Source organism: Chitinophaga terrae (ex Kim and Jung 2007) (genome assembly GCF_900107795.1).
In the GTDB taxonomy this organism is placed as follows: domain Bacteria; phylum Bacteroidota; class Bacteroidia; order Chitinophagales; family Chitinophagaceae; genus Chitinophaga; species Chitinophaga terrae.
The window spans coordinates 173,015-230,685 of the sequence record NZ_FNRL01000002.1 but is presented as its reverse complement, the minus strand read 5'-3'; the positions used below and the strand labels follow the sequence as shown (position 1 = coordinate 230,685).

The following is a 57,671-nucleotide window of genomic DNA, read 5'->3' as shown; positions in this document are numbered from 1 at the left end:
GGGCCAGTTTATGAGGAATGAGACCAGCGTTATGCCGCTGGCATTCGGAGGCGCGATCGGCGGCTTTATTTTAGCGTTAGTTATTGTTTTCAAAAAAGAATGGTCCGCCTACCTGGCGCCGGCATATGCATTGGCTGAAGGCCTGTTCCTGGGCGCTATTTCAGCGATCTTTGAAGCCAAATGGAATGGTATCGTTTTACAGGCTGTAGGTCTTACATTCGGTACTTTTATCGCCATGCTGGTATTATACCGTACCGGTATTATCAGGGCAACAGAACGTTTTAAAGCTATCGTGATGACCGCTACCATGGGTATTGCTGTTTTCTACCTGATCGCTTTTGTTCTGAGCTTCTTTAACATCCACATGCCAATGATCCACAGCAGCGGCATGATCGGTATTGGATTTTCACTGGTAGTAGTAGCTATTGCAGCGCTGAACCTGATCCTGGACTTCGACCTGATAGAACAGGGTGCAGCACAGGGCGCTCCGAAATACTTCGAGTGGTATGCTTCTTTTGGCTTGTTGGTGACCCTGGTATGGTTGTACCTGGAAATCCTCCGCCTTTTGAGCAAATTGAACAGAAGATAACCTGAGGTATAAATCATTTTCAAGCCGGCTGTCAATGAATGATAGCCGGCTTTTTTATTGGCAGTCCTGCACTTTTGCAGGCGTCCCCGCGTTATTAAAAGAACGGCTATACGCAGCAAACCTAAAAAATATGTTAAATGGAACAAGCTGCCGGTTTATGGCATCGTAATTGCAAACTCTATAATCAAATTAGTTCTTTTAGCATCCAAGTTGAAATCGTTGGTAAGTTGACGTGATACTCACTCTATCAACAATTGTTAAACCTAAATTCAAAAGTCATGAATAATATAAAAGCGGGACTGTTAGCATTAACAACGATAGCATTTGGAACGTTTGCCTTCAGGACCTTCGAGGATACTGGTAACATCACGGGTAAAGTCACTCCTGCTTCTGCGGGAACTGAAGTTTGGGCCATACAAGGTACCGACACCCTGAAACAACCAATTTCCCAGGGGGCTTTCCAATTTGAGAATGTGAAAACAGGAGCTTACACAGTAATTATAGGTGCAAAGTCACCATATAAACCTGCAACTGTTACTGATGTAAGAGTGGATAAGAACCAGATCACCGATCTGGGCGAGATCAAGTTGGAACACTAAAATTTGCAATAGTTTGTTTTCATAGGGGTTAATCAAAAAGCCGGTTCCGTACGTCTGTACGGCCGGCTTATTTTTTTGCCGGCATAGGGGTAGCAGGATGTTGATACGTCATCTTACTAAACTCCAAAAGAACGACATGAAAACGTTTACACTCAAAGCCACTGTACGGCTGGCATGCTTTATTTTCCTCTCCATTGCATTATTGAGCAGTTGCAAAAAAGATTTTATCAGGGGATCAGGACATGTAGTTACGGAAACCCGCAGCGTAGGTAATTTTACAGATGTGGAAATTTTTGGACCATTCGAAGTACAATTAATACCCGCCAACACGCCAGGGATCGAAATCCGCGCGGAGGACAACGTGATCAGTGCGATAGAAACCGGGGTAAGGGATAACAGTTTATTCATCCGCATACGCTCTTCTGTTCATCTCCGTTCTCACCTCCCTATCCGGGTATTTGTCAGCAACCCTACTTTCCAGAGAGCCAAGTTTAACGGTTCAGGAACGCTTACCTGTAAAGACACTATAAAAACACCGCTTTTCAAATATGAGGTGAATGGCAGTGCAGTGGCCGACCTGGCAGTGAAAGCCGATAATCTTTCCGTTACGGTGAATGGTTCCGGTTATACTACGCTGGGAGGCGCCTGCAAGAACCTGAACGGAACGATCAACGGCAGCGGGAATGTAGACGCCTGGGATCTGCCTACTTCCGTAGCAGATCTGACGATCAACGGGTCGGGCGAATTCCGGGTATTGGCCAGCGAGCACCTGACCGCCAGGATACGGGGCAGCGGTACTATCCGTTTCAAAGGCACTGCAGACCTGGAGTCTGATATCCAGGGATCGGGACGTGTTATAAGGTAGCATAATAACTGCACCAATAGAAAGAGGCTGGTCACAGATGACCAGCCTCTTTTAGTATTATCAGGGATCGCTTTTATCAGGCGCCTCCCAGTTTGCATTTTTGCAATACTTCCCATGACTTGCCGTTATGACGGAGGAAGTAGAGGTTATTTACCTTGAAGGTAGCCTCGTATTCCTTGTTTTCATATTCAGGCCAAGCCTTGTTGAATTGCTCGTCTGTGAGGTCTTTAAAAGCCACTGTAACGTGTGGAGTGAAGCCTGTGCGTGCCAGCATGGTACTGAAACCAAACTCTTTACGGAGGAAGTTGATCAGTTGACGGTGCATAGCAGCCATAGTTTCGCTCTTTTCAACGTTGATGAAGAGCACTCTGTTCTGTTTGTTCGGGAAGGTGCCGAATCCTTTCAGCGATACTTCAAACGGAGCCTGTGTTTTAGCAAATTCTGTAAGCTCGTCGCAGAATGCTTTTTCCAGGGCCGGATCAGCAGTGAAAGGTACTTGCAGTGTAATATGCGGTAATACTTTCAATGCGTACATTGGACCGTATTGTTCAGCAAATTCCTGCTTGATCTTTATGATTTCTTTACCTACTTCTGCAGTTGGCAGCAAGGCGATAAAGTAAATTTTGTTATCTGGTTTAGGTTCGAAGCGTTGAGGTCTGCCGCCTGGTCTTCCACCGGGTCTGCCGCCTGGTCGTCCGCCGCCACCGCCGCGGTTGTAGCCTCCGCCACCGCCGCCACGGTTGAAACCACCGCCGCCACCGCCGCGATTGTAACCACCACCGCCACCGCGGTTATAGCCTCCACCGCCGCCGCGATCGTATCCTCCTCCGCCGCCACGGTCATAACCACCGCCGCCACCGCCACGGTCGTAACCACCACCGCCGCCGCGATCATATCCGCCACGGTCGCCGCGGTCATATCCGCCGCCACCGCCACGATCATAACCGCCACCGCCGCGATCGTAACCACCACGGTCTCCACGGTCGTAGCCGCCACCACTGCGATCGTATCCGCCACCACCGCGTTCTCCACGGTCATAGCCTCCACCGCCGCTGCGATCGTAACCGCCACGATCTCCGCGATCATAGCCTCCGCCGCCGCTACGGTCATAACCGCCACCACGGTCATAGCCACCGCCACCACGGCCGTAACCACCACCGCCGCGCTCATAACCGCCGCCGCTGTTGTAGCTGTCTCGATTGTAATTGCTACCACCTTCGCGGTTGTAGCCGCCATCGCGATAGCCACCACCGCTATCACGATTGTAGTCACGTGGACGATATCCGCCTTCACGATTGTAACCAGTGCGACCTTCCTGGCCTTCACTGTTGTAGTCGGGTTTGCCGCCTTCCCGCTCGTTATTTAAGTTGGGTTTGTCATCGCCTCTCTCCTTATTGGGATCATTCTCTTTGTTGGTATCAGAAGAGTAAGGCCTGCGGGGGCGTTCGTTTCTCTCAAAATTCATCTTACTTAATTAAGCGTTTGAAGCAATATTTGCTATGATTTCATAAAAATGAAATACGTCCTGATAGGAGTTACATATGGGTACCGGTGAAACCCTAATAACCCCGGGCTCTCGCCAGTCAACGATTATACCGGCATCGGTCATTCGTTGATGTATTTCTTTACCTCCGTCCGGAAAGAACAAAGATAACTGAGCGCCTCTTTCATTACAATTTTCTGGTGTAATAATCTGGAAATTTATGCCTTTTAACTGTTGCAACAGGAACGCCAGATAATTTGTCATTCCACTGCTTTTGCTACGTAAAGCGCCGATACCGGCAGCTTCAAATAATTCCAGGGATGCTTTCAGATTTACCATATTAAGCACCTGAGCGGTGCTTTGTTGCCATCCTTCAGCTTCTTTTTCAGGCACAAACCCCTTTTCCATTTTAAATCGTGCACTCTCTTCATTACCCCACCAGCCACCTAAACGGATAAAATCACGGTTGCTGGCATGTTTTTCATGTACAAAGGCTCCTCCAACTGCGCCAGGGCCACCGTTCAGATACTTATAAGAGCACCAAACTGCAAAATCTACGCCCCAGTCATGCAATGATGTTGGAATATTTCCTACGACATGTGCAAGGTCAAAACCTGCATATGCGCCTGCTCGATGTGCCGCATCGGTTATAGCGGCTATATCAAATAACTGTCTGGTATAGTAGTTTATACCTCCAAGTAAAACCAGCGCTAAACTATCACTTTCTTGGCTAATAATTGCCAAAATATCTTCTAATCTTATCAAATACTCTCCAGGCCGGGGAGAAACTTCGATGATCGCATTTGCCGGATCAAAACCATGGTACTGAACCTGCGTCTCAACCGCATATGGATCACCCGGAAATGCTCCTGCCTCCATTAACACTTTAAACCGCTGTTTGTTTGGACGGTAAAAACTAAACATCATCTGATGCAAATTCACCGTTAACTCATGCTGATGAGCACCTATTATACCTGTTAATGGTTTATTACAATATTGCTGATAATACAACCAGGGGTCTTTCGCCTCCCAATAACCTGCTACGGCATATTGCTGCCAGTCAGATAATTCCTGTTCTATAGCTGATTTTACATTCTTGGGCTGTAATCCGAGAGAGTTGCCGCATAAATAATTAGCATCCTTTCCGTTACGCTGTGGAAAATAAAACTGTTCCTCCTGGTCCTTTCCTTTAGCATAAGCTATTGATGCTACGTACTCCATGGTCTTCCAATCTTGCGCCTGCCTCGATTAATGGCGGTTATCCTGCTATATCAGTTCTGTATTATCTATTTCTTCTCTTAGTTGCTATAATAACTACAGGCAAAATGGCCTAAATTTTACCAGACTTTTCTTCGGAAAATTTCACCTCTTATTTATCATATGGCATATAAGACTATGGCTTTATATGGCTAGTAACGTGTCAAGTCAATTGTCTGAAGGGTCAAAAGTAATAAAGGGTATCCAATTCGCCTCAATTCCAAATGTTAAAATTTGTTAATAAAGATAAAAAATGATTTTGAAAGCAAGATACAAAAAAAATCCGTCCTGAAGATTCAGGACGGAGACTGTTAACCTACAACTGTTACACTGTATTGAAAAAAAATTTAGTTAACCGAGATACCCTTTACCGATTTATGGATCACCTCTGTTTCGTCATCCTTTTCCGGCTCCGGGAAGAAATTGTAAGGACGAGGCGACACATACTTCGGATCATGCAGCTTCCTCACCTCTTCTTTACTTAATAACAACTTCATTATCAACGCAGCAAATGGTACATATTTCAACCATCTTGGCGCTTTGTACCTATCCAGTACGTCGATAGAGCGTTTATTCATTGCATACATCACCGGTACCAGGATCAGCGTCAGGAAGGTAGCAAACACCAGCCCGAACACCATTGTCCACGCCAACGGACCCCAGAAAGCTACGTTGTCGCCCCCGAAGAAGATATGGGGATTAAAATGACTGAACAATGATGCAAAGTCGATGTTAAAGCCCACTGCCAGCGGGATCAATCCCAGGATGGCCGCGATAGCTGTCAGCAACACCGGCGTCATACGGGTTTTACCCGCTTCCACTACCGCATCATATACCGGCATCTTCTGCTGTATCAACAAGTCAGTGAATTCTACCAACACGATCCCATTTCTTACCACTATACCCGCCAAAGCCATAATACCTACGCCTGTCATTACAATTGAAATATCCATCTTGAAGATCGCAAAGCCCAGGAACACGCCGATGATACTGAATATGATCTCCATGAAGATCACCAGCGGACGGCCAATAGAGTTGAATTGGGTTACCATGATCATCAGGATAAGCCCGAATGCTCCCAACATCGCCATCACCAGGAAGTTGGCAGTTTCCTGCTGATCTTCCTGTTCTCCCGTCATTTTAATTGTTACAGAAGATGGATGAGAGAAATTATTAACCGCATCCTGGATATGCTGCACTACCTCGTTCGCGTTAAAACCTGTCAACACGTTGGAATACAGGGTAATCACACGCTTCTGGTCTATCCTTTTAATACCTGCATAGGTATTGGAATAACTGATATCTGCCACGGAAGAAAGCGGCACCTGCCTGATAATTCCTCCCATATTCATATCACGGTATACCAGGTTCAGGTTCATCAGGTTCTCAATATTATTACGCTGATCTTCCCTCAAACGCACCATGATCTTGTACTCGTCTTTCGCATCGCGGATCTTGGACGCCTCAATACCGAACAAGGCTGCACGCAGGGTTTGACCTATCTGCTTGGTAGAAATGCCTTGCGCATTCGCCCTCTCTCTATCAATATTTACCACTATTTCAGGCTTATTAGCCTCAAAGTCGCTCTTCAGCTCCTCCACTCCACCAATATGCAGAGAGTCCAGGTAACGTTTCAGGTTAAACGAAGTACTGGTCAGCTCATCGAAATTGTCGCCGCTGATCTCGATATTGATCGGCTTACCGGTTGGAGGACCTCCCTGCTCCTGCTCTACAGTGATATTGGTGCCTGGAATACCTTTCACAGCCTGCCTGATCTTGTCAAGGTACTGAACGGTTGACTGACCATTTCTCGCTCCAAACTCTACAAACGCTACTGTCACTTTACCTTTCTGAGGCTGCGTACTCATATCCATCTGTGACGGATCTCCGGCGTTTTTGGCCACGTTGGAGATAATGGACTCAACTATCGGGTTGTTGGCTCCTACCACGTTGGTAATCCTCTTCTCTACTATTGCAGTGATAGAGTCGGTATATTTCTGGTCTGTACCATTTGGCAGCTCGATATAAGTGTAGATAAAGTTTGGATCTGCCTGCGGGAAGAACACCACTTTCGGGCTACGGATAACCGTCAGCATAATGCTGAACACCAACAAACCGAATGTTGCTATCACGATCCACACCGGCCTCCATCCTATCAGGCACCATTTCAGTATTTGTTTGTAACGCTCCTGCACTTTCGGCCAGAACTTCGTCTGGAAACGACGGGCCACACCGCCCAACCAGAAACGTTCCAGCAGGATCATGAGGTAAACGAACACCACGAAGTTGCCGACACCCATGCTCCCATTGGCATAACCGATCAGGGCAATCAAAGCAAAAACTGCGGTAAGTATTTTAAATTTCTTGTCAAACTTCGGCTTGGCATGTTCTTCTCCTTCATGTTGATCCATGAAGTCGACAGCAAATACCGGGTTAATGATATAAGCCACTACCAGAGAGGCTCCCAGCGTTGTGATCAGGGTAACCGGCAGGTAGAACATGAATTTACCGATTACGCCAGGCCAGAACAGCAGCGGGAAGAATGGGGCCAATACCGTCAGGGTGCCTGAGAATACCGGCAGGAATACCTCTCCGGCCGCCACCTTGGCTGCTTTCACAATACCCAGCTCTTTTCGTTCATTAAATATCCTGTGCACGTTTTCAATTACCACGATAGCATCGTCTACCACGATACCCAATGCCAGCAGGAAGGAGAACAGCACCATCATGTTCAGTGTAAATCCATACATCGGCATCAGCAGGAAAGCGATGAACATGGAAATAGGAACCGATAATGCAACGAATATCGCGTTCACCGCCCCCATGAAGAACATGAGGATCACCGTTACCAATATAAACCCGATGATGATAGTGTTGATCAGGTCGTGCAGGGTTACGCGGGTAGATTTAGACTGATCTGCGGTAATGGTTACATTCAGGTCTTTAGGGAAGTAGTTCTCCTGCATATCTTTCTTGATCTCCTGGATCTTGTCAGATGCATCTATCAGGTTTTTACCGCTCTGTTTGATCACGTTCAGCGTGATCACATTTTTACCGCCTAAACGCGCATAGCTTTCCTGTTCCAGGAAACCATCCACCACATTGGCAACATCTCTCAGGTACACGGTAGCTCCTGATTGTCCGCGTACAATGATATTACCTATCCTCGAAGGATCTTTATACTCACCTTTAACAGAGAGTGTTCTCTTCTGTCCGTCCATCGATACCTGGCCTCCGGAGATAGTTATATTCTCGTTCTGTATAGCCATGAGGATATCCTCGAAACTGATCTTTGCCGCATCCATCTTGTATTTATCGACATTGATCTGGATCTCCCTTTCCAATTCTCCTACCAGGTCAACCCTGGTAATCTCATTAAGCGCTTCGATCCTGTCTTTCATGTCATCTGCATACTTTTTAAGGGTTTGCAGATCGAAGTCGCCGGAGAGGTTTACGTTCATGATAGGGATCTGGGATACGTCTACCTTCACGATCTGCGGCTCCTGGGTCAGGTCGTTGGGCAGGTCTTTCTTTGCGTCGTCCACTTTTTCACGCACCTGTTGCCTGGCTGCTTCAATATCTTCGTTTGCGTTAAACTCGATAATGATGGAAGAGAAATCCTGCATGGAAGTACTCTTGATCTTCTTCACGCCGGAGATGCCGTTCAATTGTTTTTCGATCGGCTTGGTAACGGTCGTTTCCATATCTTCCGGTGAAGTACCGGCATTGATGGTGGAAATATAGAACTGAGGGAATACTACTTCCGGGAACTGTTCTTTCGGCAGTGAGATATAAGACATGATACCTGCCAGCGCTACGATGATCGTAGCAACGTAGATACTGATCTTATTATCTATGGCCCAACTCGTGGGTTTAAATTCTTTTTTTAGATTGTCTTGCATACACTGGAATTTTGCTGTGCAAACAGCTGCTTTTACAATTTAATCTGATCGTTGTCGTTCAACCCCTGGAAGCCAGTGGTGATGATACGATCTCCAGGTTTTAACCCACTCTTGATCTCTGCCTGATCGTTATAAGTGCGTCCCATTTCAATCGTTTTACGTTGCGCTACCAGTTTGCCTTTGTTGTCCTGGGCCACCAATACATAAGGCTTTCCGGAAGTATACTGGATCACGTTCACAGGGATCACTACAGCGTTAGGCGCGGTGTAATCAACGATGCGGATCTGCGCGATCATGTTAGGGCGCAGTGCATTGTCCGGGCGTAAAGGCACTTCCACTTTGATTGTTCTGCTCACGGGGTCGATAGTGCGGGATGCAAAACCAATGGTGCTGCGGATCTCGCGTTTGATATCGGGGAAAGATATCACTACCTGGTCCCCGCTTTTTATAAGGCCAGCATACGTTTCAGCTATATTGGCAGTTACTTTCAGATCGTTTGCATTCACTACTCTGAATGTTGGGTTACCCGGGGAAGCCATATCGCCAACTTTCGCGATCACCGCATCTACTGTACCGCTGATAGGTGAAACGATACGTGACTGGGCCAATTGATCCTGCAGCGTAGCCATTTTCTTTTCCAGGCTTTCTTTCTGGTTCTTTGCATTCAGGTACTGGATTTCTGAGCCGATCTTCTGATTCCAGAGATTCTTCTGCTTTTCATATAAAGTATTAGCCAGATCCAGCTGGGTGCGTAATTCAGCGATATTTGAACGAAGCACCTGGTCATCTACCTGCGCCAGCGCCTGGCCCTTGCTCACCTGTTGTCCTTCCCTTACATGAATAGCTGTAATAACACCCGGAACTTTTGAAGAAACATTCACGTTTTCGCGGGCGTCCACGCTTCCCTGTACATCGATGAAGTGCTGGAAGATGGTATCTTTCACCGCAGCTACAGTAACATCTTTCAGTTTAACTTCTTCCGTTACACCTAATTCTTTCTCTAATTCTGCGATCCTTTTGTCAGTCTTGGAGTTATAATCAATTTTTTCCTGTTTCAGCTTTTTCAGTTCAGCCATCTTTTTTTCCTTGCTATCTCCTCCGCAGGCTGCTAATACAGTGGTAGATACTAAAATCAGGAAAGCATATCTGTTGATCATATGATGAATAGTGAATGGTGATTTAAAAGGATTAAAGTTTGCCATAAGCTTTCAGCAATTCGATCTTGGCGACGATTGCATTGAACAAGGCTGTGAAATAATTATTCTGTGCAGTCAGCAGATCATTTTCCGCCTGTGTCATTTCCAGGCTGGAGCCTACGCCTTCCCTGTATTTGATCTGGGTGGTGTTGTAGACTTCCTGGGCCAGTTGCATGTTCTTTTCCTGGGCTTCCAGGGTCAGTACGTTGTTGCGGAAATTGGATGCCGACTGTTCTCTTTCCAGGTCGATACCTTGTTTCAGGTTATCTATTGCCACTTCACTTTTCTTTACGGCAAGGAAAGCCTGGTCTACCTGGCGTTTCCGCTGGAAGCCTGTAAAGATGGGAACAGAGAGGTTTAACCCTGTATTTACATATCCATACCACATCTGGTTCTGGAAGTAATCGAACTTATCGCTGCCCCTGAGCGCGCCTGTGGATGCGAACAGTTGCAGGGATGGCAATCCTTTCAGTTTATATCTTTTAAGATCGAATTCATTTGCTTTCTTCTGTGTTTGCAGCAACTGGTATTCGATACGTTGTGAGTAATCGAATTTATCCATATCCAGTACGCCGGCTACAATGCGCGAGGTAGAAAGTGTATCCGTTAACGTTATTTCCTGTTTAAGCGGCATACCCATCTGGTATTTCAGTGCGGCGGTGCCAACTTCAACGAGGTTGCGGAGTTTGGTCTGTTCTGTCTGCAGGTTGGTGTATTGCACTACCAGCCTGTCTACATCCAGTTTTTCGGCCAACCCGTTATTATAGATCTCCCTGGTTTCTTTCAGTATCTTTTCGAGCGAGCTGATATTTTCTGAAAGGATGTTGAGCGCTTTGTTGGCAGAAAGCACGTTGTAGTATGCTTTGTAAACGTTTTCTTTTACATCGATCACTGTTTTGGCAACGTTCTGCGCTACCAGGTCTTCCAGTGTTTTACGGGCCTGTAAGGCAACCAAAACGCTGGGATCGAAAAGGGTTTGGGTGAGTTTTACTTCTCCCAGCAGGTTATGAGGTAATTGGAAAGAAACGACAGTAAAGGAATCTTTGGGCAGGCCAAAGTTCCTCATGTTGAACATTTGTTTCTGGGTGATGGGATTATACTGATAGGAACCTGCACCAGCAACTGAGGGCAGCGCTAAACCGGCAACTTCTTTGTTTTTGGCAAGTTGAATGAGTTCATCCAGTTTAGCGGTTCTGACAGCGCTTTGATTAGCGATGGCATAGTCGACCGCCTCCTGGGCGCTCAGGCTAATGGGCCCGGGAGTTGGCTGCTGTTGGGCGCTGGCGGTAGCTGCCACTATTAGCAGGGCTCCCACCAACGTTGAACTGGTGAGCCTTTTGATTGATAAATTCATGTCCTTAGTTGTTTTGCGATAGTTTTTTATATGCTTCTATTAGCTGGTATCCTTTCTCGGATGCTACTCCATATAGGTAATTTTCCAACAAAACTTTCTGCACTCTGCTCATATCATGAGCACCGGAAAATACTTCGGGTTGAAAACAGATCATACAGGCATGTATGCGGTATTGCGTCAATATCTTAATGTCCAGGTCCGGTCTGTATAATCCTTCGCTGATACCGCGTTCCAGGTTCTCGCGGATCATTGTTGCCAACATGTTATTCTGGTAATCTACAAATACCTGCCAGGCTTTTGCATGAAATTTCTGGAGATCGAGCAAGATGACCGGGTTCATATTCAGTAACTTTCTATCGAGCATCTCCATTACGAGGAATAGTTCTTCAATGGCATCTTTGGCCCGTTCCCTGTCGGCAAGGCATTCTTCTTCGACGATACTGATAAAGCGGCTGATGGTTTGAGTGACCATATCGTCTTTATCTGTAAAGTGCGCATAAAGGGTCTTTTTGGAAATACCCATCTTCACGGCTATGTCGTCCATCGTTATGGAGCGGGTGCCGAACTGACGAAACAGCCCAAAAGCCTTATCCATTATGCGTTCTTGTACTTCCATATGCTATGCCGCGGTAACGCTGTTGTTACGCAGAACAAAACTATGGAAACTTTCCAAACTTCCAAAGTTTCCAGTAATATTTTTTTACATGTGGTAACATTTAATTATTTTAATGCTAAACCATTAAAAAGAACAGGAGCACTTCCCTATTATTATCTAATTTGCAGGTCTAATCACGAACCATGTCGCCAAAACTTAGATTTAAAGTATTCGCATCACGACTGCTGCGCTACTTCTTCCAGGGACTACTTATACTGGCGCCCATCGGTATAACAGCGCTTACATTGTACTGGGCTTTTGTGACCATCGACAACATTATTCCCAAAGAGATCATTCCTGCGGATGCGGGGTTCAGTTTCCTGAAATATAAGGGAGTTGGGTTCCTGCTGGTATTGGTATTGGTAGTATTGGTAGGTTACCTGAGTTCGTCCTTCATCATAGGAAGAATATTTGACCTGTTTGATCACCTGCTGGAACGGACCCCGTTTATCAAGTATATCTATACATCCATTAAAGATGTATTTGATGCGTTTGTGGGAGAGAAGAAGAAGTTTGATCATCCCGTGCTGGTGCAGATCTACGGGGTGGATGTATGGGAAATGGGATTCATTACCCAGGCGGATGTGAGCAACTTTGGCCTGGAGGGGTATATGGCAGTATACGTACCTCATGCCTATGCCATTACAGGTAAAGTTTTCATGGTACCCAAAGAAAAAGTAAAACAATTGACCAATATCTCGGCCGGCGATGCGATGAAATTCGCTGTCAGCGGAGGAGTTACAAATATTTAATGCCGGCCCCTGTACTAGGGGCCTTCTTTGTTTTTTAAAACCATTTGTTTATGTTAACCGTCAACCAGCTTCGCTGTACCATCAGCGTTTTATTTCTCTTTTTCCCTTTCTCTGCTTATCCCTGGGGCTTTTTTGCACATGAACGGATCAACAGGCTGGCCGTATTTGGGCTGCCCCCGGAAATGATGCTTCTTTATAAAGCCAACCTGGATTATATAACCAAACACGCCACAGATCCAGATAAGCGCCGCTACATGGTGCCGGCGGAAGGGCCCAGGCATTTTATTGATATAGACCTGCTGGACTCGCCGCCCTACCGGCAGGTGCCACGTTCCTGGAACGAAGCCGTAACCAGGTACAGCGCCGATTCGCTGAACCGGTATGGCATTTTGCCCTGGCACCTGGAAAAAATGCTGGCCCTTCTCACAAAAGCGTTCCGGGAAAAAGACAAACAGCATATCCTGCGGCTCTCCGCAGAGCTGGGGCATTACCTGGCAGACGCGCATGTACCGCTGCATGCCTGCTCCAATCATAACGGGCAGTTCAGCAACCAGCACGGCATCCATGGGCTGTGGGAGTCACGCATCCCGGAATTGCTGGCGGATGAAACCTTCGACTACTGGACGGGAAAAGCCTATTACATCGCCTCGCCGCGGGAATATATATGGCAAATAATTACACTAAGTGGGAAGGAAGCAGATTCGGTGCTCAGGATCGAGAAGGAATTAAGCAATAAATTCCCCGCAGGCAGGCGTTTTGCTTACGAATCAAGGAATGGAGCACTGGTCAGGACATACGCCGACGACTATACGAAAACATATGCAAAATTGTTGAATAATATGGTTGAACGCAAAATGAGAAGCGCCATCTCGGCGGTTGCCGCAGCCTGGTACACCTGCTGGGTAAATGCCGGCCAGCCCCCGCTAAGCGACCTGGCAGACAACAGCCCCGCCCCCGCCGATTCGCTGGACCATTTAGCCCCATTGCAACTGCGCTGGATGGAAGAACATTGCAAGTAGCTATTTTCCTGCACGGTAAAATATTTATTGCAATACTTAATAATTTGAAAAGATATTTTATCTTTGCCCATACCATCTTTTAACCTGTCCTACACAATGCGCCTCACTGGTTTTATGCCCGTGCCGTTTTTTTTTCCGTTTCCTTAGAAAAACCAAAAAAAGTGGAAAGATCAAAAAATGAATTTAATCTGAATCGCAACATGAAGGTGCACAATTTTAACGCAGGTCCTTCTGTCTTACCTAACGAGGTATTGTACAAGGCCAGTAAAGCATTGATAGACTTTGAAGGGTCGGGAATGTCGATACTGGAAATTGGCCACAGAACCGCCCCGTTTATGGCGGTGATGGAAGAAGCGCGCAGCCTTGTGAAGGAACTGATGCAGCTGGAAGATGACTTTGAAGTACTCTACCTGCAGGGGGGCGCCACCACACAGTTTATGCAAGTTCCCATGAACCTGCTCGACAATGGTGGAACAGCCGCGTATGTAGATACTGGCGTATGGTCCAGCAAAGCTATTAAAGAAGCGAAATTGTTTGGCTATACAGATGTGATAGCAAGCTCCAAAGAAAGCAACTATAACCACATCCCCAAACAATTTACTATTCCTCCGCAAGCGAGCTATCTTCATATTACTACTAACAATACTATTTATGGTACCCAGTGGCAAACCACCCCGGAAACCAATATCCCGTTAGTAGCCGATATGAGCAGCGATATCCTGAGCCGCAGCATGGACTTCAACAAATACTCGCTGATCTATGCAGGCGTGCAGAAGAATATGGGCGCTGCCGGAGCCACAATGGTAGCAGTACGTAAAAGCATCCTTGGAAAGGTAACACGTAAAATACCTTCCATCCTGGATTATAGAAATCATATCGACAATGGCTCGATGCTGAATACACCTCCTGTTTTTGCGGTATATATTTCTATGCTTACGCTGCGCTGGTTAAAAGAACAAGGTGGAATTCCTGCCATTGAAAAGATCAATGATAAAAAAGCGGCATTACTATACGACGAGATCGACCACAATCCGCTGTTCCGCGGTACAGTGGTAAAAGAAGACCGTAGTAAAATGAACGCCTGCTTTATTATGGATAAGCCGGAAATGGAGGAAGAATTCCTTAAATTCTGCAAAAAAGAAGATATAGTTGGCATTAAAGGTCACCGCTTGTCCGGAGGCTTCAGGGTTTCTATGTACAATGCGTTGCCTTATGAAAGTGTAGAAGTAATGGTGGAAGCCATGAAATACTTCTCCCTGAAAAAGGCCTGATAATATTTTAAGTTAGATTTTATTACGAACTATGGAAGAGCGAGTGTTCTTTCGTAGTTCGTAATTTTTTTTTCTATATTTTTACTATTCACCCATCTGAGTTCATTATGGCCACTATTAAACCCTTCAAAGGATTAAGACCCGATCCCTCGCTAGCTGCAAAAGTAGCCTCCCGCCCTTATGATGTGTTGAGTTCTGATGAAGCCAGGGACGCCGCTGCCAACAATCCCTACTCCTTCTATCATATCTCTAAATCGGAGATAGATCTGCCTGCCGGTACGGATGTGCATAGCCAGCAAGTGTATGATACTGCTGCCAGCAACCTGCAACGTTTTATCAAAGAGGGAATATTGCTGCAGGATGAACAACCGGTTTATTATATATATAAACTTTTAATGGATGGACGCGCACAAACAGGCCTGGTAGCCGTTTCGGCGGTTGCAGACTACAATAACGGCCTTATTAAAAAACATGAATTCACTCGTCCAGACAAGGAATTAGACAGGATCAATCATATAAAAACAACCAGCGCTCAAACGGGCAACGTATTCCTGGCGTATAACGATGTACCGGAGCTTAGCTCGATCATTGATCACTGGCAGGAGCAGCACGCCCCGGTTTACGACTTTACAGCAGACGATAATATCCAACATACCATCTGGATCGTAGACGCCCCTTCAACCGTTGCCGATATCAGCTCCCTGTTTGCCCGGAAGGTACCGCATACTTATATCGCCGACGGCCACCATCGCGCAGCTTCGGCAAGCCTGGTGCAAAAAGAACTGCAGGCAAGCCGCAAGATCACGGGGGCCGAAGACCCGGCCAATTACTTCCTGACAACTATCTTCCCTGCCAGCCAACTGGCCATACTGGACTATAACAGGGTCGTAAAAGACCTGAACGGCTTAAGCAAAGAAGCTTTTTTATCGCAGCTGGACTATGATTTTACAGTGGAAGAGATCGGGCATCTGCCCCAGGCGCCTTCTATGCTCCATGAATTCAGCATGTACCTGGATGGCCGCTGGTACCGGCTCGTAGCAAAAGAAGGTACCTATACTACTGATCCGATAGGCATCCTGGATGTAACGATCCTTTCCAATAACATCCTCGATAAGATCCTGGGCATCAAAGACCAGCGGACGGATAAACGAATAGACTTCGTAGGCGGGATAAGAGGGCTGCAGGAACTGGTAAAGCGGGTTGACAGCGGAGAAATGAAAATCGCTTTCGCCTTGTACCCCGTTACTATCCAGCAGTTATTTGATATTGCAGATAGTGGTAATGTGATGCCGCCTAAAAGTACCTGGTTTGAGCCGAAGTTAAGAGATGGCCTCATCACCCACCTGATCTAAATCAGCAAACAAGCAAAGCGGCAAAGAATTTGATTAAAGAGCGTCCGTGAATGTTAAAACGGCGTATTACGCCGGTTCATAAAACGCTTTACCGCTTTGCGTCTTTGCGCCTTTGCGGGAAAAAATCTTACTTTTACAGCAAACAGACAGAAGGGAATGAATATACGGTCTTCTTTATTGAAAGCATTTCTAGTAGCGGGAGTTTTATTTACTCAAACTGCTTTTGCACAGGATTCGAGGGAGCTATACAACACGGCCAGCAATTTTATGAGAAGTGGGGACTACTCCAACGCGATCTTAGTGTTCAACCAGGCTTTACAACTAGAACCGGATAACTTCGAATATAAAAAACAATTAGGCTTTACTTATTACCTGAAAGGAGACCTGATCAAAGCAAAAAGTATCATTGAGCCTTTATTGAGCAATAAAGAAGCAGATGTGCAGGTATACCAGATCGCCGGCAACATCTACATCGGCAGGGAAGAATTTAAGACAGCCCAGAAGATGTATGAAAAATCGTTAAAGAAATTCCCAAACAGCGGCGAGCTGTATAACGACAACGGCAACCTGCTGATGAACATCAAACTCTATGAAGGCGCCTTACGCAGCTGGCTTAAAGGAATAGAACAAGACCCTACTTTTCCCGGGAACTATTATAACGCCACGAAAACGTATAACTACAGCAACAACCCTTTGTGGTGCATCATATATGGCGAAATCTTCATGAACATGGAGAGCTACACCACCCGTACTGCTGAAATAAGGACCATAGTACTGGAATCTTACAAAAAACTGTTCAACGATCCATCACTTTTTGAAAGCGCCGTAACAGATGCCAAGAAAAACAAAAGAGGGAACAGCGAGTTTGTAGAAGCCTATAAGAACACCATGAGTAAGCAGATCAGCGTTATTACCGGCGGTATTGACCCCGACGCCCTCATCATGGCAAGAACCCGTTTCTTACTGGATTGGTACAATAATTATGCAGACCAATTCCCATATGCACTGTTCGACTACCAGCGCGAACTGCTCAGGGCTGGCCTGTTCGAGGCCTATAACCAATGGCTGTTTGGCCCAGCGGCTAACCAGTCGAACTACAAAGGCTGGACCGCCCTGCACAAATCCGAATACGATGCTTTCCAGCAATATCAACGTCGCAACCCTTTGAAACCCAGACCAGACGAGTATTATAACGACGGCAAATTTACCTTGATCAACTCAGGGTATTAACAGCCGGAGAACTGCAATAAATCACTTAGTTGCTGTAGCAACTGATTGACTAAATCCGTAAATTGTAGTTCTCAAAATCTGAATATGCTCGCTACCAAACACCAAAACATCATCGATCAAGCTGTCAGGGCAACACACGAACGTACATTCTATGCCCAGTATCCTGAACACCCCAAGGCATATGGCGACGATGCGCATGCAAAAGGAATACAGAGCTACCAGCAACTGCTGGGCAAGCCATTCAAACAACTGCTGCAAACCAATGAAACCGGGTGGAGCGGAGAAGAGGTATCTCCATATACCCGTGAAGTATTGGGCATCACTTACCCGACCTTTGCTGCAGACGATCTTATCAGGAAAGCTGCTATAGCCGGCAAAGGCTGGAAACAATTGCCTGTAGCCGAAAGAGCCGGGGCATTGACAGAAACCCTTGAAAGAATAAAAGACTACTTTTTTGATATAGCCAATGCCACCATGCATACCACGGGCCAGAGCTTTATGATGAGCTTCCAGGCATCGGGGCCGCATGCCAATGATCGCGCCCTGGAAGCCATTGCTACGGGTTACCATGAACTTTTACGCTATCCTCCGCAGGTTTCATGGGAAAAGCCAATGGGCAAGGCCAGCGTCAAACTGGTTAAAACGTTCAGGGCTATTCCAAAAGGTATAGGCGTAGTAGTTGGGTGCTCTACTTTCCCGGTCTGGAACACCTTGCCGGGAGTATATGCCGACCTGATAACCGGCAACCCGGTGATCGTAAAGCCGCATCCAAGGGCAGTTCTGCCGATTGCTATCGTTGTAGGCGTAATCCAGCAAACTTTGAAAGAACTGGGTTTTGATCCCAATATCTGCCAGCTGGCGGCTGATAGCTCCAACAATCTTATTACCAAACAATTGTGCGAGAACCCAGCTGTTAAACTGATAGATTACACTGGTGGCAGCAGTTTCGGCGCTTACATAGAATCTTTACCGGGAAAATCAGTTTTTACTGAAAAGGCTGGCGTTAACTCCGTAATTTTAGATAGTGTGAAAGAGTTTGAGCCGGTTATCCAGAACCTGGCATTTTCCGTGAGCTTATATTCCGGCCAGATGTGTACTGCTCCCCAGAACTTCTTTGTTCCGGAGCAGGGAATTGAAACAGCTAATGGCCATCTCAGCTTCAACGAGGTAGTACAGCAGTTTAAAGAAGCAGTGGCCGGCCTTACCCAACACCCCAAAATGGGGGCAGGCACCCTCGGTGCGATACAAAATGATGAAACGCTGGAAAGAGCCAGGGAAGCAAGGCAGCTGGGTGGAAAGGTGATCCTGGAAGGCACGCCTGTGGAAAACGAGGAATTTGCCAATGCACGGGTATTTGGGCCCACCATCATTGAAGTAAGCAGTGTTGATAACAAAATATTTGAGAAAGAGCTTTTTGGGCCTGTTGTTCTGATCATCAAAACAAAAGATACAGATCATAGCCTGCAGCTGGCCAAACAAATGGCATTAAATTTCGGAGCCATTACCTGTGGGGCCTATACTACAGACCAGGAAGTTAAAGAGAAGATCTTAGAGGAAATGAACAGCGTATTTACCCCTGTATCCTTTAACCTGACAGGTCCGATATGGGTGAACCAGCACGCTGCGTTTTCCGATTTCCATGTAACCGGCGGTAATCCGGCCGGCAACGCCAGTTTCACGAACCAGGAGTTTATAATAAAACGCTTTGTTTGGGTAGGGAACCGGGAGCTGGCAGAATAATAAAGCTATTCCAGGGCAGGTGCATACAGCGCCTGCTCTTTAAAGACCGACGAATATGAAACAGTTGCTCATTACGCTCACCTTATTTGCTTTTGTAGCCTGCGAACAGGCTCCCAAAGCCGATAAAGCCAGTATCACTACCGCGCAAACCGTGCAAGCCGGTACCGGTCAGGCATATATTCCAGATACTGCCAACAGCCTGGTAGAATGGATAGGAACCAAGCCAACCGGGAAGCATCACGGCTCTATCAAACTGGCTGGTGGGGCCATTTATGTAAAAGACAGCACTGTAACAGGCGGCAACATCACCATTAACATGCTTACCCTGCAGAACCTGGATCTGGCAGCGGATACCGCTATGAAGAACAAACTGGAAACAGAACTGAAAGGCCCGCAATTTTTTGATGTTCAGCATTTCCCTACCGCTACCTTCGAGATCACTGAAATAACACCCTACGAACCCGCCAGGGACGGGGAAGTAACTTTAGCCCATGCCACTCATATCGTAAAAGGTAATTTCACCCTGAGGGGCGTAGTTAAAAACATCACTTTCCCGGCGCACATTGCTATTGATAACCATGGAGTTACTACTACCGCTAACTTCAATATCGACAGAACCAAATGGGGCATTACCTACAGGGCCGACAAGTCGCTGCAGGACAAACTCATTAACTCGCAAGTCAACATTTCATTCCGTCTGAAAGCAGTGCGATGATCCTTCATTTTTGACATTTTTTTTTACTATAAAGCCAATAAAAAACTTTAAATTAGGACAACCACCGTTGGAGTGAAAATCTGAGTTTGATGGACATAAATAAAGAAAGAGATGATGATCAGCATTGGCGATCAGCCAAGTCAGAAGCCGGATTCAAATCTCATCTTATTATATACCTGGTTGTTAATATGGGAATGTGGCTTCTATGGTTTCTTACAGACAGCGTGCACACGAATGGTATTCCCTGGCCCCTATGGCCGTCTTTAGGCTGGGGTGTTGCATTAGCTTACCAGAACTTTAATGCCCCGCACCGCAACAATCTGAAAAAAGCATTATAGCTCATATTATCCTGTAATATCCAGGCCAAAACAAAAATCTACAGCAGCATGAATGACCAACCACAAAGACTGTTTGACGTGATCGCTTACCAGCTTGCCCACTTTCCGAAAGATGATATGCTGGCAGGTAAAGAGAATGGCGTGTACAGGAAGTATAGTACAAAAGAAGTGGGTGATTTGACGCTCCGTCTTAGTTCTGGTTTGCTCAAATTGGGGATCCGTGCGGGCGTAAAGGAAAATGAGAACAAAGACAAGATTGCTATCATTTCAGCCAACCGCCCTGAGTGGATGATAACCGATCTGGCTGTACAGCAGCTGGGAGCAGTGCTGACCCCTATTTACCCTACTATCAGTGAGCATGAACTGGCATATGTACTGAATGACGCGGAAGCCAGGATCTTATTTGTAAGCAATAAAGAGTTGCTGGATAAGGTAACGGCGTTAAGAGATAAATTCCCTACCATCCGGGAAATCTTCACATTCGACCAGGTAGAAGGCGCCCGGAACTGGAAAGAGGTACTGGAGATGGGAGATACAACGGATTTCGGGAAAATAGAGGAGATTAAGAAAAATATTTCGCCGGAAGAACTGGTAACCATCATCTATACTTCCGGAACAACGGGCACGCCAAAAGGCGTAATGCTGACCCACCATAACATCGTTAGCAACGTAATTGCCTGCGGGCCTTATCTCCCTGTGAATAAAGACGCGAAAGCCCTTAGCTTCCTGCCCTTGAACCATATTTTTGAACGAATGGTCACCTACCTGTACCTGGCTAACGGCGTGCCTATCTATTATGCAGAATCGATGGACACGATAGCCGATAACCTGAAAGAGGTGAAGCCTACTATTTTCACTACCGTACCACGGCTGCTGGAAAAAGTATATGAAAAGATCATGGCCACAGGACTGGAGCTGAAAGGGATCAAAAGAGCTCTTTTCTTCTGGGCAGTAGATATAGGCAAAAGGTACGAGATCAACACCAACCAGGGTTTCTGGTATAACCTGCAGCTGAAGCTGGCCAATAAGCTTATTTTCAGCAAATGGAGAGCCGCACTGGGAGGCAATATTCAGGCCATTGTCAACGGAGCCGCCGCCTGCCAGGTTCGTCTTTTAAAGATCTTCACAGCGGGAGGGATACCGATCATGGAAGGATACGGGCTTACGGAAACATCGCCTGTGATCAGCGTAAACCGTTATGATATTAAAGACAGGATGTTCGGAACCGTGGGACCAGTGATCAGCGGCGTAGAAGTAAAGATCGCCGAAGACGGGGAGATACTGTGCAAGGGACCTAATATCACTATCGGGTATTACAAACGCCCCGACCTGACTGCCGATGCCATTACGGATGGCTGGTTTCATACAGGCGATATCGGGGTGATCATCGATAATAAATTCCTGAAAATAACGGACCGTAAAAAAGAGCTCTTCAAAACCTCCGGCGGTAAATTCGTGGCGCCTCAGCCGATTGAAAATAAATTCAAGGAATCTCCATACATCGAGCAGATCATGGTGGTGGGCGAAGACCGCAAATTTACAGGAGCTTTGATAGTACCATCTTTCGCCAACCTGAAAAAATGGGCCGCGAAAAATGGCATAAACGCCGCCTCAAACGAGGAACTGGTTAAGAACGAGCGGGTGATAGACCTCTACAAACAGGCGCTGGACAAGTATAACCAGTTTTTTAGTCACATTGAACAGATCAAGAAATTTGTGCTTTTACCGCATGAATGGACGGTGGATGCGGGCGAACTGACCCCCACCCTGAAAGTGAAGCGGAAAGCGATCATGCAGAAGTACAATGAGGAGATTGAAAGCCTTTATTCGGGATCAGGAGTAAAAAGTGTTTAAATTTTAATTTAAATGCCTTACTTTTGCATCCCAATCCTGGATTGGGGTAAAAGATGGAATGGCCTCATAGTTCAATGGATAGAATAGAAGTTTCCTAAACTTTAGATACAGGTTCGATCCCTGTTGAGGCTACAGAATAAAAAATCGGCTAAACCTGGTTGAACAGGATTAGCCGATTTTCGTTTATAGGGTGATGTTGGGGCGGCTATTGGCCGTCCACTGCAGCCAACCTGGCTTCCAATGCTTCGATGCGCTTATTTTGTTGAATAATATATAAAGTTAATTCCTCAATTTTCTGCATTTGCAGCTTCTGCATATCTCCCAACTCCAATCCCTCGCTGGCAATAACATCGGCTGATGGAACGCCTGGTAAATGCCTGTGCCTCTCTACATACTGTTCAAGTTCCTGTAACGACGGCAGTTGGTAGGCATCCATAAATACATAATCAGGCCAATCTGAAGCGTTAAGGGTAACCCTTACTTTTTTTGTTCTGATTTCGCCATTGACAGAGAGCAAAGCAGAAGGATTCGCGGTACCGATGCCTACATACCCCGTAGTTCCGTCAATAGTCATACGTTTTGTTCCGTTGGTCAGGAACGACATTGGTGCAGCATTCATGTTTGCGATTGTCAAACCGCCCTGCCCGGGAAAATGGGTAAGCATGGAATAGTCCAGCCCTATTCCGTCGCCGCCGTTGGCATCAAGCACCAGGGTGCTTCTTCCGCCGCCGGTTTCGTCAAATATGAACCCTCCTCCCCTTGCTGTAGTACCAGCATTATTCCTTATAAAAAATGGCTGGGTAAGATTCATAAGGAAAGAACTGCCCTGGAAAACCATTGGCATATCGGCATTGGTTGCATAGTCGCGACTGACAAGGTAACTGCTATTATTCCAAAAGGTCAGCCCAAGACCTTTGCCTACGGTTGGAGTTTTTGCAGAACCGGTGATCAGTTGCATATTAGATGTCGTATTCCCTGAATCAGTGACGGTTTGCAATGTTTGGGAAAAAAGGCTCAAAGAGGCAAATAACAATGGTAAAGTTAACAGACTTCTTTTCATAGTGTATAGAATTGAAAGAATAAGATAGCATTAAGAAGATGCCTGCCAAGATCGATAACAGGCCTCTTATTTCCTCATCTTATCTACCGCCCAGGCATTATACTGGATAAATATCAGCAATACCTCCAACAAACCAAGATGGATAAACTGAGACGGCAGCGCATCCCAATTCTCTATCATGGTTGTACCAAAGATGAGCGCCAGCGTTACTATACAGCCGGCTATTAACGAAAGGCGGGTGAATAGGCCGAGGATGAGCAGCAGCCCTATTATGAATTCGGCGATTGGCAATGCATAGCTAAACGGCGCAACCAGAGAGGCAGGCAGCATTGAATGCTCAAAACTTTTCAGCATCCAGGCACTAAAGCCGCTCAGTTTGGGAAGCCTGACCAGGCCATGGCCAAAAAAACTCAGTCCTACTCCCAGTCTTAACAATAAATAAGCAATGTTATAGTTCATTGGTATCGTGATTCAGGTGCGTGAAAGATAAAGTAAATAAACAAAAAAAGGTCCGCTTACCAAAGTAGAGCGGACCTTTTCAGAGGCGATATTTTTAGAATTCATCGTCTTCCTCTTCTCCATCATCTTCCAACCAGTCGAGGTAGGAATAGTACCAGTCGCCCAGTTCTTCGAGGAGTTCTATTTTTTTATCAGGGGAGTTTTTGAAGAATTCGTCCACGCTATCGAGTTCATAAACGATATCGATATGCGCGTTTTCTTCGTCATCCTCTACTCTTTTCGCAAAAAAACGAGGTTTTTCAGTATGAAAAATATACTCGTTTTCCGGGTCAGTAACCGGGTCGTCTGCGATCATGAACTTAGGTAACTGTGCCATAATGGATTAATTTATTTTGTAATAACGTAATGTGCTATCAACCGGATACAAAAATATTGATAATTAACATATAAAAAACAGATGGGGTCAGGGTTAAATTTATTGATAAATTTTCACAATCTTTATGCTCGCAAAATTTCGAACCATATGCAAGAATACTGGATCAGATGGGAGAACTGGATGAAACAGTATGCCCCCGGGCTACTAAGCATACTTCAACCCGGTGCATCATTTGAAGCGGTAGCATCACTGGAAAAGCTGATTGGCGCAACTTTACCTAAATCTTTCAAAGCCTTTTATGCCATTCATAATGGCCAGGTTAAAGCCAGAACCGGATTGGTTGATGCAGATCAATTACTGAGTATCGCTGATATTACAACGCAGTGGCACCATTGGAAAGACCTGGCAGACAGTGATACATTTACCTACAACGATGAGCCTATTTTATCGGCCCCCGACACTGGCATCAAAAATGACTGGTGGAACCCACTTTGGATCCCAATTACCGGCGACGGCTTTGGCAACCACTTATGTATAGACCTGGACCCCGCACCAGAAGGAAAATCAGGACAGATCATTACCCTTTGGCATGATGACCCCCACCGTGCTATTGTAGCCCCTTCATTTGAAGAATGGATAAAGGATTACCTGAATGCTCTCGAAAAAGGAGATTATATTTTTGTAAAGAAATGGGGTATCGTTCATAAGGATACCTTCCTGAATTACAACGATTAAGGCTTTTTCTTCCTTGCCTTTACGGACTTTCCTGAGTAATACATTGGGTCGAATCCTGACTTTTCTACCTTTACAACAGCTAAACTTCCTACAGTAAAGCTCCTGGGCGGAATTTCACTATCGTGTACAACTACTTCCGGAAGCTGACATTGAACCTGGGATGAATCTTTTGCAGGGAATTGCGCCATCGCCACCTGTTCAAGTTTCCTCACCTGGGCAGTTGATTCAGTAAAGGTAATAGCCATAATAGCCGATGCTACAGCTACCGGCAACAACCTGCTATGCCTGTTGGCAGGCTCTGTCAGTAACCTGTTCAGCCGGGTGTTGTTGAAACGCCCGCAAAGCTCTCCCCTGCTGTTTTTCAAAACAGCAAGCACTTCAATATCAGACATGGCGGGAGAAATCAAGGTGTAGGAACAGATAGATACAGACCTTTATTCGAAGATTTCATGGCATAGGATTATCGCAAATGAATATACGAAAAAAAGCAATGAACTCAGCCGGGATTTTTCCCGGGTTCCCCTGCCCACAATTTACCGTTTTAACCCATTTGTAACAGGCTGACCTATAACTAACAGCTGGGATGGCATTATTGTTGGATACTTACAGGCAATTGTAAATATTTATTTAACATCAAAATGAATACAATTATGAGAACTCCAAAACAGATTGCCGGATTACTGATCGCCTCCGCAATTGGATTAGCATTTACACTTGGCAGCCAGAACACTTTTGCTCAAGGCATCGACAGTACAGCTAAAAAAGTAGGTAATAAAACCGCTTCTATCGCTGTTAAAGGTGCCTCCGCTGTTACAGATAAAATTTATAAAGGAAAAGAAGGACCGAATGGTGAAGTGGTTTATATAGATAAAAAAGACCGCAAATTTATCGTGGATGAAAAAGGTAAAAAGGTATACCTGAAACCAAGCCAGATCCACGATAAGAAAAAAGACTAAAACAAAACAACCAGGTGTTGGCCGGCTATCATAGCCGGCCTATTTTTTATTCTTTCTAAAAACGTATATACGTTATAGTTATAAACAATTCAGCGGATAATCCTTACATTCATAGAGCCTAAATACACCGATCATGGAACTACAACCAGGCGCCTGTTATAAGATACAGGCCCAACACATTCCCGCCCTCCGGCAGTTTGGCAATTTCGAGTTCGTTGTAATCATAGTACATGCAAACGATACTTCCGACAGCATCGTTCTTGAATTCAACCGCATTATCGGCGCTTCTTCCATCGAGCAGGAAATAGCTGTCAAAACCCTCGTTGAATCCCATGCCGATGGCATAGAAATACAGGATAGCACAGGCGCCACGCTGAACATGCGTCCGTTCGAAAGAGAAAGTGAGTTTAAGCAATGGATAGATGCAGGAATCGCTGTACCCTGCTTCTGCTATTCATAACGCAACGCCTCAATCGGGTCTAAGCGGGAAGCCGATAAAGCAGGATAATACCCAAAAAATACCCCCGTAAAGGCACAAACCAAAAACGATAATACAATGGAGGACTCTGATACCAGGGTTGGCCATCCAAGTAATACAGTTATCAGCTTCGCTGATGTAACTCCTAATATCACCCCGATTATCCCACCGGTAACACTGATAATAATTGCTTCTACAAGAAATTGCATCAGTATATCATACCCCCTGGCGCCTATCGACATGCGTAAGCCGATCTCCTTTGTCCGCTCCTTTACAGAAACATACATGATATTCATTATCCCTATTCCCCCTATGACCAGGGAAATACCTGCAATAGCCGTTAAAAGGATGGTTAACAGGCTGGTAGTAGAACTTAATGTTTTGATCAGTTCTTCCATTGTTCTTACCTGGAAATTGTTTTCATCTGTAGGCCTTAACCGGTGCGTTGTTCTGAGGATGCCTGTGATCTCGTTAGTTGCCGCTTCCGATGCGCCTTCACTGACCGCTGAAGCATAGATGCTCTGGAAGTAAATGGTAGCTGTTATACGTTTCTGTACGGTAGTGTAAGGAGTAAGAATAATATCATCCTGGTCCTGCCCGAAAGAGCTTTGCCCTTTTGGCACCAATGTGCCGATCACCTGCAGCGGAATGGAATTCAGCCTGATCACCTTACCAACAGGGCTTTCGCCGCTGGGGAAAAGATTCTTGATCACTGTTTGTCCCAGGACGCAAACCTTTGCTGCGGTAGCCACATCTGCATCGGAAAAACTTACCCCATCCTGTATGGTCAGTTTACGGATATCGAAATAGGAAGGTGCAACCCCCTGCAACGAGGTAGGCCAGTTCAGGGCTCCGTAAATAGCCTGTCCTCTTGTTGAAGCAACAGGGGAAACGGCGCTTACATACTCCGCCTGTTGCTGGATTGCTTTTACATCTTCTATAGTCAACGACTGGTAACTATCCCCGCCTATTCTTACGCCTCCTGCCACGTTACTGCTGGGAAGAACGGTTATCATATTCGATCCCATGCTGCTTAACTGGCTTTGAATGCTTTCTTTAGACCCCTGCCCGATCGCCACCATGGCAATAACCGCAGCCACGCCGATGATGATACCAAGCATGGTAAGGAAGGCCCGCAGCTTATTCCGCTGCAATGCCCTTAATGCCAACATGATGAACCTCAGTATGCTCATAATTCCCGGTTAATAATCGTCTGCCGGCGGCAAGGCAGCGAGGGCCTCTTTCGCCGAGCGCACATTTTCATTTTTTGTGTCTTTAACTACCCGGCCATCTCTCAACATTACTGTTCGGGTGCTGAAAGAGGCGATATCTGGTTCGTGTGTTACAAATACGATCGTTTTTCCTTCCTGCTGGTTAAGCTCCTGCATCAACGCCATGATCTCGTACGAAGTCCGTGAATCCAGGTTCCCGGTAGCCTCATCTGCCAGTATCATCACCGGCTGGTTAACCAATGCACGGGCAATAGCCACTCTCTGTTGCTGCCCTCCCGACAACTGGTTGGGCATATGCTCTTCCCTGCCCTGCAGCTTTACTTCTGATAAAGCAGCCATAGCCCGCTGTTTCCTTTCGGAAGTGGAAAGACCGGGATTATAGAACAGTGGCAACTCCACGTTTTCCAGGGCCGAGGTTCGCGGCAGCAGGTTATACGACTGGAATACGAAACCTATCTTCCTGTTCCTCAATCTCGCCAGCTCATTTCTCGACAGCTTGCTCACGCTTACCCCGTCCAACAGGTAATTGCCGGACGTAGGCTTGTCGAGGCAACCAAGAATATTCAGCAGCGTGGTTTTCCCCGATCCGCTGCTGCCCATAATGGTCACAAATTCTCCTTCATAAACATCGAAAGTGATGCCTCTCAACGCTTTTACCACCTCGGAGCCCATTATGAACTCACGCCTGATATCTTCCAGTTGCAATATCTTTTTTCCACTCATCGCCTGCGCCCTCCCCCCATTCTGGGCATAAATGGACTATTATTTCCTGCACCCGCAACAGGTACTCCTCCTGAACTGACTCCCAATACTACCACATCGTTCTGATCCAGTCCCCTGAGCACTTCTATCCTTGTATTATCATTCAACCCCGTTCGTATATGCCGTTGTATCAGGCTATCTCCTTTCAGGACCCATACATAGTTGGAAGTACCAATGCGTTGCGTACTTTTAAAAGGTTTGCTGGTATCTCTCGCCACCGAGTCTTTCGGCATTCGTTGCCCCCTGCTCACAGCGCGCTTGATCACAAAATCCTTCAGGGCAACAGAGTCGGGTATAAACTTCAACGCCTTCACCGGTATCAGCAAGGCATTGTTATGTTCGGCTGTATAAATGGTAACATTGGCCGTCATGCCGGGCTTAAGTTTAAGATTGTCGTTAGGCGCGTTGATGATGGTATTATAGGTTACCACGTTTGCAGATACGGATGGCTGCAATCTTATTTCCTGTACCTTCCCGTCAAACACATCTTCCAGGTAGGCATCAACGGTAAAGGTTACACGCTGCGAATCCCTCACGTTCCCGATATCGGCTTCATCTATCCTCGCTTCTACCTGCATTTTTGTAATATCTTTCGCGATCACGAACAGGGTTGGAGTATTAAAACTAGCTGCTACTGTTTGTCCGACGCTTACATTCCTGTTTAATACAACTCCCTCCGTTGGCGAATAGATCTCGGTGAACGAAAAGTTCTTCAATGCCGATTTCAATTGAGCATTCACACTGGCTACATTGGCCCTGGCCTGCCCTATCTGGTTGGTGGCAAGATCATAATCCGCCTTGCTGATGGCGCCGGTGTTATATAAAGCTTTCTGACGTTCGTAATTATTTTCCTGGTAACTAAGATTTGTTTGCGCTACCAGCAGGTTAGCCCTTAACTGGTCTACCTGCGCCTGGAAGAGATCTTTATCCAGCTCGGCCAGCAACTGACCTTTCTTTACCCTGCTGTTAAAGTCTACATATATGCTTTTGATCGTACCTGAAACCTGCGTACCCACTGCTACCGTATCTACCGGCTGAACAGTGCCCGTCGCGGTAACGGAAGTGGTTATATTTCCGTATTCGGGGCGGGCTGTTTCGAACTGAACGGGTTCCTTTTTCTTCCTGATAAAGAAGAACCAGATGGCCGCCAGAACGAGGATTATAATGCCTGTTATAATAACTCCTTTGTACTTTCTCATACCAAATGCGTTTATAGTTTTACTGGTATGCCCATGTAAAAATCATATATTCTCATATTGAGCGCTGTATTGTATTTCGCTTGTATGTAAGATTGCAGCGCCTGTATGTACAGGTTTTTCTGCTGAAGGAAGTTAACCAGGTTAGTAGCTCCTATTTTCAGTTGCTCGCCGCCGATACGGTAACCTTCTTCAGCGTATTTGAGTTGTTCAACAGCCGCATCGTACTGTGCCTGCGCATTTAATACATTGATATACGCTTGTTCAATGGTTTGGTTCAGCGTCGTTTTTGTGTCCTGCAACACGAGCTTTGACTGGTCAATATTGATCTTAGCCTTTTCTACATTGGTTCTCACTACCCGCCTGGTAAATATGGGAACAGAGAGCGTTAACCCGATCTGCTGATAAAAATTATTATCCAGTTGTTTAAAGTAAGTATAGCTTTTATTGCCCCCTGAGGCGCTGGCGCCGACAGACGCTCCTGCCGTTAAAGTTGGCAGGTAACCTGTTTTTGCTTTTGCGAGGTCTAATTCAGCTATCTCTATGCCCAACTCCCCGCTTTTGATCTCCGGACGTATAGCCATTGCCGAATCCTGCACCTCCTGCAATGCTTTCAAATGGGTATTGGTGATCAGGGTATCGGGTTCGACTATATTAAAATCGTAGCTGCTGGGAAGCTGGAGGATCTGTTTGAGCGTTAATTTGTATTGCCTGTACTGTGTTTGGCCGGTGGTGAGCAGGTACCGGTCGTTGGCCAGTTGGGCCTGCAGCTGTACCAGGGCTACGAGGGCAATAGAACCAACATTATATTGGTCCTGGGCCTGCTTCACCTGCGATTCTGAAGTAGCCACTACGTCTTTCAGGTAAACAATATTTTCACGGGCCAGGAGTATATTCAGGTAGGCCTGGGTGATCAAAACCGTAAGGTCGTTCACCTGCTGTGCGATATTAAGCCCTGCTACCTGGTAAGAAAGGTTTTTCTGTTTTATATCATAATTCAGGTATCCTCCCTGGAACAGCGTTACATTGGAGCTGGCGCCATAATTACCGGAGCTGTAGATCTGGTAATCCACTGCTGTGGCGCCTCCTGTGCCCAGGGCGTTGATCGATTTACCGCCATTCAGGTTTTGTGAGAAAGTGGCATTCAGGTTAGGTTGCCTGGCAGCTTTCGACAGTAGCAGGTCCTGTTCACTGCTTAACCGGGAAAGCCGCAAACTGTTCAACTGGATATTGGCTTTCATGGCATAATCGAAGCAATCCTGCAAGGACCATTCCCTGGGTAAGTTGTTATATAAACTGTCCTGCGCCTGTAAACCAGGAGAGATAATAAGAGTGCATAAGGAGATAATAACCGACCAAGTTAACTGCCTGCTTAAAAACATCATCGTATGAGCATTGATGTTAGTGACTCTTCGGTATGGGGACTAAATAGTTTTAATACAATTTAAGGAATTATTCGTCTTCATACATCAGCGGTACCGCTTTCTTTCCTTTACTGTATTTATCGAAGGCATAATAGAAGAACAACCTTAAGGTGTGGTTCCTGTCGTATTGATACCCTGATACTTTTTGCTGATATAAGAGCATATAGCCGAAATCAAATGCAAAACCATTGCCAAGTCCCTGCCTGATACCAGCAAAGAGCCGGATCTGGTCGAAGGTATTGTTAACAACAGGGCGGCCGAATTGTACCGCTACTTCGTTGGCTATGCTTATCTGGGGCACCCATTGGTTGGAGGAAACGGGAATACCTACACTAAGCAGGTACCGGAGGCGGTTGGTAAAGTTGAACGTTCCGGTAGCTTTATCGTTGGTAATGATCTCCCGCCACCGGTGTTCGTCCCGGAAGCGGGTTAATATACTCAGCTTACCTATGCCGGTGGCATAAGCGATCTGCTCATACAGCCGGTTTTCGTTTGCCCATGCCGTTGCCCCGGGTGTGGAGGGCGCCAGCCACATATGTGCATAACCGACCACAAAGGAAAGGTTATCGCTCACCCAATAACTGCCGCCGCCCCTGAGGAAATAAAAACTCGGATCGGAGATAAAGCCGGTTCTCCGGATATGGATATCGGCTATAGCGCCCCAATGTTTGCTTAACCTGAAAGTACTGTTCATCGAGATCCAGGATTGCCATTGATCCGTGATCTCTTTTTTTGGAGCTGACGTTTGCGCGGTTAACAGTATCGGCAACAGGCATCCTCCCAAAAGCAGAACGATCAGCGCTTTTCTCATGCAGCTGCGGTTTACCCAAAGAATACAGCAGGAGCAGTTAAATTGTTCGGTTTTGCACGCAAAGGGGCCGAAAAGGGCAAAGGGACATAAGAATCCCGGGGCGGGAAATCTCTGATTGCTTTCTTCTAAATATTCGGTTCTATACTGATATTGCTTTGTCTTCTTTGCTCCGCTGTATCCGGCCAGTCTTTATCATAGTAAACAAAGAAAGCCATCCAGATGGTTCTTGCCCAACGCATCAGCAGGGGCTGCATACCCAGCAGCAATATGGCATTCGCGATCAACCAGTAATAGATACGGTTATCGTAGAGTGAAAAACCGAAGAACACCCACCAGGCTATAAAGCTGGCCACGCACAAGGCTACAGATAAAGCATAGCTCACATAACCTGTTCCATAGTAAAAGCCTATCTCTACTTCAATCTGCTGGCCGCATACAGGGCACTTCTCGGGCATTTCCATACACTCCTTCAGCGGATGGTAGGGATTTTTGGTTTTATAGATAGATCCGCGACGGCAACGGGCGCATTTGTTCCCCAAAATGCTTTTGAGCAAGTTGGGTTTTTCGTGATTTTTATCTGCACACATAAACTAAGATTTTGTCAGGCCAGGTTCTTCCGGAATTCTTCCGGTGTTATGCCTGTATATTTTTTGAAAAACTTGGTAAAGTAGGAGTTGTCTGCAAAGTTGAGCTGCCAGGCAATAGAAGCTATGCTCATATCTGCATTGGTCAATAATCTTTTCGCTTCCAGCAACACCCGGTCTCTTATTATTTCGCCGGCCGATTTACCCAGCATATGCCGGCAAAAGGCGTTCAGGTAGTTAGGCGTTACATACAGCAAAGCTGCATATTCTTTAGGGAGCTTCAACTGCATGTAGTGCTGATCTACCAGCTTCCTGAAATTCCGCAGCAACAGGTAGTTATGCGGCAATTCCTGCTTCACTCCTTCCTGGCTGGTAGCCCTGCTTACCTGGATAAAAAGTTCCAGTGTCAGCAACCGCAACATGTCAATGCTGTACAATGTTCCCCTGTTCACTTCCTCCAACATCCGTTCGAAGAGATCAGCAATTCCTCGGATCTTCTCCTGCGGAAGCTGTACCACTCCTTCTGCACTAACCCCGCTGAAAAAGGGGAAGCGTTCTATATAGTTATCGTCTTTCAGGAAAGCATTGAAAAAAGCGGCTGATACATTCATCACATAGCCTGTTATTTTGCCGGAGAAGAACCAGCTATGCACCTGCCCCGGCGTCATGAAGTATAATTGTCCTTTTTTCACCGGGAAACGCTCGAAGTCAATGGTATGAGTACCTCCTCCGTCAGTAAAAAACGCCAGGTGATAGAAGGAGTGCCGGTGCGGAAAACGTATATCTTTATGCGCTTCCAGGTACTCCTCGAACTTTGCGACCAGCAGATCTTCCGAAGCCGGTTTCCCTAAGGCCAGGGAGCATATATCATATGTGGGAATCAACGCCTTTGACATGATGCAACAAAGGTACAAAGGCTGGGGTTAGCAGGATTGTGGAATTGAGGGGTTTAATGGTACTTTTTACTTATTTGGTGAATTTGAGCTGAATAGACGTGGAAATCATATCCAGCTCAAATCCAATTATTTAAATGTTATTTCACATATTTCATCAGCCACTCATCCATTTCCCATAACATGTGCAATACACTTTCTTTAGCTGCATAGCCATGGCTTTCCTGTGGCAGGAACACCAACCTGGCAGTTCCGCCATTTCCTTTAATGGCATTATACAACCTTTCGCTCTGGATAGGGAAAGTGCCTGAATTGTTATCAGCCTCCCCATGGATCAGCAGGATAGGCGCTTTCAGCTTATCGGCGTACGAGAACGGCGACATCTTATAATACACATCCGGCGCCTGCCAGTAAGTACGTTGCTCGTTCTGGAAACCGAAAGGAGTAAGCGTTCTGTTATATGCGCCGCTACGGGAGATCCCGGCTTTGAACAAATTGGTATGCGCTAAAAGGTTTGCAGTCATGAAGGCGCCGTATGAGTGACCGCCTACCGCGATACGATCCTTGTCGCCTACGCCCATTTCAGTGATCTTGTTTACTGCTGCTTCGGCATTCATAACCAGTTGCTCAACGAAGGTATCGTTCGGTTCTTTATCTCCCTCTCCCACTATCGGCATTTCAGTAGCATCCATTACCGCAAAACCACGGGTTACCCAGAAAATCGGCGAACCATAGTTTACCCTGGTGAACCTATAAGCGGAGCCCCGAACCTGCGCCGCATCGCTGGCGGATTTATACTCACGCGGGTAGGCCCACATCAGTACAGGCAAACGACCGTCTTTAGCGGGGTCGTATCCTTCCGGCAAATAGAGCATAGCTGTAAGGTCTACCCCATCTTTACGTTTATATTTAAGCAACTGCTTTTGTACTCCTTTCAGCAAGGGCTGAGGATGAGGGAAAGCAGTTAAGGCAACAGAAGTTTTCTTTTTAATATCCTGCAGGTAGTAGTTAACAGGCGTACTTACAGATTCTTTAGCTGTTACTATTACCAGTTTCGCGGGATCTATCACATCCACAACCTGTTCAAAGTACGGCGCCTGCGAACGCCAGAGGATCTTCTGTTTGCCGTTGCTGGTGTTAAAAGTGGAAAGAAAAGGGCGATCGCCTTCCGGGGAAGCGCCCGGCGCTGTCATAAGCAATTCCTGCTTGGGCGAAAGGTAAACAACAGACCTGTGGTATTGATTTTTAATGGTAACCGGCGTGCCGGGATCATTGTACCTGTCGTTCTCTGACCTGTCTATAATTGTTACCGGCGCCTGTGAAGGATTTGACGGATCGAGCTTGCTGACGCGTATCTTTTGTTTTGAACTATTGGCGTCTGTAAGCAGAGCAAAATGTTCGTTCCCCCAAAGCAGGTTATCGAACCTGTCTACAGTTTTAACCAGTTCAACGGGGGTACCGTCGAACGGCGCGGCCAGTGTTTTAACTACATCCCGGTAAGGCACTTCTTTTTTCGGATCGCCTCCATCTAACGCCTGCACCCAGGTGATAGTGGCCGGAACATCGTTCCGCCAGGTGAAGCGGCGGGGGAAATTGCTGGTAGCATCAAAGCCTTTCGGGCGTACCTCATCCAGCGGGTTGCTGGCCAGCTTCTTTACTTCGGCGCCATCCAGTTTCCAGATAGCAAATTCTGTAGGGAAACGCTGCAAAGGCACCAGGTAAGAATAAGGCCTGTGGATGCTGGATACCAGTAAATACTGCAGATCGGGCGATGGGCTTATGTTTGTGTAAATAGCCGGTTTGCCTATCACCTGTTCCTGGTTGTTAGCGATGATCACAGGTTCTGACTGGAAGTAATAATCAACCAGCAGCTCGTCGTACGGGTTTTTCAGCATATCCTGGTAGGTAGCGGCGGGAGCGGCTTTACCGGAGGTTTGCTGAACGGTAGGCCCTTCGGCTGCCAGTGGTTTTTCGGGTGCGCGACCTAAAGACGATGGCACCGCCAGAACCAGGATACGGTTATCATCGATCCAGGTAAACACGGGACCTGCAATGCTGTTCAGTTTGCGGGCGCTGACCTGAACCGCTTTACCTGTAGCTACATCTGCTTTCCATAAAGTGATGGAAGTGTTGTTGGTTACAGTAAAGGCAATATCTTTCTGGGAAGGCGACCAGGTAATATTGCTGATCTTTGCATCGGCCGGCAAACCGCTAACCTGGTATTCTTTACCGGTTTTAATCTGTTTGATGCGGATCGCCGTAACGTAGGTAGCGCGGCTGGGCCCAAAGTTGGCCGGGTTAATCCTCAAACCTGCCAAACGGTATTCGGGTTGCGATAATTCGTCGATCGACGGGTAACTGGCGCGTTCCATAACCAGCATTACATCTCCTTTCCCGTTAAAATCGGTTGATGGTGAGGGAGCAGCCATAGCTAATTCCAAAATGCTTTGTGGAGGTCTCTGGTATTTCAAAGCATCCTGCGCATAGGCTTGGATCGAGACCAATACGGTCAGCGATAAGATCAATTTTCTCATAAAGCAGTTGATGTTGATAAGCAAGTGGGCAAAATAAAGAGTTTTAACAACTATTTTTTTTCCAGCAGATAAAAAAAATTAAAATTTCTCAATTAAAAATCTACCTTTGCAAACATCAGATGATATGATGAATAACATACATTCTCCTTTAAAACGATTAAGCCTTGCCGAAGAAGTGGCAGGCCGCTTACAAGAGCTGATCACCAGCGGCAAGTATAAAGTAGGACAACAGCTTCCTACAGAGCCGGAGCTGATGGCGCAGTTTGTAGTGGGGAGAAGTACTATCCGCGAAGCTGTAAAGATTTTGTCGCACCGTGGTTTACTGAAAGTACAGCAGGGATTGGGAACATTTGTATTATCACAGGTTCCGGCGGGAGAAGCGTTATCGCAACGCCTGCAGCGGGCCGACTTTGCAGACCTGAATGAAGTAAGATACCTGCTGGAAGCCAAGATAGCGGAGAAAGCCGCGATATACAGGAGCAGCAAGGATATTGAAAGGATGAAGAACTTCCTGAAGAAACGGTTTGAATATGCAAAGGCCAACCAGCTGGAACCCTGCATACAGGCGGATATCAGCTTTCACCTGGCCATTGCGGAAGCGGCGAAGAATGAGATCATGCGCGACATGTACAAAACGGTGGCTGAGCATATTAAAAATTCGTTCCTTGTCAGGTACACAGATACGAACACCTTCATTGACTCGCAGGAATGCCACGACGCTTTACTTCAAAGTATTGTAGATAAAGATCCAAAAAGCGCGCTGGTATGGGCAACCAAGATCAGTGAATTTTCTAAATAATTTTTTTACCCTTAAACATCAGATGATCTGATCTCAACTTACAACAATGGCAACAATGTTAACAGATGAGCCCAAAGCAGTTGCTGAGCAGGCAGCCCGGCAAACGGTATTATCTATCCTTTTAGCCTTAAGCTTTACCCACTTCCTGAACGACATGTTACAGTCGCTCATCCCTGCAATGTATCCTGTGCTGAAAGATTCGTTGAAGCTGAATTTTACACAGGTAGGTTTGATTACGCTTACCTTCCAGATGTCGGCCTCCATTCTTCAACCGCTGGTTGGCTTGTATACAGATAAAAAGCCAAAAGCATTTTCGCTTGCAATTGGTATGGGCTTCTCCCTGATCGGTCTTGTCAGCCTTTCTTTTGCCCATACATTTCCCATGCTCCTGGTATCTGTAACCCTGGTGGGAATGGGCTCGGCCATTTTCCATCCCGAGGCCTCACGCCTTGCGCATATGGCATCGGGCGGAAAACATGGTATGGCTCAATCGCTGTTCCAGGTTGGCGGAAACGCCGGTAGCTCACTGGGCCCGTTGCTGGCCGCAATGGTGATCGTGCCTTTTGGCCAGTTCAATGTGATCTGGTTTTCTGTTGCCGCCTTGCTGGCTATTATTGTTATGATCAATATCGGTAAGTGGTACCAGGGCAATACCCATCGTATCAAACCTAAGAAAGTAGCAGAAGTAACCGGTCCTGCTTTTTCAACAGGTAAAGTAGTGTTCTCGTTGTTCATATTGCTGGTGCTGATCTTCTCCAAATATTTCTATATGGCAAGTATGACCAGTTACTATACCTTCTACCTGATCGACAAATTCCATGTTTCCGTTCAGAGCGCACAGGTGTACCTGTTCATCTTCCTGTTTGCCGTAGCTGCCGGAACATTTATCGGCGGCCCGGTTGGCGACCGTATAGGACGCAAGTACGTGATCTGGATATCCATTCTTGGCGTTGCGCCGTTCTCGTTATTACTTCCGCATGCCAACCTGTTCTGGACAGCGGTATTGAGTGTATTCATCGGCGTTATATTGTCGTCTGCCTTCAGCGCTATCCTGGTTTATGCGCAGGAACTCGTTCCGGGCAAAGTAGGTATGATCGCAGGTCTGTTCTTCGGGCTGGCCTTCGGTATGGCGGGTGTAGGATCTGCCCTGCTGGGCAAACTGGCGGATGCTACCAGTATCAATTATGTTTACGAAGTATGTGCATACCTGCCATTGATCGGCATCCTTACGGGATTGCTGCCTAACGTGGAAAAAGCGGGTTTCACGCAAAGGGGCGAAGTTAGCAAAGAGGCGTAAGAAATTTTTTTAAGGAGAATAAGAAAGCAAAGGGATTATTAAGAAGGGTTATTAAGAAAGATTATTTAAGAAGCGAATAACGAAAGAAGCAATTTAAATGGATATTAAGAAAGAAATGGCGATTGTTCTATAGCATAATCTCCGCCCTTTGCTTCCTTATTCTCCTTAAAAAAATTTCTTACGCCTCTTTGCTAACTTCGCTTCTTTGCGTGAAAAAAAACAGTCATGTGGAAAGGGATTTTGCTGGTGCTGGCAGGCGCCTGTAGTTTTGGGATCTTGTCTACTATCGTGAAGTCGGGATACCATGAAGGATATACATTAGGAGAATTATGCAGTTTGCAGGCTGGCTTTGGAATGATCACACTGTGGATAATACAGCTTCTCTCCCGCCGGCCGGTGCTAGGGCTTAAAAACCCGGATGTCCGCACCTGTTTCTTACTGGGCAGTTCTACCGGTCTTGTAAGCATTACTTATTATCAAAGCGTACAGTATATCCCTGCCAGTATAGCCATTGTGCTGCTGATGCAATTTACCTGGCTAAGCATGCTGGCTGAATGGATCATCTATAAAAAACGACCTGGTTCATTACAATGGATTGCTGTAGTCTTAATTCTTGCCGGCACCATGCTGGCCGGGGGCATCTTTAACGAAGCGCCTGCAGCCCTTAACTGGAAGGGAATTGCATTTGGCTTTATTGCTGCACTCTGCTACACCATTTTTATAGTGGTAAGCGGAAGGGCGGCAACTTCGCTTAGCCCTGTTTTAAAAAGCGCCTGGATCATAACAGGGGCGTTTATTTTAATCACCCTGCTTTTTCCGCCAACTTACCTTATAAACGGCCGCTTTATAGGTTCAGGACTCTGGATATGGGGCATTCCCTTGGCCCTGTTCGGTACTGTATTACCGCCTTTCCTCTTTTCGAAAGGGATGCCCCAGACGGGGGTAGCCCTGGGCGCTATCATCAGCGCAGCGGAACTTCCTGTGGCGATGCTGGCCGCTACCATCTTCCTCCACGAACAGGTTTCGGGGCTCCAGATCGCTGGGGTTGTCATTATTTTGAGCGCCATAGTACTGGCAAATGCCAAACGAAGGAAATGAAAACCCATAAGGTGTTTTTTTTATTTATCTTTGCTGCCTCTATTAGTGATTTACGAACTGTTTTTTCATGAAAGCATTTAATTTTTTTATTCTATATCGTCTGCCGATCGGGATTGTGTTATTAATAGCCGGTATTGCCCTGGGAGTTAGTATTGGCTGGTGGGAAGCTACCATCGTATTGGTATTGGCGGTTATCTGCCTGGTGACCCACTTCATGTTTGGACCTATGCGCTTAGTGCAGGAAGCAGTAGAAGCGGGTGATATTGAAAGAGCCACTGCCCTGATGAATATTGTAAAATTTCCTAAACTGTTATATAAGCCTATCCGCTCTGTATATTATTTTATGCAGAGTAATATGGCGATGTATTCCAACGACCTAGACAAAGCCGAGTCTACTATCAAACAAAGTATCAGCTCCGGCAGCCCGATGAAGGAATACGAAGGAATGCAGTACTTCCAGTTGGGAACCATCGCTTACCAGAAAAATGATCTGAAAGCAGCAGACCAGAACCTGAAAGTGGCACTGAAAAAAGGGCTTCCCGACAAAGAAAATACGGCAGCCGCTCTTCTGACACTGGCGTCTATCGCCATGAGCCGCCGCGATTTCAAATCTGCCAAAGAATATTTCAGAAGAGCTAAAGAACAAAAGCCTACTACCGCACAGATCGTGAACCAGATCAAGGAAATGAACAAATACATTTCCAGGATGCCTGGCTGATCCCCCCGGTAAGTGCTGAATGATATTTCTACCAGGCGCAAAGTGATTTTGATGGTATACCCGCTAAAATCATTTTGCGCTTTTTTATTTTAAAGAAAACTGAATGCAAACCAAATCTTTACTGCTCCTGGTGGGCATTGCCTCCACCGGGTTCCAGCTGCAGGCCCAGGATAGCAGCAAAATCAACCAACTGAATGAAGTAACCGTTACCGCCACCAAAGGACCCCAGAAAGCGGGGGAAACAGGTAAAGTTGTGACTATTTTATCGCAGCATTACCTGCAGCAGAACAGCGGTAAAACCATCGCACAGATCCTTAACCAGCAAACAGGCCTGTTAATTAATGGAGCCGAAAACAACAGGGGAACCGTGCCCAATGTATACATGCGCGGTGCAAGCAACGGCAATACCCTTATCCTGGTAGACGGTATGCCGGTCAGCGATGCGTCGCAGATCAACAATACCTTCGATCTCAATTTCATTACGCCTGAACAGGTAGAAAAAATAGAGATATTGAGCGGCAGTCAGTCGACCCTTTATGGCTCCAATGCTGTGGCAGGGGTGATCAATATTATCACCCGCAAGGCTGGCGATAAGAAAATAGGCGCCACTTTTAACGGCAGCTATGGGAGTTATAACACCTGGCAAGGCAATGCCAGCATCCAGGGAACACTGAATAAATTCTCTTACCTGGCAGGATATAAATTCGAAAAAACAAAAGGCTTTTCAGATGCTTATGACTCTACAGGCCATGGCGCTTTTGATAAGGATGGTTTCCGCCAGCATGCAGCATTTGCGAAGCTTGGCTACCAGGTAAGCAGCCGCTGGCAGCTTCATTCCCTCTTTCTCTACAATAATTATCACCAGGATTTGGACGAAGGCGCGTATGTCGACGAACGGGACTATACCGGTAAAAGCAATTATTTCCAGGCCGGCCTGAAAAGCGATTACCAGTTCAACAAAGGAACCTGGCATTTCCTTTATACTTACCAGCGCACCGGAAGAAATATCCTGAACGACAGCTCTTATAACGGACCCGGTATTTATGCGAAGTTCGACAGCTCGGCTTTCGTTTCAAACATTCACCAGTTCGAAACTTATGTGAATTACGACATCCTGCCGCAGCTCCGGTTAGTAGGAGGCGGCACTTTCAGGGTGGCGAATATGGACAAATACGACCGGCTGATCAGCAATTATGATCCGGCTCTCAGCGTTACGCGGCTGGCGCCGGATAGCGCGCATATCAACGAAAGCAGTGTTTACGCATCCCTGTTATTGCATAACATGCACGGTTTAAACGTGGAGCTTGGAGGAAGGTATAATTACCATAATATTTATGGCAGCAATCAAACCTTCTCTTTCAATCCTTCCTACCTGATCAACAACCGGCATAAATTCTTCGTGAATATTTCTTCAGGCTACCGGATTCCTTCGCTGTACCAGCTTTACAGCAATTATGGGAACAAAAACCTCCAACCTGAAGAGACTATCAGTTATGAGGCCGGGTACCAGGCAGCATTGGCGAAGGACAGGGTTAACATACGGGTAACAGGCTTCCGGCGTAATACTAAAGACCTGATCGTGTTCCTGTTCGATCAGGCTACTTATGTCAGCCAATACGGTAATGCCAACAAACAGAAAGCCTCGGGAGCGGAATTGGAAGCAGAGTGGACTATCACCAAAGGATTGGTATTATCAGCGAATTATACCTATGTAGATGGCAAGGTAACGGAAACCCAACCTAAGGATACTTCTTACAATAACCTTTACAGGATACCAAAGCATGCAGTAAATGCCACTTTGGGCTACCAGGCTACGAAGGCATTATTTGTTTCTGCCAGCATGAAATATATGGGGCAGCGCTTTGACTATATAGGTTTGCCGGATATGCCGATTGCCCCGATGGGAGATTATTATACCGTGGACCTCTATGGTGAGTATAAATTTGGTAACTTGCTGAAAATTTACGCCGGTTTCAGGAATATTACAGATTATAAATATTTTGATATTTTGGGATATAACAGCAGACGATTTAACTTTACCACGGGCGTAATTGTTAATTTATAAACACTAAACTCGATATATAATGTCTTTAAAGAATCTCAATCCGCAATTTGGTGTAATGCTGCTCTTTATCATAGCGGCAGGCATAATCAGGGTTGTACTGGGGGCAGATGCAAGCATGTCGCCAATTGCCATGTTCACCCCGGTTGGCGCTATGGCCTTATTTGGAGGTGCTTCTTTTTCACAGAAATGGAAATCATACGCATTCCCGTTATTAACATTATTTCTCAGCGATGTGATCCTGATGCAGGTTTTCCAGAAAGAATGGGCTTCAGGGTTGCTTTATAAAGGATGGATCTGGAACTACGCCAGCTTTGTGCTGATCGTATTGATAGGCCAGGTGATGATCAAAAAGATCAGCGTTCTGAATGTTGGAATGGCTGCAATTGCTGCCGCCCTTGTTCACTTCCTGGTATCTAACTTCGGCGTTTGGGCGAGCGGATCTACCGACATCACTACCAATTTACCTTTTACCCGCGATTTCGCAGGTTTACTCAAATGCTACGCATTGGGTCTGCCTTTCATGAAATACACACTGGTGGGTAACCTGATCTATAGCACTATCTTCTTTGGCAGCTTTGCCCTCGTAAAACAGCGTATGCGTTTTGCCCAATAATATTGGAGAATAAGAGATTTAGAGATTTAGTGACAGACAAATTTATTTGTAGGTCCTAAATCTCTAAATTATTTTAGGTGTATATTACCAACACTTCTGCATAAGCACATTCTGTCTTTAGCGCAATCACTAAAAGTTATACGTCGTATTTAAAATAGAACTCATGCGCAGCATTACACGCAAATTTCAACTTTCATTTATTGTAGCAGTATTGGCGATCGCCGGATTAGCATCCTGCTCCAAAGACAACCAGGGCGAGGTAGTAGTTCCGCAGATCACGGCCCCGGGATTAAAAAATGGCGCCGATACCATTTATGTTGGCGATTCAAGAGTGTTAAGTCCTACCCTGGCCGATGTGAAAAACCCGACCTTTCAATGGTTAGTGAACGGGGTGGAGGTAAGTACCGACTCGATCTACACTTTTACAGCAACAGAAAGAGGCAACTATACCATCTCCTATAAAGTGATTTCAGGTAATAGCATGGCGCTTTACTATTATCGTATCAAGGTAGAAGGAAAATTTGAAAATGGTTTCTTCCTGATCAACGAAGGCTGGTATACCCACGAACCAGGCGATGTAAATTTTTACCGTAACGGGGAAGACAGCGTTTATCAATACGTTTTCCAACGCAACAACCCTGGCAAAACCCTGGGTACAACCACAGAATACGGCGCATTCTTCAATAATAAATTATACCTGGTATCTAAGCAGGGCGCTTTTGTGGTTGCCGACGCTGCTACCATGAAAGAAACAGGCAGGATCGACCAGCTCCCGCAAAACGGCAACGCTTTTTGCGGTATCAATAACAGCACAGGCCTTATCAGTACCCTCGACGGCATTTACCCGGTAAACCTGCAGACGCTGACAGTTGGCGCCAAATTGCCGGGAATCGACGGACAGGTTGGAGCGATGCAGAAAACCAGTTCTTATATTTTCGCGCTGACACAGAACGATGGCATTGTTGCCCTGAACCAGGACTTCAGCATTGCCCAAAAGATCGGCGCTGCTGATATTGGTTTTGCAGTTACCCCTGATGGTACTGTTTGGGCAGGAAGCGGCAACAAACTGCTTGGGATCAATCCTCAGAACTTAAAGATCGATACCGTAACGCTTCCGTTCAACGTGTATGATACCTGGGGATATTGGAATGCCGGCATGTTAAGCGCATCCACTACCGAAAACGCCGTATTCATAGGCAAATCAGAGGCCTGGGGCAGCGGCGGGCAGCAGATCTATAAATACAGCGTAGGCAATCCTGCATCTTTACAGGCGCCATTCATCACGCTTCCTGCAGGTACTGAATTTTATGGTGCAGGTTTCAGAAATAATCCAAATAACAACACCCTGATCACTCTCAGCATGAAATCGGGATATGGCGATAATTCCAAACAGAACACGCTGAATATATACGATGCTACCAGCGGTGCATTGAAGAAAAGCGTGAATTATGTTGGTTTCTTCTTCCCTGCAATTCCTGCTTTTAACTAACAATTATGGTGTACCTGATCACTGGAGGAGCCAGATCCGGGAAAAGCGGCCATGCACAGCAGCTGGCGCTGCAACTCAGCCCGCAGCCCGTGTATGTGGCTACTGCCCGGATCTGGGACGATGACTTCGCAGAAAGGGTCAGGAAACACCAGGCAGACCGGGGGCCTGCATGGACCCTGTTCGAAGAAGAACAATATATCAGCCAATTGCCGCTGGAAGGTAAAACAGTAGTGATCGACTGCATCACATTATGGCTTACCAATTTCTTTGTTGCCAGCAACTATGATGTGAACAGTACTCTCAACGCTATACAGGAAGAGATAAACAGGCTGTTAAAACAGCCGGGCACATTTATTTTTGTGACGAATGAAATAGGAATGGGAGTGCATGCGGAAACTGCTGCAGGACGGCAATTCACCGATCTCCAGGGATGGGTTAACCAATTTATTGCACGTATAGCCAACACCGTGATACTAATGGTATCCGGCATTCCGGTTGTAATAAAAGAAGAAAAATAAAGATGATGAGCCAACGTACTATACCGCCTATATCGCAAGCCTTGAAAGTTGCCTTACAAGATAAAATTGATCAGAAAACGAAACCACCCGGTTCTTTAGGTCGTTTAGAAAGTATTGCGTTGCAGCTAGGGTTGATACAGGACACGTTGACTCCCCGGATCAATCATCCTTCTATCATTGTTTTTGCGGGCGACCATGGGATCGCAGCAGAAGGCATTGTTAACCCGTTTCCACAGGCTGTTACCGCCCAGATGGTCTATAATTTCCTGCAAGGCGGCGCAGCTATCAATGTATTCTGCAAACAACACAATCTGAACCTCGTAGTGGTTGATGCAGGCGTAAACCATCTTTTCCCGGCCCACGAGCAATTGAGGGACCGGAAAATAGCAATGGGTACGCAAAATTTCAGGCAAATGCCGGCAATGTCGCTGGACCAATGCCGACTGGCTGTACAGGCAGGAGGCGAAGAAGTGAAACGCCTGCACGAACAGGGATGCAATACCATCGGGTTCGGAGAAATGGGGATCGGGAATACTTCTTCCGCTGCGCTGCTGATGAGCTATTTTACAAGGATCCCCGTTGCCGACTGCACAGGCGCAGGAACTGGCAGCAACATACAGCAATTGACACAAAAGAAGGCCATCCTGCAACAGGTACAGGCCTACCACCCTTCTCCTGCCTCTGCCGAACAGGCCCTGGCTACATTTGGCGGTTTTGAAATTGCGATGATCTGCGGAGCGATACTGGAAGCCGCCTCCCTGAAAATGGCCATCGTAATAGATGGATTTATTGTTACGGCTGCATTACTGGCCGCGGCCAGCATGCAACCTACCGTGAAAGACTATTGTATCTTTGCTCACTGCTCGGAAGAACAGGGGCATAAAGCAATGCTCGATTTTTTACAGGTACGGCCCCTGCTCCAACTGGATCTGAGGCTGGGCGAAGGCACCGGCGCTGCATTAGCTATCCCGTTATTGCAGAGCGCTGCAGCGTTCCTTAATGAAATGGCCAGTTTCAGCAGTGCACAAATCTCAAATCGTACAATATGAGAGCACAATGGCAACTGGTGTTGACAGCTATTATGTTCTACACCCGCTTACCCATTCCCAGCGATACTCCTTATTCTGCGGATATGCTTAATAAAGCTACCCGTTACCTTCCCCTGGTTGGATGGGTAACAGGAGCTATCATGGTTGCTGTTGTACTGGTTTTTAAGCATATCTCTCCCCCGATGGTCACTATCCTGCTTTCCCTTATTATGGGGGTATGGGTGACCGGCGCTTTTCATGAAGATGGGTTTGCAGATATGTGCGATGGTTTTGGAGGAGGCTGGACGAAGGAAAAAATATTGGAGATCATGAAAGACAGCAGGATCGGCACTTACGGGATGCTGGGGTTGTTGTCGATAATGACGTTGAAATTCCTTTGCCTGCGGGAAATGCCGTTGCTGCTGGTTATGCTGACCATTGCCAGCGCGCAGCCCTTAAGCCGGTTTGTAGCCGTTACGGTTATTTATACGCATAGATATGTGAGAGAAGATGAACAGAGCAAAGCCAAACCTATAGCCAAAGGCATTACAAAAAACGACCTGCTTGTTGCAGCGGTATTGGGAATAGTTCCTTTTGCAGGCGTTGTCCTGTATTTACAGAATTATACTTTGCTGTTGATATTCCCCGCACTGCTGATTGGCCGGTTATACCTGGTGAGACTGATGAACAGATGGCTGGGGGGTTATACAGGCGATTGCCTGGGCGCTGTTCAGCAGATCTCGGAAACAATCATTTATTTATCCTTTTGCAGTCTTACATGGAAATATATTTAATCAGGCATACTACTCCTGCTATTGAAAGCGGTGTATGTTACGGCGCATCCGACGTGGATGTGGCGGGGAGTTTTGAAACGGAAGCAGCAGAGGTGAAAGCCAAATTACCTGCACGCAACTTTAAAGTGGTCAGCAGCCCATCCCAACGTTGCGTTAAACTGGCCAGGGCCTTGTTCGGCGACCAGTTCTCGACCGACGACCGTTTGATGGAAATGAACTTCGGAAACTGGGAAATGCAGCCCTGGGACAGTATCAGTAAAAATGCTATCAGCAAATGGGCCGACAACGTGGTTTTTGAGCGTATTCCGGGCGGTGAAACCTATGAAGAACTATTCAACAGGAGTATACAGATCTTTGAGGCATGCGTAGCTTCCGGTGAGGACACGGTATTGATCACACATGGCGGAGTCATCAGGTGTGTACTGGCTTTGGTGACAGACACTGCATTGGTAGATGCTTTTGACCTGAATGTGGATTATGGTAAAATTTCGGGGATAAAAGCCGAAAATGGTCAATTGAGCTTAATATTTCGTAATTTATAATAAATTGTTTACAAACTAGTTATATTAAAATTTCTAAATATTAGCCCAAAAAACAAAAAAACTGGCAAATCGTGCTAACTTTATGACTGTATAATATAGTACACCATAAAATCTGTTTTAAATGACAACATCTTTTCTGAATATCCCGCTTTTGTTTTTGCAGGAAATAGGTATTAAAGAATTACTGCTGATAGCATTGGTTGTTCTGTTACTGTTTGGCGGTAAAAAAATACCTGAACTGATGCGTGGATTGGGCAGCGGAATTCGCGAATTTAAAGATGCTAAAGATACTCCTGGTAAAAAGGGGAAAGCTGAAGCGTCTGATTCCACCAACTAATTAGATTCCTGTTATAAAGACAAACCAAAAGATCGTGCATTCACTGCACGATCTTTTTATATTGCAGCCAAGTGAATATTCAGTGAACGATCTGTTCCGGCTTCCTGCAGTTTTCCCCTGAAATACAGCATAATAGTCCATAAAAACACAGCATTGTGGTTGTTTGCCATCATAACAGCAACGCTATTCAGGTACCCGAACGAATGGCAATGTAGACGATAAACCCTGCATTGCTTATATACAGCTGTTAATCTTCCGAAAAAAAATACGGTATAAGACCAGCCCGGATGGGGTCATCCATAAAGCCGCTATTACGATGAGGTGGTTCAGGACTCGTCTATCAGGAAATAAACGGCAAGGATTTGCGCGTTTTCGTTGCCGGCATTGCGTGGTTGATAGCCTAAGCGGCCGTCGAAGAAGAGGGAATCGCCTTCTTCCAGCGTATAGGTTTCGTTATCTATCAGGTATTCCACTTTGCCTTTGATGATGTATTTATATTCATAGGCATCGGTTTTTACGACCTGGGTAGGGGAAGCGCCTTTCTTCAATTCAAGTAGTACGATATCTACAGGCAGTTTTTTAACATTGCGGGTAAGTATCCGTTTATACACAAAGCCTTTGGCGGGTTCTTTTTCAAAGGCCTGGTACGCGGCGCGTTGTTTGATGATCACCCTGGAATTGGCCTGTTGCTGGTCTATTTCGTTGAAAAACTCGTTCATATCGAGCTGCAGGGCTTTAATGATATTGATAAGCACCAGCAGGGAGGGAACAGTCCTGTTGTTTTCTATCTGGCTGATCAGTCCTTTACTCACCTCTGCCCTATCGGCCAGCTCCTGGATAGTGATGCCTTTAGCCTTTCTCTTCTCCTTGATCTTATTACTGATCTGCATGATAATATCGTCTGCCATACTCCCTGGATAGTTAAAACATGAAATATTAATAGAACGAAAGCAACCTTGCGCATTCTCCCTATCTTTACACCGAATTTATACACAAATTAAGCATCCATGTTCAGTATCGACCAAATCCTCGCTGTTACGTTTACATTATTTGCGGTGATTGATATTGTGGGGTCTATTCCTGTATTGGTTTCCCTGAAAGAAAAGCTGGGCCATATAGATGCGGGGAAGGCCACTATAGCTTCCGGTGTGTTGATGATCCTGTTCCTGCTGGTTGGGGAGCCATTTCTGAAGCTTTTAAGCGTTGATGTCAATTCGTTTGCGGTAGCCGGTTCCATCGTGATTTTCGTGATAGGCCTGGAGATGATCCTGGGGATAGAGTTTTTTAAAGGGGAGCAGGACGCCAAGGCGGGAAGCGTGGTACCGATTGCCTTCCCTTTGGTAGCAGGGTCCGGTACTTTAACTACTATTATGTCGCTCAAAGCCAATTTCGGGGAATATAATATCCTGGCGGGGATCCTGCTGAACCTCCTGATCGTTTATATAGTGTTGCGATGTCTTAATTACATAGAAAGGATGCTGGGGAAGGCGGGATTGATGGTATTACGCAAGTTTTTCGGGGTAATATTGCTGGCAATTGCTGTTAAAATATTCAAGAGCAACATCAATCTTTAAGTCAATTTGGGATTCTACAGCAGAAACATTACATTTGCGCAACTTTTTGGCCTCGTAGTACAATGGATAGTATAAGAGTTTCCGAAGCTCCAGATTCAAGTTCGATTCTTGACGAGGCTACCAAAAAACAACCTCCCATGCGCATTTTAGCCATCGGAGGTTTTTTTTTGCCCAGATTTGTAACCTAATATTTAACTCCCTAATCCTTCATCTATGAAATGGATGCCCTTATTTGTACTAGCCACTTCTTGTTTGTCCTTACAAAGCCAGGCGCAGTATATTAACAACCAGAACACTTTACAGCCATCTTCTAATTTTTACATTAGCGGAACTGCACAGTCGAATACTTTAAAAACCTTTGCGGGTACCAGCGCCGGTGGAACTGCCCATTTCCACCTGTCTAACGGTGATGGCAACCAACAGGCCAACCTCAGGTGGACGCAGGTATTAGCAGGCCTGGAAGACGCGAATAATGTTGGCTCAGATTTCAGGTTGTACAGGTATTCCAATACCGGCACATATCTCGGACCAGCATTGACCATTGAAAGGGCCACCGGTAATACAACTATTACGGGTACCCCGGGGCCATCCTGGTAAAGCGATACCCCGAGAGCAGGTATGAAGAAAATTTGTTCCCGTTTGCAGGTTTGCTTATATTAGTTCAATCACTGTACTAACCAGCCCAAAGGCCCAATAAAGCATAATGAAGTTAGCACCTGCCCAGACGTTTGAAATCCAGGATGCCGGTCAAAAACAATTCCACAGGATCGTGCTCTTAAATACAGGAACTATTGTCGGATATTATTCGCAAGACGATGCCTGCTTTTTAGAATGGTTTACAGGAAATGAGATCCTGGAAACAAAGGTAGATGAAATAACCTGTGATGTTTTCGAAACTCCTGCCTTCTTCCATTTTCAAAACTATGCAGCGCTATATTCTTCCAAAAACGACTTTATTATTCTATATAATGAAAGTGATAAAAACAATCCTACCAGGATTTCCATCACTAATCATCTTCCTAAAACAAAGTATCCAAATTTCGACAGGCCACTGTCTAATTACCATTCGGCCGGCAACACAGATACCAACATTATACCTATACTATTCACTAATGCAGGCATGTTACCGGTATATGTAGCCAACCTGCAGGTAGATGTAGAGAAGGGAACTGCCAGTTGGCTGGATCTGAGATACTGGAACAACAAACAACCGATCGCCCTGGAAAACGAAAGTTTCGATAAGCCGCAAAAGCCGTTTGCAATTTTACATGCGCTGAATAAGCAGAACGCTACACTCCTGTACGGGATCGGCGACAGGGACGGCGGTTATTTAAAGCCGGGGATGGAGTTCTCGGAATTAAGTGCCGTAGATGAAAAAGGAGCAGTAAAAGAGACATTATTTTCCCTGGGAAGATTGTACAAAGAGAGTAAAAAGGGAGGTAAAGAATGTACATTCTCTTCTTCAGGGAAGTATGCGATATTGACGCCGGCGTTTAAAACAGACGATTGGAAAAACAAACAGAAGTTATTCGCGCTGGATGGTAAAGAGCTTATAGAGCTGGAACTTCCGAAAGCGCTTTCGGATTACCGGGTGATTGATCATAATAATGAAATGTTTTTATTGGCGAACCAGCATCCCAACCTGGTGTTTGCCGGCACTGATAGTATTATTCTTTGCAGGGCTCAATAGCCGTTAGTTTACTGTGATAACAGGCATAGCCTGGCGTATTGGCTATTCTTTTCTTTTTCTTAGGCAAAATATTCCCCGGCAAACGAAGTAGCAGCAGCAATACACCTAACATACAAAGAAGATGGATGCCGGTAGCAAAGACCATTCCCTGGTAGTAAGAATAGTGGTTAACAACATAGAAGAAAATGCCCCCTGTAACTGTAATTCCAAAGGCGCCGAACAACTGCTGGAAGGTTGCATAAACTCCAGAAGCATTGCCGGCAAGGTTTTCAGGTATATTCTTAAGCGCTACGTTAGCCAGCGGAGGCAATACCAACGCTACGCCTGCTCCGTGTATTGCAAGTAATATATAGTTCACCCAGCGGTAGCCCGGCATGTGGAATAAACAGAGCTGAAGAGCCAACGATACCATGATCACTATGGTTCCGGTCATCAGCGTGTTTTTACCATAGCGTAATACCAGCCGGGCCGAGATAAAAGAAGCCAGTATAAACCCTATGCCCTGGCATACTACGAATACTCCTGCATGCGCCGGCGATAACCTTAAGCCATCCTGCAGGTAAATACTTAGAATAAAGAAATAAGCATCCAGCATGGTCATAAACAGTGCCGCTATCGCTATAGCGATGTTAAAGTTCCTGATCCGGAACAATGTAGTGTTTATTAATGGCTGCTCCTTTCTTACCTGCATTCTTCTGAATAAGAACAAAAACAACAAGGAAACAGCGAAAAAGATAAAAGCTATGTTACCAAGATCTTTTCCTATGGTTAGCGTTAATACAAGCAAAAGAAGGCCGGAGCTTAACAAGGCTGCGCCGGGGTAGTCCAGTTTCCCGGATGAGTTGCTCCTGGATTCTTCCAGGTTATGAGCGGCCAGCATTAGGCCGATTAGGCATATAGGAGTGTTTAAAAGGAAGATAAAGCGCCAGGGTTGTATGACGCCTGAGACAGGCAATTCTACCAGGAATCCGCCCAGGAACTGCCCCAGCATGGTACCAATTCCTATAGTGATCCCGTACCAGCCAATAGCATAGGTCCGTTCTTCATGCTTCGGAAAAAGCAGCTGGATAAAAGACAGTACCTGCGGCGACATTACAGCAGCTGAAATTCCTTGTAAGAAACGCATCGCTACGAGTAACAAGGGCGTAGTAGCGGTACCACAACCAATGGAAGCCAGCATAAAAACGATCATGCCTGTGATGAAGATTCTTTTCCTTCCAAAATAATCTCCCAGTTTGCCTCCCAGCACCAGGAAGGCGGCAAAGCCGATCATATAAACAGCAACAACCAGCTGCATCTGGCTGTTGGTTGCTTTAATGCTTTGCTGGATGGAAGGCAGGGCTACATTTACTATGAAGATATCCAGTATCGTAAGGAAATGTGCCAGGAGCACAGTGAAAAGTGGGAGCTTTTTCATAAAAAATAAATATATAGAACGATCTATCTATTAATAAATAAAAAAATTTAAATCAGTTTATCTGCCAGTTTTTTAATGTCTTCCAGGCTACGGGTATTTCCGTTAATGGTAGCGGCAACAACGCCGCCTTCTATCATTGTGAAGATCATTTCTGTTAGTTGCTTTGCGTCAAAGTTATTTTTCGAAGGTTGGATCTCGGTCACTAATTTCTTAATAAGATTCTTTTGCTTTTCCTTGTGCTTTTGTACAAGCTGCTGCACTTCGTCGTCCGTTCTTCCGATTTCGGCATTGATCTTAATAAAATGACAACCAGTACAGTTGCCGGTTTTCTGTTGATCTATCCGGAAATCTATGTATGCCATCAATTTTTCCCTGGGTGTTTTCTTTTGGGCCAATTTCTCTTCAACCGTCGTAAAAAAACGGATATCTTCCTGTTCCAGGTAGCTGTACAGGAGATCGTTTTTTGATTTGAAGTGTTTATATAACGAGCCAATGGCGATGTCGGCTTCCGCTACGATCTGGTTGATGCCGGTTTGAACATAGCCCTGGTTATAGAAGAGCGTAGCCGCTGTTTCTAATATTTTATCGCGAACGGTGACTTTCCTGCCCATCTTTTTTTTGAGTAAAGGTAAGGGAAAAATAATAAATAGAGTGATCTATCTATTTATTTTCTTCAATACTTTCTCTCTGTAATATAAAACACCAATTCTTCCAGTGCTTGCCGGATGCCTGAATCGGGGAATTCGTATAACCTGTTCAGCGCTTCGTTACGGTACCATATCATTTTACCCTCTGCATAGTTAAATCCGCCGGCTGCTCTTACCTGCTCTTTAAGGTACTGAAGTTTCTCTTCATTGCTGTTTTGCTTGTTAATAATGAGCAATAACTGCTGTTTAACAACAGGGTCGCAGTTATTGAGGGTATAAATTAAAGGAAGGGTCATCTTCCGTTCCCGGATATCATTACCTAAGGGTTTACCGATATTTTCGGTACCGTAATCCAGCAGATCGTCCTTGATCTGGAAAGCCATACCTACCATTTCACCAAACTCGCCCAGCTTACTGATCATTTCCGGGTCTCTGAAAGTAGTGGAGGCGCCTGCTTCGCAGGCTGCTTTCAATAATGTAGCTGTTTTTTGCCTGATGATGTTGTAGTAAACATCTTCGTTTAAATTCAGCTTCTGGGTTTTGGATATCTGTACCAGTTCTCCTTCTATTGTTTCTTCTATGGCTTTTGAGAAGATCTTTATTATGTCAAAATCTTTGTGTTCAAGAGATAATAATACTCCTTTCGTGAAAAGAATGTCGCCTGCAAACACTGCGCTCCTGCTTTTCCATAATGCGTTTACAGAAAAAGCATTTCTCCTTTTCATGGAATGGTCAACAATATCGTCGTGAACCAGGGAAGCGATATGCAGGGTTTCTATAAGCGCTGCAGCCCTGTAAGTGCTGTCGTTTGCCGGGCCTCCCAGCCGGGCGCAGAGTAATAAGAAAACAGGCCGTAGTTGCTTTCCTTTGATATTCGACAGGTATTTCATTATCCGGTCTACCAACGGGATATCACTTCGCAGTTCTTCTGATAAGGTTAAATTAAAACGTTCCAGTTCCTGGCTAAGTATCTCTCTGGCCTTCATGAATATCAGTTGTAGTTACTAAAGTACGCTTGCGAAAATACTTATTGTTTGGATGTGCTTTTCAGGCGCGGCAGAAAAGTTGTTTTTTTATTAATTCAACGGCACAAAAAAAGCAGGCTTAACGCCTGCTTTCAAGTATTTTCCTAACCCTCGATCTCGCTTAACTCCAGCCATCTCATTCCCTTTTCATCCAGCAACTGGATAATCTCTCCAATCCGCCGGGTCATAGGTTCCATTTTATCGAAAGGCAATTCACCGGAAGAAAGGGCCGTTTCGATATCTGCCTTCTCCTTTTCCAGCGCTTCCAGTTCTTTTTCAAGCAATTCAAGTTCTCTTTTCTCTTTAAAGGAGAGCTTCCGGGCTTTGGGTTCAGTTGCCGTAGTTGTTGCTACCGGGGTTTCCACAGTGGCTTTCTTAGGCTCTGCTGCCTTTTTCTTGTCTTCTTCCCTTTCTGCTTCCCTATATTGAGTATAGTTTCCAGGGAAATCCCTGATCACGCCTTCTCCTTCAAAAACAAACAGGTGATCTACCAGTTTATCCATGAAATAACGGTCGTGGCTTACGATTATCACACAGCCCTGGAATTCCTGTAAAAAACTTTCCAAAATGCTCAGTGTAGGTAAGTCGAGATCGTTTGTAGGTTCGTCGAGTACCAGGAAGTTTGGGTTCCTGAAAAGGATGGATAACAGATGCAGCCGGCGTTTCTCGCCCCCGCTCAATTTGGAAATAAAGGTATATTGCTTTTCGGCCGGGAAAAGAAATAGTTCCAGGAACTGGGCGGCGCTTACCTTGGTACCATCCGCCAGCGGGAAGTTCTCGGCAATGCTCTTCACAAACTCAATCACCCGCATATCTTCCTTGACCTCAAGACCTGATTGCGAGTAATTACCAAAAACAATGGTTTCGCCCACGTTGATCTTGCCTGAATCGGGTTGTTCTATTCCCAGTAACATATTCAGGAAGGTAGATTTACCTACTCCATTTTTACCTACTATACCAACTCTTTCTCCTTTCTTGAAAGTATAATCGAATCCTTTCAGGATGGTAAGATCTCCATATGCCTTGTAGACTTTTTTGAGTTCCAGGATCTTTCCGCCCAGGCGGGTCATTTTTACATTGAGTTCCAGTTGTTGGTCCTGGACTTTCTGTGACGCTTTGTCTTTTACTTCGTAAAACGCATCCTGGCGGGCTTTCGATTTGGTAGTTCTGGCCTTAGGCTGTTTACGCATCCATTCCAGTTCTTTCCTGTAGAGGTTACGTGCTTTATCTACGCTGGCTTTTTCATTCTCTTCCCTCGCCGCTTTCTTTTCAAGGTAATTTTCGTAGTCGCCTTTATAGATGAACAACTGCTCCTTGTCCAGTTCCATGATCTCGTTGCAAACGCTGTCGAGGAAGTAGCGGTCGTGCGTTACCAGTAACAGGGTAACTTTCTCCTGGTCCAGGAAATTTTCCAGCCATTCGATCATGCTTACATCCAGGTGGTTGGTAGGTTCGTCCATGATCAGCAGCACATGTTTGTGTTCGAAGCCGATCTCTATCAGCACTTTTGCCAGCGCTACCCGTTTTTGCTGCCCTCCGGAAAGCGAGCCAACCAATTGCTCGAGGTTATGTATGTTAAGTTTACCTAATATCTGTTTTACTTTACTATCGAAATGCCAGGCATTGAGCTCGTCCATCCGGGCAATGGCAGCGGTGAGCTGCTCCAGGTCTGGCTCGGCGCCTTCTTCGGTAAGCAGTTCATAGTTTTTTATGGCGTTCAGTACAGGATGATCCTGGTCAAAGATGTTTTCGACAATTGATTTATTTGGATCGAACCCGGTTTGTTGTTCCAGCATTACAACGGTAACATCTTTATGGATCCACACTTTACCTTCGTCGGGCATTTCTTTTCCGAGGATGATCTTTAACAGTGTGGATTTGCCGGTTCCATTCAGTGCAACCAGCGCGATCTTATCTCCTTCTTCTATGTGAAAAGAGATGTCTTTAAATAATGGTTTGGTGCCAAAAGATTTGGTCAACCCTTCAACGGTAACGTAATGCATGGTGCGAAGGTATAAATTCTCGGTAAGACTGGCGATATAGTTATATTTTTCGTATATTCATTATAGGATAAATAGGGAATTATTTCCTTATATGTTTTGTTGCTGACTATCGGCCCTTTGTCCATTACTTCTCGTCCCCTTTTGTATGGAAAAGAAAAAGCCCTTGCGCCGAAAGCGGAAGGGCTTGTGTGTATAAAGAGGTTTTGTGTTAGAAGTCGTAGTAGAATTGGCGGAAGCTGGCACGTAGACCTATATTGAAGATCAGGTCGTCTGATTTATTCAGAGAGTTGCTCAGTTTCCTGTATGCCAATGAAGTTTCCACTCTCAGGTTGTATTTCGGGTTGAATATATAGGCAATGGTGCCCTGGGCATAGTACAGGTTTGTTTTAACTCCCTGGCCTATGTAGTTGCCATATTCATTCGGGTGAGTAGTATAAGGCTTTGAAATATCATGTCCGTAGTTTGTGGCGGGGTTTGGATCGTCTCCGTATCTTGAATACAGCAACTGTCCTCTTCCATACCAGCGTTTATAACGGTAGGTAGCGATTCCCAGCACTTCCTGGAAGTTGGCGCCTAATGGATGTGCCAGCGACTGGTTATAGTGCTCATAGTTAATTAATGTGCTCTTATATGAATAAGTGTAAGGGCGTACGGCATTGTACTCCGCCTGGATATCCAGTTTCTTTACATTAAACAGGTCAAATGATTTTACACCTAACTGCCATGCCTGTTTATTAGCCCACCAGCCTTTTCCTTTGAACACTTCTTTCAGTTTGAACTCGTCCAGTACCAGTTGCCCATAAACGGTAGTTTTAGGCAACAGTTTAAATTTAGCATTCAATCCAACCAATGCATTATCTGAGGAGCCTTCTGAAAACTCTGCAGAACGCAGGAAGATGATAGGATTCATATAACTCCAGTCGAAGCCGCGTTTCCTGCCGGAGGAATCGGCGTCGGGCCAGATTACGGCATCGAAAAGGCCAATAGTTAATCTTTTGCTCACGTTCCAGTCGAGGAAGTGGAATACGCCCCATTTTTTGTAGTAGCCAAGATCATCGTATGCTGTTGCAAAGTTTTTACTATGCTTATCCATAAACTGGGCCCACATGGAAGTGTATTGCACTTTACCCAGGTTAGCTGTCAGTTTTAAATAGGGATAGCTGAATTGAATATCAGAAAGGATCAGAGAACGATAGCCGTCACCGATAAAGTTCTGGCCATATCCCATGTCGATCGTCAGGTATTTGATAGGAGTATACGATAATAAAGCGCTGGCCATATTAAAGTCGAATGCTTTACCGCCGCTATAGCTCTTAATTCCTCCCTGGCCGGGAACGATGTCTTGTTTGCGGATATATTGATCGAGATACAGGGGGAATTTGCCCTGGTTCTCATAGAAGTAAGACTCGAAGTAGAATTTGGTTCCAATGTTGGCCTGGATGCTGGCTCCCCTGGTGTTGAGCCAGTTGGTGCGGCTTCCGTCTTTGGATTTACCTATCTGGAAGTCGGGAAGGAAGTCGATGAATACGTTATAGTCTTCATTTCTGAATTCCAGGAGATGTTCGTCAAACAGTTTGCGGTGAACCCAGCTGCGTTTGGTGGTATATGGCTCCGTATACATAGCAGAAGTATCTGTATGTAACTTAGGCCTCATAGCGGTATGATGATTACTGGTATCCAGGTACAATTCACGAATATCCAGGTAATTGTAAGGAACGATAACTGGCAACTTCTCTTGTGCAACGGCTGCACTGGTAAGCAGGGCAAAAACCGCCACCATAATGAGGTTTTTCATCAAACGTTATTTGGATTAAGTAATAAAATAATTAATACAGTTCAATAGGCACGTTGCAACAACACTAACCGACCAATTCACTGACTTATAATCGTGCCAGGATGATCAAATATAGTGCTATTAAAAATAATGCCGTGACAGCCAGGGATTAATAGATAATTAGAACATCCTAAACGAATGCCCAGGATGCGGATTTTTATAGAAAATTATCCTGATCACGCAATTTCAATGTTTCAGTAACTTTCTTTATTTGTTGTTCATCTTTTTTAGGATAGATGAGTAACACATCTTTATCATCTACAATGATGAAGTCTTTTAGTCCTTTTATCACCCCCAATTTTCCTGGTGGAAGATGAATAATGCTTTCATGGGTTTCCTCCAGGTGAAGATTATTGTTACTGTATACGTTGCGATTTTCTTTTTTCTCCGCTACTTCATACAATGAAGCCCAGGTTCCAAGATCACTCCAACCAAAATCAGCTGGTATGGTGTATACATTATCTGCCTTTTCCATAATTGCGAAGTCGACGGAAATATTTGGGGACTTAGGG

General features: G+C 45.7%; 56 protein-coding genes and 2 tRNA genes (2 of these 58 running past the window's edge). 32 read left to right on the top strand and 26 right to left on the bottom strand.

Features of this window, described 5'->3' with window-relative positions:
* The 3 genes from BLV62_RS03065 to BLV62_RS03055 all read left to right on the top strand — a co-directional run.
* Positions 1-589, top strand: partial view of a Bax inhibitor-1/YccA family protein gene (locus tag BLV62_RS03065; protein WP_089758583.1) — the 3' portion only. 152 nt of this gene lie to the left of the window's left edge; only the last 589 of its 741 coding nucleotides appear in the window; its start codon lies beyond the left edge, outside the window; its stop codon occupies positions 587-589.
* Between the two features lie 278 nt (positions 590-867).
* Entirely contained in the window at positions 868-1,188 is a 321-nt protein-coding gene (locus BLV62_RS03060; protein WP_089758581.1) for a carboxypeptidase-like regulatory domain-containing protein, read from the top strand.
* A gap of 136 nt (positions 1,189-1,324) precedes the next feature.
* Positions 1,325-2,053, top strand: a complete 729-nt coding sequence (locus BLV62_RS03055; protein WP_168927790.1) for a head GIN domain-containing protein — start codon at positions 1,325-1,327, stop codon at positions 2,051-2,053.
* 76 nt (positions 2,054-2,129) lie between these two features.
* Here BLV62_RS03055 and BLV62_RS03050 read toward each other — a convergent pair whose 3' ends face one another.
* The 7 genes from BLV62_RS03050 to BLV62_RS03020 form a co-directional block, all read right to left on the bottom strand.
* On the bottom strand, positions 2,130-2,660 hold the full coding sequence (locus BLV62_RS03050) for a 2'-5' RNA ligase family protein (RefSeq protein WP_225889555.1): 531 nt from the start codon (positions 2,658-2,660) through the stop codon (positions 2,130-2,132).
* Complete coding sequence (locus BLV62_RS28250) at positions 2,639-3,379, bottom strand: hypothetical protein (RefSeq protein WP_168927776.1); 741 nt, start codon at positions 3,377-3,379, stop codon at positions 2,639-2,641. Before BLV62_RS28250 ends, BLV62_RS03050 begins: the two co-directional genes overlap by 22 nt.
* A gap of 148 nt (positions 3,380-3,527) precedes the next feature.
* The gene (gene kynU, locus BLV62_RS03040; protein ID WP_089758577.1) at positions 3,528-4,757 is read right to left on the bottom strand and encodes a kynureninase; all 1,230 of its coding nucleotides are present in this window, start codon (positions 4,755-4,757) and stop codon (positions 3,528-3,530) included.
* Positions 4,758-5,140: 383 nt separating this feature from the next.
* Positions 5,141-8,695: an efflux RND transporter permease subunit gene (locus BLV62_RS03035; protein WP_089758575.1), complete on the bottom strand. Its 3,555-nt coding sequence runs from the start codon at positions 8,693-8,695 to the stop codon at positions 5,141-5,143.
* 32 nt (positions 8,696-8,727) lie between these two features.
* Positions 8,728-9,852: an efflux RND transporter periplasmic adaptor subunit gene (locus BLV62_RS03030; protein ID WP_089758926.1), complete on the bottom strand. Its 1,125-nt coding sequence runs from the start codon at positions 9,850-9,852 to the stop codon at positions 8,728-8,730.
* Positions 9,853-9,883: 31 nt separating this feature from the next.
* The gene (locus tag BLV62_RS03025; RefSeq protein ID WP_089758574.1) at positions 9,884-11,245 is read right to left on the bottom strand and encodes a TolC family protein; all 1,362 of its coding nucleotides are present in this window, start codon (positions 11,243-11,245) and stop codon (positions 9,884-9,886) included.
* A gap of 4 nt (positions 11,246-11,249) precedes the next feature.
* Positions 11,250-11,861, bottom strand: a complete 612-nt coding sequence (locus BLV62_RS03020) for a TetR/AcrR family transcriptional regulator (RefSeq protein WP_089758571.1) — start codon at positions 11,859-11,861, stop codon at positions 11,250-11,252.
* A gap of 182 nt (positions 11,862-12,043) precedes the next feature.
* On the opposite strand from BLV62_RS03020, the gene BLV62_RS03015 reads away from it, so the two are divergent.
* From BLV62_RS03015 to BLV62_RS02970, 10 genes are all read left to right on the top strand, one after another.
* Positions 12,044-12,652 carry a DUF502 domain-containing protein gene (locus BLV62_RS03015; protein ID WP_089758569.1) on the top strand — a complete coding sequence of 203 codons (609 nt, stop codon included), beginning with the start codon at positions 12,044-12,046 and terminating at the stop codon, positions 12,650-12,652.
* 50 nt (positions 12,653-12,702) lie between these two features.
* Entirely contained in the window at positions 12,703-13,671 is a 969-nt protein-coding gene (locus BLV62_RS03010) for a zinc dependent phospholipase C family protein (RefSeq protein WP_089758567.1), read from the top strand.
* A gap of 200 nt (positions 13,672-13,871) precedes the next feature.
* A complete protein-coding gene (gene serC, locus BLV62_RS03005) occupies positions 13,872-14,942 on the top strand; it encodes a 3-phosphoserine/phosphohydroxythreonine transaminase (RefSeq protein ID WP_089758565.1) in 1,071 nt (356 codons plus the stop codon).
* Positions 14,943-15,049: 107 nt separating this feature from the next.
* A complete protein-coding gene (locus BLV62_RS03000) occupies positions 15,050-16,294 on the top strand; it encodes a DUF1015 domain-containing protein (RefSeq protein ID WP_089758563.1) in 1,245 nt (414 codons plus the stop codon).
* A gap of 156 nt (positions 16,295-16,450) precedes the next feature.
* A complete protein-coding gene (locus tag BLV62_RS02995; RefSeq protein WP_139169897.1) occupies positions 16,451-17,524 on the top strand; it encodes a tetratricopeptide repeat protein in 1,074 nt (357 codons plus the stop codon).
* Between the two features lie 84 nt (positions 17,525-17,608).
* Positions 17,609-19,264 (top strand): phenylacetic acid degradation protein PaaN, encoded by a 1,656-nt coding sequence (paaN, locus tag BLV62_RS02990; protein ID WP_089758559.1) that lies wholly within the window; start codon positions 17,609-17,611, stop codon positions 19,262-19,264.
* A gap of 55 nt (positions 19,265-19,319) precedes the next feature.
* A complete protein-coding gene (locus BLV62_RS02985) occupies positions 19,320-19,979 on the top strand; it encodes a YceI family protein (protein ID WP_089758557.1) in 660 nt (219 codons plus the stop codon).
* An 89-nt stretch (positions 19,980-20,068) separates the two neighbouring features.
* Positions 20,069-20,317 (top strand): 2TM domain-containing protein, encoded by a 249-nt coding sequence (locus BLV62_RS02980; protein WP_089758554.1) that lies wholly within the window; start codon positions 20,069-20,071, stop codon positions 20,315-20,317.
* A 48-nt stretch (positions 20,318-20,365) separates the two neighbouring features.
* A complete protein-coding gene (locus tag BLV62_RS02975; protein ID WP_089758553.1) occupies positions 20,366-22,171 on the top strand; it encodes an AMP-dependent synthetase/ligase in 1,806 nt (601 codons plus the stop codon).
* A 60-nt stretch (positions 22,172-22,231) separates the two neighbouring features.
* Positions 22,232-22,303 (top strand) — tRNA-Arg (locus BLV62_RS02970).
* 73 nt (positions 22,304-22,376) lie between these two features.
* On the opposite strand, the gene BLV62_RS02965 is transcribed toward BLV62_RS02970, so the two are convergent.
* The 3 genes from BLV62_RS02965 to BLV62_RS02955 form a co-directional block, all read right to left on the bottom strand.
* A complete protein-coding gene (locus BLV62_RS02965; RefSeq protein WP_139169895.1) occupies positions 22,377-23,231 on the bottom strand; it encodes a hypothetical protein in 855 nt (284 codons plus the stop codon).
* A gap of 66 nt (positions 23,232-23,297) precedes the next feature.
* On the bottom strand, positions 23,298-23,690 hold the full coding sequence (locus tag BLV62_RS02960) for a DoxX family membrane protein (RefSeq protein WP_089758550.1): 393 nt from the start codon (positions 23,688-23,690) through the stop codon (positions 23,298-23,300).
* 94 nt (positions 23,691-23,784) lie between these two features.
* Positions 23,785-24,066 (bottom strand): hypothetical protein, encoded by a 282-nt coding sequence (locus tag BLV62_RS02955; RefSeq protein WP_089758548.1) that lies wholly within the window; start codon positions 24,064-24,066, stop codon positions 23,785-23,787.
* A 147-nt stretch (positions 24,067-24,213) separates the two neighbouring features.
* On the opposite strand from BLV62_RS02955, the gene BLV62_RS02950 reads away from it, so the two are divergent.
* Complete coding sequence (locus BLV62_RS02950) at positions 24,214-24,801, top strand: SMI1/KNR4 family protein (RefSeq protein WP_168927788.1); 588 nt, start codon at positions 24,214-24,216, stop codon at positions 24,799-24,801.
* Here BLV62_RS02950 and BLV62_RS02945 read toward each other — a convergent pair.
* A complete protein-coding gene (locus BLV62_RS02945; RefSeq protein WP_089758544.1) occupies positions 24,798-25,193 on the bottom strand; it encodes a hypothetical protein in 396 nt (131 codons plus the stop codon). The two genes, BLV62_RS02950 and BLV62_RS02945, sit on opposite strands and share 4 nt — an antisense overlap.
* A gap of 258 nt (positions 25,194-25,451) precedes the next feature.
* On the opposite strand from BLV62_RS02945, the gene BLV62_RS02940 reads away from it, so the two are divergent.
* Positions 25,452-25,757 carry a hypothetical protein gene (locus BLV62_RS02940; RefSeq protein WP_139169893.1) on the top strand — a complete coding sequence of 102 codons (306 nt, stop codon included), beginning with the start codon at positions 25,452-25,454 and terminating at the stop codon, positions 25,755-25,757.
* A gap of 133 nt (positions 25,758-25,890) precedes the next feature.
* Positions 25,891-26,217 (top strand): hypothetical protein, encoded by a 327-nt coding sequence (locus tag BLV62_RS28045; RefSeq protein WP_139169891.1) that lies wholly within the window; start codon positions 25,891-25,893, stop codon positions 26,215-26,217.
* On the opposite strand, the gene BLV62_RS02930 is transcribed toward BLV62_RS28045, so the two are convergent.
* The 8 genes from BLV62_RS02930 to BLV62_RS02895 form a co-directional block, all read right to left on the bottom strand.
* Complete coding sequence (locus BLV62_RS02930) at positions 26,208-27,428, bottom strand: ABC transporter permease (protein ID WP_089758538.1); 1,221 nt, start codon at positions 27,426-27,428, stop codon at positions 26,208-26,210. The genes BLV62_RS28045 and BLV62_RS02930 overlap by 10 nt on opposite strands.
* A 9-nt stretch (positions 27,429-27,437) precedes the next feature.
* Entirely contained in the window at positions 27,438-28,190 is a 753-nt protein-coding gene (locus tag BLV62_RS02925) for an ABC transporter ATP-binding protein (RefSeq protein WP_089758536.1), read from the bottom strand.
* The gene (locus tag BLV62_RS02920; RefSeq protein WP_089758533.1) at positions 28,187-29,428 is read right to left on the bottom strand and encodes an efflux RND transporter periplasmic adaptor subunit; all 1,242 of its coding nucleotides are present in this window, start codon (positions 29,426-29,428) and stop codon (positions 28,187-28,189) included. Before BLV62_RS02920 ends, BLV62_RS02925 begins: the two co-directional genes overlap by 4 nt.
* A gap of 11 nt (positions 29,429-29,439) precedes the next feature.
* Positions 29,440-30,810 carry a TolC family protein gene (locus BLV62_RS02915; RefSeq protein WP_211117699.1) on the bottom strand — a complete coding sequence of 457 codons (1,371 nt, stop codon included), beginning with the start codon at positions 30,808-30,810 and terminating at the stop codon, positions 29,440-29,442.
* 67 nt (positions 30,811-30,877) lie between these two features.
* Entirely contained in the window at positions 30,878-31,660 is a 783-nt protein-coding gene (locus BLV62_RS02910; protein WP_089758529.1) for a DUF2490 domain-containing protein, read from the bottom strand.
* Positions 31,661-31,785: 125 nt separating this feature from the next.
* On the bottom strand, positions 31,786-32,247 hold the full coding sequence (locus BLV62_RS02905) for a DUF983 domain-containing protein (RefSeq protein WP_089758527.1): 462 nt from the start codon (positions 32,245-32,247) through the stop codon (positions 31,786-31,788).
* A gap of 14 nt (positions 32,248-32,261) precedes the next feature.
* The gene (locus tag BLV62_RS02900) at positions 32,262-33,140 is read right to left on the bottom strand and encodes a helix-turn-helix domain-containing protein (RefSeq protein ID WP_089758525.1); all 879 of its coding nucleotides are present in this window, start codon (positions 33,138-33,140) and stop codon (positions 32,262-32,264) included.
* A 137-nt stretch (positions 33,141-33,277) separates the two neighbouring features.
* The gene (locus BLV62_RS02895; protein WP_089758523.1) at positions 33,278-35,671 is read right to left on the bottom strand and encodes a S9 family peptidase; all 2,394 of its coding nucleotides are present in this window, start codon (positions 35,669-35,671) and stop codon (positions 33,278-33,280) included.
* A gap of 124 nt (positions 35,672-35,795) precedes the next feature.
* On the opposite strand from BLV62_RS02895, the gene BLV62_RS02890 reads away from it, so the two are divergent.
* The 12 genes from BLV62_RS02890 (at position 35,796) to BLV62_RS02835 (ending at position 46,969) form a co-directional block, all read left to right on the top strand.
* On the top strand, positions 35,796-36,470 hold the full coding sequence (locus BLV62_RS02890) for a FadR/GntR family transcriptional regulator (RefSeq protein WP_225889551.1): 675 nt from the start codon (positions 35,796-35,798) through the stop codon (positions 36,468-36,470).
* A gap of 46 nt (positions 36,471-36,516) precedes the next feature.
* A complete protein-coding gene (locus tag BLV62_RS02885) occupies positions 36,517-37,767 on the top strand; it encodes an MFS transporter (RefSeq protein WP_089758521.1) in 1,251 nt (416 codons plus the stop codon).
* Between the two features lie 225 nt (positions 37,768-37,992).
* On the top strand, positions 37,993-38,865 hold the full coding sequence (locus BLV62_RS02880) for an EamA family transporter (protein ID WP_089758518.1): 873 nt from the start codon (positions 37,993-37,995) through the stop codon (positions 38,863-38,865).
* Positions 38,866-38,932: 67 nt separating this feature from the next.
* Positions 38,933-39,583 (top strand): tetratricopeptide repeat protein, encoded by a 651-nt coding sequence (locus BLV62_RS02875; protein ID WP_089758516.1) that lies wholly within the window; start codon positions 38,933-38,935, stop codon positions 39,581-39,583.
* A gap of 103 nt (positions 39,584-39,686) precedes the next feature.
* A complete protein-coding gene (locus tag BLV62_RS02870) occupies positions 39,687-41,648 on the top strand; it encodes a TonB-dependent receptor plug domain-containing protein (RefSeq protein ID WP_089758514.1) in 1,962 nt (653 codons plus the stop codon).
* A 19-nt stretch (positions 41,649-41,667) separates the two neighbouring features.
* Complete coding sequence (locus BLV62_RS02865; RefSeq protein WP_089758512.1) at positions 41,668-42,261, top strand: DUF6580 family putative transport protein; 594 nt, start codon at positions 41,668-41,670, stop codon at positions 42,259-42,261.
* 163 nt (positions 42,262-42,424) lie between these two features.
* Positions 42,425-43,750 carry a DUF5074 domain-containing protein gene (locus BLV62_RS02860; RefSeq protein WP_089758510.1) on the top strand — a complete coding sequence of 442 codons (1,326 nt, stop codon included), beginning with the start codon at positions 42,425-42,427 and terminating at the stop codon, positions 43,748-43,750.
* A gap of 5 nt (positions 43,751-43,755) precedes the next feature.
* Complete coding sequence (gene cobU, locus BLV62_RS02855) at positions 43,756-44,268, top strand: bifunctional adenosylcobinamide kinase/adenosylcobinamide-phosphate guanylyltransferase (protein ID WP_089758508.1); 513 nt, start codon at positions 43,756-43,758, stop codon at positions 44,266-44,268.
* 5 nt (positions 44,269-44,273) lie between these two features.
* Positions 44,274-45,317, top strand: coding sequence for a nicotinate-nucleotide--dimethylbenzimidazole phosphoribosyltransferase (gene cobT / locus BLV62_RS02850; RefSeq protein ID WP_089758922.1), 1,044 nt, complete (start codon positions 44,274-44,276; stop codon positions 45,315-45,317).
* Positions 45,314-46,090: an adenosylcobinamide-GDP ribazoletransferase gene (locus BLV62_RS02845; RefSeq protein WP_089758506.1), complete on the top strand. Its 777-nt coding sequence runs from the start codon at positions 45,314-45,316 to the stop codon at positions 46,088-46,090. Before cobT ends, BLV62_RS02845 begins: the two co-directional genes overlap by 4 nt.
* Positions 46,075-46,632, top strand: coding sequence for an alpha-ribazole phosphatase family protein (cobC, locus tag BLV62_RS02840; RefSeq protein ID WP_168927787.1), 558 nt, complete (start codon positions 46,075-46,077; stop codon positions 46,630-46,632). The genes BLV62_RS02845 and cobC overlap by 16 nt, the downstream gene beginning before the upstream one ends.
* Before the next feature lie 121 nt (positions 46,633-46,753).
* On the top strand, positions 46,754-46,969 hold the full coding sequence (locus BLV62_RS02835) for a Sec-independent protein translocase subunit TatA/TatB (protein WP_089758502.1): 216 nt from the start codon (positions 46,754-46,756) through the stop codon (positions 46,967-46,969).
* Between the two features lie 326 nt (positions 46,970-47,295).
* Here the strand turns inward: BLV62_RS02835 and BLV62_RS02830 are convergent, their stop codons facing one another.
* Positions 47,296-47,877, bottom strand: a complete 582-nt coding sequence (locus BLV62_RS02830) for a helix-turn-helix domain-containing protein (protein WP_089758500.1) — start codon at positions 47,875-47,877, stop codon at positions 47,296-47,298.
* Positions 47,878-47,976: 99 nt separating this feature from the next.
* On the opposite strand from BLV62_RS02830, the gene BLV62_RS02825 reads away from it, so the two are divergent.
* The 4 genes from BLV62_RS02825 to BLV62_RS02810 all read left to right on the top strand — a co-directional run bounded on the left by BLV62_RS02825 (position 47,977) and on the right by BLV62_RS02810 (position 50,233).
* Positions 47,977-48,543: a MarC family protein gene (locus tag BLV62_RS02825; RefSeq protein ID WP_089758498.1), complete on the top strand. Its 567-nt coding sequence runs from the start codon at positions 47,977-47,979 to the stop codon at positions 48,541-48,543.
* A gap of 48 nt (positions 48,544-48,591) precedes the next feature.
* Positions 48,592-48,666 (top strand) — tRNA-Arg (locus tag BLV62_RS02820).
* A gap of 90 nt (positions 48,667-48,756) precedes the next feature.
* Positions 48,757-49,140: a hypothetical protein gene (locus BLV62_RS02815; RefSeq protein ID WP_089758496.1), complete on the top strand. Its 384-nt coding sequence runs from the start codon at positions 48,757-48,759 to the stop codon at positions 49,138-49,140.
* Between the two features lie 106 nt (positions 49,141-49,246).
* Positions 49,247-50,233 carry a hypothetical protein gene (locus BLV62_RS02810; protein ID WP_089758494.1) on the top strand — a complete coding sequence of 329 codons (987 nt, stop codon included), beginning with the start codon at positions 49,247-49,249 and terminating at the stop codon, positions 50,231-50,233.
* Here the strand turns inward: BLV62_RS02810 and BLV62_RS02805 are convergent.
* The 6 genes from BLV62_RS02805 to BLV62_RS02780 all read right to left on the bottom strand — a co-directional run.
* Positions 50,211-51,650, bottom strand: coding sequence for an MFS transporter (locus BLV62_RS02805; protein ID WP_089758492.1), 1,440 nt, complete (start codon positions 51,648-51,650; stop codon positions 50,211-50,213). The genes BLV62_RS02810 and BLV62_RS02805 overlap by 23 nt on opposite strands.
* Before the next feature lie 47 nt (positions 51,651-51,697).
* Positions 51,698-52,261 carry a TetR/AcrR family transcriptional regulator gene (locus BLV62_RS02800; RefSeq protein ID WP_089758490.1) on the bottom strand — a complete coding sequence of 188 codons (564 nt, stop codon included), beginning with the start codon at positions 52,259-52,261 and terminating at the stop codon, positions 51,698-51,700.
* Between the two features lie 62 nt (positions 52,262-52,323).
* On the bottom strand, positions 52,324-53,283 hold the full coding sequence (locus BLV62_RS02795) for a polyprenyl synthetase family protein (RefSeq protein WP_089758488.1): 960 nt from the start codon (positions 53,281-53,283) through the stop codon (positions 52,324-52,326).
* A 143-nt stretch (positions 53,284-53,426) separates the two neighbouring features.
* The gene (locus BLV62_RS02790) at positions 53,427-55,325 is read right to left on the bottom strand and encodes an ABC-F family ATP-binding cassette domain-containing protein (protein WP_089758486.1); all 1,899 of its coding nucleotides are present in this window, start codon (positions 55,323-55,325) and stop codon (positions 53,427-53,429) included.
* 208 nt (positions 55,326-55,533) lie between these two features.
* Positions 55,534-57,120 carry a hypothetical protein gene (locus tag BLV62_RS02785; protein WP_089758484.1) on the bottom strand — a complete coding sequence of 529 codons (1,587 nt, stop codon included), beginning with the start codon at positions 57,118-57,120 and terminating at the stop codon, positions 55,534-55,536.
* A 196-nt stretch (positions 57,121-57,316) separates the two neighbouring features.
* Positions 57,317-57,671 carry the final stretch of a mannose-1-phosphate guanylyltransferase gene (locus BLV62_RS02780; protein WP_089758483.1) on the bottom strand. The gene runs 728 nt beyond the window's last position, so 355 of the gene's 1,083 nt are visible here — the last part of the coding sequence; its start codon lies off the right edge, out of view; its stop codon occupies positions 57,317-57,319.

Coding starts and splice junctions, on each gene's coding strand:
- BLV62_RS03060 (WP_089758581.1), top strand. CDS start 868: ATGAATAATATAAAAGCGGGACTGTTAGCATTAACAACGATAGCATTT.
- BLV62_RS03055 (WP_168927790.1), top strand. CDS start 1,325: ATGAAAACGTTTACACTCAAAGCCACTGTACGGCTGGCATGCTTTATT.
- kynU (WP_089758577.1), bottom strand. CDS start 4,757: ATGGAGTACGTAGCATCAATAGCTTATGCTAAAGGAAAGGACCAGGAG.
- BLV62_RS03035 (WP_089758575.1), bottom strand. CDS start 8,695: ATGCAAGACAATCTAAAAAAAGAATTTAAACCCACGAGTTGGGCCATA.
- BLV62_RS03030 (WP_089758926.1), bottom strand. CDS start 9,852: ATGATCAACAGATATGCTTTCCTGATTTTAGTATCTACCACTGTATTA.
- BLV62_RS03025 (WP_089758574.1), bottom strand. CDS start 11,245: ATGAATTTATCAATCAAAAGGCTCACCAGTTCAACGTTGGTGGGAGCC.
- BLV62_RS03020 (WP_089758571.1), bottom strand. CDS start 11,861: ATGGAAGTACAAGAACGCATAATGGATAAGGCTTTTGGGCTGTTTCGT.
- BLV62_RS03015 (WP_089758569.1), top strand. CDS start 12,044: ATGTCGCCAAAACTTAGATTTAAAGTATTCGCATCACGACTGCTGCGC.
- BLV62_RS03010 (WP_089758567.1), top strand. CDS start 12,703: ATGTTAACCGTCAACCAGCTTCGCTGTACCATCAGCGTTTTATTTCTC.
- serC (WP_089758565.1), top strand. CDS start 13,872: ATGAAGGTGCACAATTTTAACGCAGGTCCTTCTGTCTTACCTAACGAG.
- BLV62_RS03000 (WP_089758563.1), top strand. CDS start 15,050: ATGGCCACTATTAAACCCTTCAAAGGATTAAGACCCGATCCCTCGCTA.
- BLV62_RS02995 (WP_139169897.1), top strand. CDS start 16,451: ATGAATATACGGTCTTCTTTATTGAAAGCATTTCTAGTAGCGGGAGTT.
- paaN (WP_089758559.1), top strand. CDS start 17,609: ATGCTCGCTACCAAACACCAAAACATCATCGATCAAGCTGTCAGGGCA.
- BLV62_RS02985 (WP_089758557.1), top strand. CDS start 19,320: ATGAAACAGTTGCTCATTACGCTCACCTTATTTGCTTTTGTAGCCTGC.
- BLV62_RS02980 (WP_089758554.1), top strand. CDS start 20,069: ATGGACATAAATAAAGAAAGAGATGATGATCAGCATTGGCGATCAGCC.
- BLV62_RS02975 (WP_089758553.1), top strand. CDS start 20,366: ATGAATGACCAACCACAAAGACTGTTTGACGTGATCGCTTACCAGCTT.
- BLV62_RS02965 (WP_139169895.1), bottom strand. CDS start 23,231: ATGAAAAGAAGTCTGTTAACTTTACCATTGTTATTTGCCTCTTTGAGC.
- BLV62_RS02960 (WP_089758550.1), bottom strand. CDS start 23,690: ATGAACTATAACATTGCTTATTTATTGTTAAGACTGGGAGTAGGACTG.
- BLV62_RS02955 (WP_089758548.1), bottom strand. CDS start 24,066: ATGGCACAGTTACCTAAGTTCATGATCGCAGACGACCCGGTTACTGAC.
- BLV62_RS02950 (WP_168927788.1), top strand. CDS start 24,214: ATGCAAGAATACTGGATCAGATGGGAGAACTGGATGAAACAGTATGCC.
- BLV62_RS02945 (WP_089758544.1), bottom strand. CDS start 25,193: ATGTCTGATATTGAAGTGCTTGCTGTTTTGAAAAACAGCAGGGGAGAG.
- BLV62_RS02940 (WP_139169893.1), top strand. CDS start 25,452: ATGAGAACTCCAAAACAGATTGCCGGATTACTGATCGCCTCCGCAATT.
- BLV62_RS28045 (WP_139169891.1), top strand. CDS start 25,891: ATGGAACTACAACCAGGCGCCTGTTATAAGATACAGGCCCAACACATT.
- BLV62_RS02930 (WP_089758538.1), bottom strand. CDS start 27,428: ATGAGCATACTGAGGTTCATCATGTTGGCATTAAGGGCATTGCAGCGG.
- BLV62_RS02925 (WP_089758536.1), bottom strand. CDS start 28,190: ATGAGTGGAAAAAAGATATTGCAACTGGAAGATATCAGGCGTGAGTTC.
- BLV62_RS02920 (WP_089758533.1), bottom strand. CDS start 29,428: ATGAGAAAGTACAAAGGAGTTATTATAACAGGCATTATAATCCTCGTT.
- BLV62_RS02915 (WP_211117699.1), bottom strand. CDS start 30,810: ATGATGTTTTTAAGCAGGCAGTTAACTTGGTCGGTTATTATCTCCTTA.
- BLV62_RS02910 (WP_089758529.1), bottom strand. CDS start 31,660: ATGAGAAAAGCGCTGATCGTTCTGCTTTTGGGAGGATGCCTGTTGCCG.
- BLV62_RS02905 (WP_089758527.1), bottom strand. CDS start 32,247: ATGTGTGCAGATAAAAATCACGAAAAACCCAACTTGCTCAAAAGCATT.
- BLV62_RS02900 (WP_089758525.1), bottom strand. CDS start 33,140: ATGTCAAAGGCGTTGATTCCCACATATGATATATGCTCCCTGGCCTTA.
- BLV62_RS02895 (WP_089758523.1), bottom strand. CDS start 35,671: ATGAGAAAATTGATCTTATCGCTGACCGTATTGGTCTCGATCCAAGCC.
- BLV62_RS02890 (WP_225889551.1), top strand. CDS start 35,796: ATGATGAATAACATACATTCTCCTTTAAAACGATTAAGCCTTGCCGAA.
- BLV62_RS02885 (WP_089758521.1), top strand. CDS start 36,517: ATGGCAACAATGTTAACAGATGAGCCCAAAGCAGTTGCTGAGCAGGCA.
- BLV62_RS02880 (WP_089758518.1), top strand. CDS start 37,993: ATGTGGAAAGGGATTTTGCTGGTGCTGGCAGGCGCCTGTAGTTTTGGG.
- BLV62_RS02875 (WP_089758516.1), top strand. CDS start 38,933: ATGAAAGCATTTAATTTTTTTATTCTATATCGTCTGCCGATCGGGATT.
- BLV62_RS02870 (WP_089758514.1), top strand. CDS start 39,687: ATGCAAACCAAATCTTTACTGCTCCTGGTGGGCATTGCCTCCACCGGG.
- BLV62_RS02865 (WP_089758512.1), top strand. CDS start 41,668: ATGTCTTTAAAGAATCTCAATCCGCAATTTGGTGTAATGCTGCTCTTT.
- BLV62_RS02860 (WP_089758510.1), top strand. CDS start 42,425: ATGCGCAGCATTACACGCAAATTTCAACTTTCATTTATTGTAGCAGTA.
- cobU (WP_089758508.1), top strand. CDS start 43,756: ATGGTGTACCTGATCACTGGAGGAGCCAGATCCGGGAAAAGCGGCCAT.
- cobT (WP_089758922.1), top strand. CDS start 44,274: ATGAGCCAACGTACTATACCGCCTATATCGCAAGCCTTGAAAGTTGCC.
- BLV62_RS02845 (WP_089758506.1), top strand. CDS start 45,314: ATGAGAGCACAATGGCAACTGGTGTTGACAGCTATTATGTTCTACACC.
- cobC (WP_168927787.1), top strand. CDS start 46,075: ATGGAAATATATTTAATCAGGCATACTACTCCTGCTATTGAAAGCGGT.
- BLV62_RS02835 (WP_089758502.1), top strand. CDS start 46,754: ATGACAACATCTTTTCTGAATATCCCGCTTTTGTTTTTGCAGGAAATA.
- BLV62_RS02830 (WP_089758500.1), bottom strand. CDS start 47,877: ATGGCAGACGATATTATCATGCAGATCAGTAATAAGATCAAGGAGAAG.
- BLV62_RS02825 (WP_089758498.1), top strand. CDS start 47,977: ATGTTCAGTATCGACCAAATCCTCGCTGTTACGTTTACATTATTTGCG.
- BLV62_RS02815 (WP_089758496.1), top strand. CDS start 48,757: ATGAAATGGATGCCCTTATTTGTACTAGCCACTTCTTGTTTGTCCTTA.
- BLV62_RS02810 (WP_089758494.1), top strand. CDS start 49,247: ATGAAGTTAGCACCTGCCCAGACGTTTGAAATCCAGGATGCCGGTCAA.
- BLV62_RS02805 (WP_089758492.1), bottom strand. CDS start 51,650: ATGAAAAAGCTCCCACTTTTCACTGTGCTCCTGGCACATTTCCTTACG.
- BLV62_RS02800 (WP_089758490.1), bottom strand. CDS start 52,261: ATGGGCAGGAAAGTCACCGTTCGCGATAAAATATTAGAAACAGCGGCT.
- BLV62_RS02795 (WP_089758488.1), bottom strand. CDS start 53,283: ATGAAGGCCAGAGAGATACTTAGCCAGGAACTGGAACGTTTTAATTTA.
- BLV62_RS02790 (WP_089758486.1), bottom strand. CDS start 55,325: ATGCATTACGTTACCGTTGAAGGGTTGACCAAATCTTTTGGCACCAAA.
- BLV62_RS02785 (WP_089758484.1), bottom strand. CDS start 57,120: ATGAAAAACCTCATTATGGTGGCGGTTTTTGCCCTGCTTACCAGTGCA.